The 55565-nt window shown below is 53.1% G+C and carries 49 protein-coding genes and 2 pseudogenes (1 of these 51 only partly in view); 38 read left to right on the forward strand and 13 right to left on the reverse strand.

The annotated features are described in order from the left end of the window. The 5 genes and pseudogenes from cydB to foxA all read left to right on the forward strand — a co-directional run. Positions 1-322: the 3' end of a cytochrome d ubiquinol oxidase subunit II gene (gene cydB / locus ACLJRE_RS18210; RefSeq protein WP_000151045.1), read on the forward strand. The gene continues 689 nt to the left of window position 1, outside the view; only the last 322 of its 1011 coding nucleotides appear in the window; its start codon lies beyond the left edge, outside the window; its stop codon occupies positions 320-322. Next, a pseudogene (locus tag ACLJRE_RS18215) lies at positions 322-393 on the forward strand (DUF2474 family protein); the annotation flags it as partial. The gene cydB and the pseudogene ACLJRE_RS18215, both read left to right, overlap by 1 nt. Further along, a pseudogene (locus ACLJRE_RS18220) lies at positions 372-564 on the forward strand (hypothetical protein). The pseudogenes ACLJRE_RS18215 and ACLJRE_RS18220, both read left to right, overlap by 22 nt. Positions 565-659: 95 nt before the next feature. Further along, entirely contained in the window at positions 660-1664 is a 1005-nt protein-coding gene (gene foxR / locus ACLJRE_RS18225) for a ferrioxamine uptake transcriptional regulator FoxR (RefSeq protein ID WP_023212884.1), read from the forward strand. A 145-nt stretch (positions 1665-1809) separates the two neighbouring features. Then, positions 1810-3918, forward strand: a complete 2109-nt coding sequence (gene foxA / locus ACLJRE_RS18230; protein ID WP_115399616.1) for a ferrioxamine B receptor FoxA — start codon at positions 1810-1812, stop codon at positions 3916-3918. Between the two features lie 38 nt (positions 3919-3956). On the opposite strand, the gene ACLJRE_RS18235 is transcribed toward foxA, so the two are convergent. Next, positions 3957-4589 carry a LysE family transporter gene (locus tag ACLJRE_RS18235; RefSeq protein WP_023212886.1) on the reverse strand — a complete coding sequence of 211 codons (633 nt, stop codon included), beginning with the start codon at positions 4587-4589 and terminating at the stop codon, positions 3957-3959. Positions 4590-4820: 231 nt separating this feature from the next. Between ACLJRE_RS18235 and yahO the strand changes: the two genes are divergently transcribed. Further along, positions 4821-5096 carry a DUF1471 family periplasmic protein YahO gene (gene yahO, locus ACLJRE_RS18240; protein WP_000848026.1) on the forward strand — a complete coding sequence of 92 codons (276 nt, stop codon included), beginning with the start codon at positions 4821-4823 and terminating at the stop codon, positions 5094-5096. A gap of 135 nt (positions 5097-5231) precedes the next feature. On the opposite strand, the gene prpR is transcribed toward yahO, so the two are convergent. Then, complete coding sequence (gene prpR, locus ACLJRE_RS18245) at positions 5232-6857, reverse strand: propionate catabolism operon regulatory protein PrpR (protein WP_000205267.1); 1626 nt, start codon at positions 6855-6857, stop codon at positions 5232-5234. 265 nt (positions 6858-7122) lie between these two features. Between prpR and prpB the strand changes: the two genes are divergently transcribed. The 4 genes from prpB to prpE all read left to right on the forward strand — a co-directional run bounded on the left by prpB (position 7123) and on the right by prpE (position 12708). Beyond that, positions 7123-8010 (forward strand): methylisocitrate lyase, encoded by an 888-nt coding sequence (gene prpB, locus ACLJRE_RS18250; RefSeq protein WP_000052222.1) that lies wholly within the window; start codon positions 7123-7125, stop codon positions 8008-8010. A 110-nt stretch (positions 8011-8120) separates the two neighbouring features. Then, positions 8121-9290, forward strand: coding sequence for a 2-methylcitrate synthase (gene prpC, locus ACLJRE_RS18255; protein ID WP_001285878.1), 1170 nt, complete (start codon positions 8121-8123; stop codon positions 9288-9290). A 39-nt stretch (positions 9291-9329) separates the two neighbouring features. After that, entirely contained in the window at positions 9330-10781 is a 1452-nt protein-coding gene (locus ACLJRE_RS18260; RefSeq protein WP_000107076.1) for a bifunctional 2-methylcitrate dehydratase/aconitate hydratase, read from the forward strand. 40 nt (positions 10782-10821) lie between these two features. Then, positions 10822-12708: a propionate--CoA ligase gene (gene prpE, locus ACLJRE_RS18265; RefSeq protein WP_001632564.1), complete on the forward strand. Its 1887-nt coding sequence runs from the start codon at positions 10822-10824 to the stop codon at positions 12706-12708. A 103-nt stretch (positions 12709-12811) separates the two neighbouring features. Here the strand turns inward: prpE and hemB are convergent, their stop codons facing one another. Further along, the gene (hemB, locus tag ACLJRE_RS18270) at positions 12812-13786 is read right to left on the reverse strand and encodes a porphobilinogen synthase (RefSeq protein ID WP_000130724.1); all 975 of its coding nucleotides are present in this window, start codon (positions 13784-13786) and stop codon (positions 12812-12814) included. 512 nt (positions 13787-14298) lie between these two features. On the opposite strand from hemB, the gene ACLJRE_RS18275 reads away from it, so the two are divergent. Both ACLJRE_RS18275 and iprA read left to right on the forward strand, forming a co-directional pair. Then, positions 14299-17244, forward strand: a complete 2946-nt coding sequence (locus ACLJRE_RS18275; protein WP_023212887.1) for an autotransporter outer membrane beta-barrel domain-containing protein — start codon at positions 14299-14301, stop codon at positions 17242-17244. Between the two features lie 85 nt (positions 17245-17329). Next, positions 17330-17953 carry a hydrogen peroxide resistance inhibitor IprA gene (gene iprA, locus ACLJRE_RS18280; protein WP_001632568.1) on the forward strand — a complete coding sequence of 208 codons (624 nt, stop codon included), beginning with the start codon at positions 17330-17332 and terminating at the stop codon, positions 17951-17953. A 44-nt stretch (positions 17954-17997) separates the two neighbouring features. On the opposite strand, the gene ampH is transcribed toward iprA, so the two are convergent. Further along, on the reverse strand, positions 17998-19155 hold the full coding sequence (ampH, locus tag ACLJRE_RS18285) for a D-alanyl-D-alanine-carboxypeptidase/endopeptidase AmpH (protein WP_000830780.1): 1158 nt from the start codon (positions 19153-19155) through the stop codon (positions 17998-18000). A 346-nt stretch (positions 19156-19501) separates the two neighbouring features. On the opposite strand from ampH, the gene sbmA reads away from it, so the two are divergent. Beyond that, a complete protein-coding gene (gene sbmA, locus ACLJRE_RS18290) occupies positions 19502-20722 on the forward strand; it encodes a peptide antibiotic transporter SbmA (RefSeq protein ID WP_000477023.1) in 1221 nt (406 codons plus the stop codon). Positions 20723-20736: 14 nt separating this feature from the next. Beyond that, a complete protein-coding gene (gene yaiW / locus ACLJRE_RS18295) occupies positions 20737-21831 on the forward strand; it encodes a surface-exposed outer membrane lipoprotein YaiW (protein ID WP_001271422.1) in 1095 nt (364 codons plus the stop codon). 37 nt (positions 21832-21868) lie between these two features. Here yaiW and ACLJRE_RS18300 read toward each other — a convergent pair whose 3' ends face one another. Then, positions 21869-22177, reverse strand: coding sequence for a YaiY family protein (locus ACLJRE_RS18300; protein WP_000763139.1), 309 nt, complete (start codon positions 22175-22177; stop codon positions 21869-21871). Between the two features lie 267 nt (positions 22178-22444). Here ACLJRE_RS18300 and ACLJRE_RS18305 point away from each other — a divergent pair, with 267 nt between their 5' ends. After that, the gene (locus ACLJRE_RS18305) at positions 22445-22660 is read left to right on the forward strand and encodes a DUF2754 family protein (RefSeq protein WP_001239240.1); all 216 of its coding nucleotides are present in this window, start codon (positions 22445-22447) and stop codon (positions 22658-22660) included. Positions 22661-22685: 25 nt separating this feature from the next. Here the strand turns inward: ACLJRE_RS18305 and ddlA are convergent, their stop codons facing one another. Continuing rightward, a complete protein-coding gene (gene ddlA, locus ACLJRE_RS18310; RefSeq protein WP_001096588.1) occupies positions 22686-23780 on the reverse strand; it encodes a D-alanine--D-alanine ligase in 1095 nt (364 codons plus the stop codon). A gap of 77 nt (positions 23781-23857) precedes the next feature. Here ddlA and ACLJRE_RS18315 point away from each other — a divergent pair, with 77 nt between their 5' ends. The 5 genes from ACLJRE_RS18315 (at position 23858) to adrA (ending at position 28385) form a co-directional block, all read left to right on the forward strand. After that, positions 23858-24571 (forward strand): extensin family protein, encoded by a 714-nt coding sequence (locus ACLJRE_RS18315; protein ID WP_000480786.1) that lies wholly within the window; start codon positions 23858-23860, stop codon positions 24569-24571. 168 nt (positions 24572-24739) lie between these two features. Further along, complete coding sequence (locus ACLJRE_RS18320) at positions 24740-25951, forward strand: multidrug efflux MFS transporter (protein ID WP_000446772.1); 1212 nt, start codon at positions 24740-24742, stop codon at positions 25949-25951. Between the two features lie 296 nt (positions 25952-26247). Further along, a complete protein-coding gene (gene iraP, locus ACLJRE_RS18325) occupies positions 26248-26508 on the forward strand; it encodes an anti-adapter protein IraP (RefSeq protein ID WP_001518423.1) in 261 nt (86 codons plus the stop codon). 352 nt (positions 26509-26860) lie between these two features. Continuing rightward, positions 26861-27181 carry a phosphate starvation-inducible protein PsiF gene (psiF, locus tag ACLJRE_RS18330; protein WP_000705165.1) on the forward strand — a complete coding sequence of 107 codons (321 nt, stop codon included), beginning with the start codon at positions 26861-26863 and terminating at the stop codon, positions 27179-27181. A gap of 91 nt (positions 27182-27272) precedes the next feature. After that, the gene (adrA, locus tag ACLJRE_RS18335) at positions 27273-28385 is read left to right on the forward strand and encodes a diguanylate cyclase AdrA (protein ID WP_000484094.1); all 1113 of its coding nucleotides are present in this window, start codon (positions 27273-27275) and stop codon (positions 28383-28385) included. Positions 28386-28399: 14 nt separating this feature from the next. Here the strand turns inward: adrA and proC are convergent, their stop codons facing one another. Beyond that, on the reverse strand, positions 28400-29209 hold the full coding sequence (proC, locus tag ACLJRE_RS18340) for a pyrroline-5-carboxylate reductase (RefSeq protein ID WP_000412193.1): 810 nt from the start codon (positions 29207-29209) through the stop codon (positions 28400-28402). A 139-nt stretch (positions 29210-29348) separates the two neighbouring features. On the opposite strand from proC, the gene ACLJRE_RS18345 reads away from it, so the two are divergent. The 5 genes from ACLJRE_RS18345 (at position 29349) to ppnP (ending at position 32035) form a co-directional block, all read left to right on the forward strand. Continuing rightward, positions 29349-29804: a YaiI/YqxD family protein gene (locus tag ACLJRE_RS18345; RefSeq protein ID WP_000158137.1), complete on the forward strand. Its 456-nt coding sequence runs from the start codon at positions 29349-29351 to the stop codon at positions 29802-29804. Between the two features lie 184 nt (positions 29805-29988). Continuing rightward, complete coding sequence (gene aroL / locus ACLJRE_RS18350) at positions 29989-30534, forward strand: shikimate kinase AroL (protein ID WP_000983570.1); 546 nt, start codon at positions 29989-29991, stop codon at positions 30532-30534. A gap of 26 nt (positions 30535-30560) precedes the next feature. Further along, positions 30561-30752 carry a protein YaiA gene (gene yaiA / locus ACLJRE_RS18355; RefSeq protein ID WP_001143161.1) on the forward strand — a complete coding sequence of 64 codons (192 nt, stop codon included), beginning with the start codon at positions 30561-30563 and terminating at the stop codon, positions 30750-30752. A 250-nt stretch (positions 30753-31002) separates the two neighbouring features. After that, on the forward strand, positions 31003-31680 hold the full coding sequence (locus tag ACLJRE_RS18360; protein ID WP_023212888.1) for an AroM family protein: 678 nt from the start codon (positions 31003-31005) through the stop codon (positions 31678-31680). 70 nt (positions 31681-31750) lie between these two features. Further along, positions 31751-32035 carry a pyrimidine/purine nucleoside phosphorylase gene (gene ppnP, locus ACLJRE_RS18365; protein WP_000941953.1) on the forward strand — a complete coding sequence of 95 codons (285 nt, stop codon included), beginning with the start codon at positions 31751-31753 and terminating at the stop codon, positions 32033-32035. 37 nt (positions 32036-32072) lie between these two features. Here ppnP and rdgC read toward each other — a convergent pair whose 3' ends face one another. Further along, on the reverse strand, positions 32073-32984 hold the full coding sequence (rdgC, locus tag ACLJRE_RS18370; protein ID WP_000964305.1) for a recombination-associated protein RdgC: 912 nt from the start codon (positions 32982-32984) through the stop codon (positions 32073-32075). Between the two features lie 125 nt (positions 32985-33109). Between rdgC and mak the strand changes: the two genes are divergently transcribed. Next, entirely contained in the window at positions 33110-34018 is a 909-nt protein-coding gene (gene mak / locus ACLJRE_RS18375; protein ID WP_001527114.1) for a fructokinase, read from the forward strand. A 19-nt stretch (positions 34019-34037) separates the two neighbouring features. Here the strand turns inward: mak and araJ are convergent, their stop codons facing one another. The 3 genes from araJ to sbcD form a co-directional block, all read right to left on the reverse strand. Then, positions 34038-35210 carry an MFS transporter AraJ gene (araJ, locus tag ACLJRE_RS18380; protein ID WP_023212890.1) on the reverse strand — a complete coding sequence of 391 codons (1173 nt, stop codon included), beginning with the start codon at positions 35208-35210 and terminating at the stop codon, positions 34038-34040. A gap of 171 nt (positions 35211-35381) precedes the next feature. Continuing rightward, positions 35382-38522, reverse strand: coding sequence for an exonuclease subunit SbcC (sbcC, locus tag ACLJRE_RS18385; RefSeq protein ID WP_023212891.1), 3141 nt, complete (start codon positions 38520-38522; stop codon positions 35382-35384). Next, a complete protein-coding gene (gene sbcD / locus ACLJRE_RS18390) occupies positions 38519-39721 on the reverse strand; it encodes an exonuclease subunit SbcD (protein ID WP_001221248.1) in 1203 nt (400 codons plus the stop codon). The genes sbcC and sbcD overlap by 4 nt, the downstream gene beginning before the upstream one ends. A gap of 214 nt (positions 39722-39935) precedes the next feature. On the opposite strand from sbcD, the gene phoB reads away from it, so the two are divergent. The 5 genes from phoB to malZ all read left to right on the forward strand — a co-directional run bounded on the left by phoB (position 39936) and on the right by malZ (position 47142). Further along, positions 39936-40625, forward strand: coding sequence for a phosphate response regulator transcription factor PhoB (gene phoB / locus ACLJRE_RS18395; protein WP_000113921.1), 690 nt, complete (start codon positions 39936-39938; stop codon positions 40623-40625). 69 nt (positions 40626-40694) lie between these two features. After that, a complete protein-coding gene (phoR, locus tag ACLJRE_RS18400; protein WP_000893639.1) occupies positions 40695-41990 on the forward strand; it encodes a phosphate regulon sensor histidine kinase PhoR in 1296 nt (431 codons plus the stop codon). Positions 41991-42398: 408 nt separating this feature from the next. After that, positions 42399-43718 (forward strand): branched-chain amino acid transporter carrier protein BrnQ, encoded by a 1320-nt coding sequence (brnQ, locus tag ACLJRE_RS18405; RefSeq protein WP_000149625.1) that lies wholly within the window; start codon positions 42399-42401, stop codon positions 43716-43718. 74 nt (positions 43719-43792) lie between these two features. Then, complete coding sequence (gene proY / locus ACLJRE_RS18410) at positions 43793-45163, forward strand: proline-specific permease ProY (RefSeq protein WP_001555879.1); 1371 nt, start codon at positions 43793-43795, stop codon at positions 45161-45163. Positions 45164-45324: 161 nt separating this feature from the next. Continuing rightward, positions 45325-47142: a maltodextrin glucosidase gene (gene malZ, locus ACLJRE_RS18415; RefSeq protein ID WP_000930720.1), complete on the forward strand. Its 1818-nt coding sequence runs from the start codon at positions 45325-45327 to the stop codon at positions 47140-47142. Between the two features lie 71 nt (positions 47143-47213). Here the strand turns inward: malZ and ACLJRE_RS18420 are convergent, their stop codons facing one another. Both ACLJRE_RS18420 and acpH read right to left on the reverse strand, forming a co-directional pair. Next, on the reverse strand, positions 47214-47816 hold the full coding sequence (locus tag ACLJRE_RS18420; RefSeq protein WP_000244731.1) for a peroxiredoxin: 603 nt from the start codon (positions 47814-47816) through the stop codon (positions 47214-47216). Positions 47817-48025: 209 nt separating this feature from the next. Further along, a complete protein-coding gene (gene acpH / locus ACLJRE_RS18425; protein ID WP_001009858.1) occupies positions 48026-48607 on the reverse strand; it encodes an ACP phosphodiesterase in 582 nt (193 codons plus the stop codon). Between the two features lie 93 nt (positions 48608-48700). On the opposite strand from acpH, the gene queA reads away from it, so the two are divergent. The 7 genes from queA to ACLJRE_RS18460 all read left to right on the forward strand — a co-directional run bounded on the left by queA (position 48701) and on the right by ACLJRE_RS18460 (position 55287). Continuing rightward, positions 48701-49765: a tRNA preQ1(34) S-adenosylmethionine ribosyltransferase-isomerase QueA gene (queA, locus tag ACLJRE_RS18430; RefSeq protein WP_001266525.1), complete on the forward strand. Its 1065-nt coding sequence runs from the start codon at positions 48701-48703 to the stop codon at positions 49763-49765. Between the two features lie 196 nt (positions 49766-49961). Further along, positions 49962-51089, forward strand: a complete 1128-nt coding sequence (gene tgt, locus ACLJRE_RS18435; protein WP_000667310.1) for a tRNA guanosine(34) transglycosylase Tgt — start codon at positions 49962-49964, stop codon at positions 51087-51089. 22 nt (positions 51090-51111) lie between these two features. Beyond that, positions 51112-51444 (forward strand): preprotein translocase subunit YajC, encoded by a 333-nt coding sequence (yajC, locus tag ACLJRE_RS18440; RefSeq protein ID WP_000007628.1) that lies wholly within the window; start codon positions 51112-51114, stop codon positions 51442-51444. Positions 51445-51471: 27 nt separating this feature from the next. Beyond that, a complete protein-coding gene (gene secD, locus ACLJRE_RS18445) occupies positions 51472-53319 on the forward strand; it encodes a protein translocase subunit SecD (protein ID WP_000934811.1) in 1848 nt (615 codons plus the stop codon). 10 nt (positions 53320-53329) lie between these two features. Then, positions 53330-54301, forward strand: a complete 972-nt coding sequence (gene secF / locus ACLJRE_RS18450; protein WP_000046629.1) for a protein translocase subunit SecF — start codon at positions 53330-53332, stop codon at positions 54299-54301. Between the two features lie 93 nt (positions 54302-54394). Further along, positions 54395-54742, forward strand: a complete 348-nt coding sequence (gene yajD, locus ACLJRE_RS18455; RefSeq protein WP_000974818.1) for an HNH nuclease YajD — start codon at positions 54395-54397, stop codon at positions 54740-54742. 437 nt (positions 54743-55179) lie between these two features. After that, a complete protein-coding gene (locus ACLJRE_RS18460; protein ID WP_000176312.1) occupies positions 55180-55287 on the forward strand; it encodes a type I toxin-antitoxin system toxin Ldr family protein in 108 nt (35 codons plus the stop codon). Positions 55288-55565 lie beyond the last annotated feature (278 nt).

Below are 55565 nucleotides of genomic sequence, written 5' to 3' on the forward strand. Positions count from 1 at the left end.
ATACTACTTCCTGCCGGTGCCTGTGCTGGTGCTGGCTTTTAGCATCTGGCTATGGCGCAGCGTGAAAAAACCAGAATCCCATGCGCGTCCATTTATTCTCACGCTAGGGTTGATTTTTCTGGGGTTCAGCGGGTTAGGCATCAGTATTTGGCCGAATATTATTCCACCGGATATTTCGCTGTATGCCGCCGCCGCGCCGCCGCAAAGTCAAAGCTTTATGCTGGTTGGGGCGCTGATAATCATCCCGATTATTCTGGCTTATACCTTCTGGAGCTACTACGTCTTCCGTGGAAAAGTGCGACATGGTGAGGGATATCACTGATGGTTAAAGTGAAAAAATGGTCGCGGCGAGTCGTATGGATGGTCGCGATATGGTGCGCCAGCGTGCTTCTGCTGGCGGGCGTCGGAATGTTGTTCAGACTGCTCATGACCTCCGCAGGATTTCGCTCCTGACTGATACCCCCCGGACGCGCTTTCGTCGCTGGCGAAAGCGCGTTTTTATCGACAGATCGGCGTTTATCGATCACCTTTGCTCGCCTTATCTCTCCCCTCAATGGCGGTTGATAATTATTCTCATCTTTATTGTCGTTCCCGGGCCGCAGTGATATGGTTACACAGTGGCTAACGCTCTGGTATAACGCAGATAAACGGTATTGATAATGTCTCCGATCTCCTGTCACTCTTCCGTCGCCCCGGCGATGAAAAAGATCTTTTCCGTCAGCGACTTCATCGCGTTTGGCGAGCGTTATGGCATTGATTACCGCTTCCCTGCGTTACCGCAGTATACGCAGAGTAGTCCCGTACTTCATGGCGATATCGAAGAGATAGCGCTTCCCGGCGGGATTTGCATTACACGCTCGGATGTTCACGTGTTACAACCTTATGAAACCACCTCTCGCCATAGCAGTCCGCTGTATATGCTGGTGGTGCTGGAAGGTAACGTCGCGCTGGCTGTCAATGAGCAGACCTTTTTGTTGAGCGCGGGGATGGCGTTTTGCTCGCAACTGAGTGAGCAGCAGACGATACGCGCCCATCACGGCGCAGACAGTAAATTGCGCACCTTATCGCTGGGAATGTACCCGGACGGCGGATGGCGGGAGCGTTTGCCTGTCTCGCTGGCAGACGAGTGGGAACGTAGCGCGGCCTCGGCGAGGGTCTGGCAGGTGCCGGAGTTTCTGCTTTCAGGGCTACGTTATGCGCAGCAGCCCGGACCTCATACGGCGTCACGTCAGTTAATGCTGGAAGGCATCATGCTGCAATTGCTGGGCTATGCGCTAAATCTATGTCAGCCCGCAACGCAAAAACGCGGACTTCCCGTCACCGGTGAATATCAGCGGCTGGAGCTCATTCGGCGTTTACTGGAGCAGACGCCGGAAAAAGCCTACACGCTGAACGAACTGGCGCGTCGGGCGGCAATGAGTCCAAGTAGCCTGCGGTGCAAGTTTCGCCATGCCTATGGGTGTACCGTGTTTGATTATCTGCGCGATTGCCGCCTGGCGCGCGCGCGTCGTTATCTGATGGAGGGATACAGCGTGCAGCAGGCCGCCTGGATGTCAGGCTATCAACATGCCACAAACTTTGCGACGGCATTTCGTCGGCGTTATGGCTGCTCGCCCGGCGAGCTGCGTGACGCGTCTCTGACGGCGTCCCGACACTGTGCGTAACGCGCTCCGCCAGAGCGGTAATATCCGCCGCTAACCCGGTTTTCTGCCGCTTTGGGTGATTTTTTATCATTGCGCATAGGCAATCTGGCGTTACGCATAGTGGTCCGTCATCTCTAAAAGGTAATAATTCTTATTTACAATAAAGATGCCTTTGGAGATGTTCATGTTTGCGACAACGCGTATGGCGCTATTGATAGGCGGAGCTATCGGCGGCGCGACTTTTCCTCTTTTTGCCCAGGAAACCACAAAAAATGATACCGTCATTGTCACCTCGCCCGTTCAGAGTGGCGCGACCAAGCTGGCGACGCCAGATATTGAAACGCCGCAGTCGGTATCCATTATTACCCGCCAGCAGTTTGAAGAGCAGGGCGCAACCAGCGTGCGTCAGGCGGTCAGCTACACCCCAGGCGTATACAGTAATCAGATAGGCGCGTCTAACCGCTTTGATTACATCGTATTGCGTGGTTTTTCGGACGGTAGTCTGGATAACGTCTATCTCGACGGGTTAAAAATGATGGGCGACACCAATTCACACAGTTCGTTGGTGGTTGACCCCTGGTTTCTGGAAGATATTGAGGTGGTACGCGGCCCGGCGTCCGTTCTGTATGGACGTTCATCGCCAGGCGGCATTGTCGCGCTGACGTCGCGAAAACCGGCGTTTGATGCCGGGGGAGAGGTGAAGCTGTTTGCCGGCAATCACAACCAGCGCGGGGCGGCTTTTGATGTGACCGGCCCACTGGATGACAATGAACGTGTGGCGGCGCGTCTTAGCGGCATGACACGTTACGCCGATTCGCAGTTTACCCCCTTGAAAGAGGAACGTTATGCGCTGCTGCCGAGCCTGACCTGGCGAATTACCGATCGGACGCGTCTTGATCTTATGGCCTATCTGCACCGTGATCCGGAAGGCGGTAGCCACTCCGGACTGCCTTATCAAGGCACGGTTGTACCTTATAACGGCGGAAAAATTTCTAACACTTTCTTTGAAGGTGAAGATGACTACGACAAATACGATCGCCGTGAAAATATGGTGGGTTATAACATTGAGCATCTGTTCGATAGCGGCTGGTCGGTACGGCAAAAATTGCGCTATTTGCATACCAAAGTGACGTTGAATCAGGTCTATGCCGCAGGTTGGTTGAATGAAACGGCGCTGAATCGCGGCTATTCCGGCTCCGGGGAGAAAATGTCGGCTATCGCGCTGGATAATCAGCTCGACGGCAGCGTGGATACCGGGGCGATTAATCATCGTCTGCTGGTGGGGATCGATTATCAGGATCGCAGTAATCATACTACTGGCTATTATGGCGCGTTTCCGCCGATTGACGCTTTCAACCCTGTTTATGGCGCTCAGCCGGATTACATTACGTTGTATAGCCGTGAAAAACATAAGCTGCGGCAGACCGGATACTATTTACAGGATCAGATGTCATGGGATCGCTGGCGCTTTACGTTGGGCGGTCGTTACGATCGGGTCAGCGTGTCTAACATCGACAAACTTCATGATTCACGCAGCGATCTCGATAAAAACAACGTCAGCACCCGTGCCGCGTTGCTTTATCTGTTCGACAATGGCGTCGCCCCCTATCTCAGTTATTCTACCGCGTTTACGCCGACCAGCTTCGCCGACGAAAACGGCAATGTGCTGGAACCGATGAAAGGCAAGCAGTGGGAGGCGGGGGTAAAATACGAACCGCTGGGGGGGAACAGCCAGTTTAGCGCCGCCGTGTATCGTATTAACCAGACCAATATCGCGACCAAAGAAGAACCTACCGATCCGTACCGCTCGATTGGTGAAATTGAGTCTAAAGGGGTTGAACTGGAGGCCATTAGCCATTTGTCGGATAGCGTCCGTTTGCAGGCGGCGTATACCTATACTGATATCCGTTATAAGAAAAGTAGCCCGCAAGAACAGGGTAAGCGCGCGGTTTATGCTCCACGGAACCAGGCCAGCGCCTGGCTAAGCTACGATGTGAAAAGCGGTCTGTTAGAGGGGCTGACTTTGGGCTCCGGCATTCGGTACGTCAACGGCGTGACCAGCGATCGCCTGAATACCCACACCTTGCCGTCCTATACACTGGTCGATATGGTGGTTGGGTATGATTTATCCAGCATTGGGTTAAATGGCTTGAGCGCCCAGCTCAACGTAAATAACCTGACAGACAAACGCTATGTCGCTGCCTGTAATTCGCTCTCTTATTGTTATTTTGGTGCCGAGCGTAGCATTGTAGGCAGCGTGTCATGGGCGTTTTGATAACGCTTATCGTCCGGTAGCAAAGGCTACCGGGCAAACTAGCGGTGCGTCACGCCTTCATAGAGAAGTCTGAGCGCAAACATCCCGATAATGGCGCCGATAACACGGCTGGCAATGCGCTGTATTCGTCCATAAGCGCGGAGGACTGCGGGGAGCGAAAAGGCCTGGCTGAGAAAAATACGCCAGATAACGGATGACAGCACAATTCCGGCCCAGGCCATTAACCTTGCCCATGTGGGCGTTTCTGCGCTAAGCGTTACGGAAAAAATACTGATAAAAAACAGTACGGTTTGCGGATTGGATAAATCGGTCATTAATCCCCGGCGAAAGAAAATTGTCCACGGGGCGGCAATCGGCGTCTGGAGCGTGCTCATTTGCGGCGTCGCCTGGTCGCGAATACTGTTCCAGGCGAACCATAATAAATAGGCGCCGCCGACAATTTTGATAAGAGAAAATACCGCTTCGCATTGCGTAATGAGCGTCGCCAGACCGAAAAGCCCCAGCCCGGAATAAAAGGCGTCTCCCGTGGCGACGCCCAGGCCGGTGATGACTCCCGCCCGGCGTCCTGATGCGAGGCTGGTTTGCACCACCACAAACAAATTCGCGCCGGGATTAAAAAAGGTTAACACAAACAGACTGACGGTAAGCACAACGGCATGAAACGGCTCCATAGGCAACTCTTCTCTTAGCCTCAAGAAATAACCTTCATCTTATTAATAGTCAAACCAGATGATTGCGAGAGAGATCACAAAGCAGGGGCGTTTTAATCCGCGTTGTTACGCCGACAGAGCGGGGGCTGACTGGATTTTTCCAGCAATCTACACTACTTATTTAATCAGTCCGAACGGCCTTTTTGTTCTGATAAAGCGATGATGGCGTAATAATAAAACGAGGGTTTTGCTATGAAAACTGGCTACAAGGTTATGCTTGGCGCATTAGCGTTTGTCGTGACAAACGTTTATGCCGCAGAAATCATGAAAAAAACAGACTTTGATAAAGTCGCCTCCGAATACACGAAAATTGGCACGATTTCCACCACCGGGGAAATGTCGCCGCTGGATGCCAGAGAAGATTTAATCAAAAAGGCGGATGAAAAAGGGGCGGATGTGGTGGTGCTGACGTCCGGGCAGACAGAAAATAAAATTCATGGTACGGCTGATATTTATAAAAAGAAATAAAAGCGTTGCATCATAAAAATACCCGCCTGGGTTTCCGGCGGGTATTTTTATTCCTGGCAACCGGCATCCGTTTTGCCGGATGACGGCCTGCAGTAAACGTAGCGCCATCAGGCATTCAGGACGCTGTCATTTGTCTTAATTACCCGACTGGTCTTTGGCACCTGCTTTTAAACGACGCCACAGAGTGGTGCGGCTAATCCCCAGATAACGCGCCGCCGCGGTCTTATCGCCCTTAAAGCGCGCCAGTACATCCTGTAACGTGTGCGCATCCACGGTTGAAGGCGTCAGCTCTGCTGTGTTCACCATAAGCTCAGGTAATAACTGCCGCATAAATTGCCTGTCCAGCGTTGGCGCGGGATCGACGCTTAAAAAAAGTGCCAGGCGCTCCATCATATTACGCAGTTCGCGAATATTACCGGGCCAGCGCCAGGCCAGCAAAAGCGGCTGACACTGTGTCAATCCATGACGTATCGATTCGGTAAACGGAATTTCCATCGCCGCCAGCGACTGTTTTAAAAAGTTTTCCGCCAGCGGCAAAATATCAGCCTGCCGCTCGCGCAAAGGAGGAAGCGTCAGACGCAGAATACTCAGGCGATAAAAGAGATCGGGGCGAAAACGTCCTTGCATTATCTCCCGATCCAGATCGCAATGCGTAGCGCTGATCACCCGGACATCCACCGGGATCGGCTGGTGTCCGCCGACGCGAGTGACGGCTTTTTCCTCCAGTACGCGCAAAAGTCGGGTTTGTAACGGCAAGGGCATTTCGCCGATTTCATCCAGAAACAGCGTGCCGCCGTGTGCGATTTCAAACAGCCCCGCCCGGCCTCCTCGTCGTGAACCGGTAAACGCACCCTCTTCATAACCAAACAGTTCCGCTTCCAGCAACGACTCGGTAATCGCGCCGCAATTGACGGCGACAAAGGGAGGGGATGGCTTATTCTGACGGTGAGGCTGGCGGTGAAAAAACGTCTGGTGAATCGCTTGCGCCGCCAGCTCTTTTCCGGTCCCTGTTTCCCCCTGAATCAGCACTGCCGCACGGGAGCGGGCATAGAGTGTAATCGTCTGGCGGAGCTGCTCCATTTGCGGCGACTGGCCGCGTATATCGCCCAGTTCATACCGGGTTTGTAATCCCTTGCCGGGTGGGTAATCCACGCGCTGTCTCCGTGTCAGACGGGTCATATCCAGCGCATCATGGAAAGCCTGACGAACGGTCGCCGCAGAATAAATAAAGATGGCGGTCATTCCCGCTTCTTCCGCCAGATCGGTAATTAATCCCGCGCCGACGACAGCCTCAATACCGTTGGCCTTAAGTTCGTTAATTTGCCCGCGCGCGTCCTCTTCGGTGACATAGCTTCGCTGTTCAAGACAGAGGTGAAACGTTTTCTGAAAGGCAAGTAAAGCCGGAATGGTCTCCTGATAGGTCACGATACCGATAGACGAGGTGAGCTTTCCCGCTTTCGCCAGTGCCTGTAATACATCGAATCCGCTGGGCTTGATGAGGATCACCGGTATTGACAGGCGACTTTTTAAATAGGCTCCATTCGAACCCGCCGCGATAATCGCGTCGCAGCGCTCGGTCGCCAGTTTTTTGCGAATGTAGGTCACCGCCTTTTCAAAGCCGAGTTGAATAGGCGTGATGGTCGCCAGATGATCGAATTCCAGGCTGATATCCCGAAACAGTTCGAACAGACGCGTTACGGAGACCGTCCAGATCACCGGTTTATCGCTATTATCGCGCGGAGCGCTGTGGGCAGTCGTCATCGCAGTAGGTTCATCTTTAAGGGGCGATTTTTTGTTTTAAACGTGTTTCATAAATGTTGCAATGAAACGGAACGATTCGTTTCATGAAACGTTAGCTGACACGTTTTTCTTTTACCTTAATCGCGCTTATTCATAACAGAAATGACTGTAATCACCTGTTTTTAAATCTCATTGTATTTAATTTTCTCGCTGCCTCTTTGCCTGGCATAGCCTTTGCTTTGGTGAATACATCTTGAGTAACAATTTACTAACATGAGGACGAGATATGTCTTTACATTCGCCGGGGCAGGCATTTCGCGCCGCGCTCGCTAAAGAGAATCCATTACAAATTGTCGGCGCGATCAATGCTAACCATGCTCTGTTGGCCCAACGGGCCGGGTATCAGGCTATCTATCTTTCTGGCGGCGGCGTAGCGGCAGGCTCGCTTGGACTGCCGGATCTGGGGATTTCTACGCTGGATGATGTGTTAACCGATATCCGTCGCATCACGGATGTTTGCCCGCTGCCGCTGTTGGTGGATGCGGATATTGGCTTTGGCTCCTCCGCCTTTAATGTCGCGCGGACGGTAAAGTCCATAGCCAAAGCGGGCGCCGCCGCGCTGCATATTGAAGACCAGGTTGGCGCTAAGCGCTGTGGACACCGTCCAAACAAAGCGATCGTCTCGAAAGAGGAGATGGTAGACAGAATTCGGGCGGCAGTGGATGCGCGCACCGATCCGAACTTTGTGATCATGGCGCGTACCGATGCGCTGGCGGTGGAAGGGCTGGAGGCGGCTCTCGATCGCGCGCAGGCTTACGTGGATGCGGGGGCTGACATGCTGTTCCCGGAGGCGATCACCGAACTGTCGATGTACCGCCAGTTCGCCGACGTGGCGCAGGTGCCGATCCTCGCCAACATCACTGAGTTTGGCGCGACGCCGCTGTTTACGACCGACGAGTTGCGCAGCGCACACGTGGCGATGGCGCTCTATCCGCTGTCGGCGTTTCGCGCCATGAACCGCGCCGCAGAAAGAGTCTATACCGTGCTGCGCCAGGAAGGGACGCAAAAGAACGTGATCGACATCATGCAAACCCGCAACGAGCTGTACGAAAGCATCAATTACTACCAGTTCGAAGAGAAGCTGGACGCGCTGTACAGGAATAAAAAATCGTAGCCTGTAGGCCTGATAAGGCGAAGCCGCCATCAGGCAATGCCGGATGGCACTACGTTTATCCGGCTTACACGCCTCAATACCCTACACATTAAAAAAATGACGAGGACACTATGAGCGACACCACGATCCTGCAAAATAATAACCATGTCATTAAGCCCAAAAAATCCGTCGCCTTGTCTGGCGTACCAGCCGGAAATACCGCTCTGTGTACCGTGGGAAAAAGCGGTAACGATCTGCACTATCGCGGTTACGACATTCTCGATCTGGCGGAGCACTGCGAATTTGAAGAAGTCGCGCATTTACTGATCCACGGAAAATTACCGACCCGCGACGAGCTGAACGCTTATAAAAGCAAGTTAAAAGCGCTGCGCGGATTACCCGCCAATGTCCGTACCGTTCTGGAAGCGTTACCGGCGGCCTCGCACCCGATGGACGTGATGCGTACCGGCGTTTCCGCGCTGGGCTGCACCCTGCCGGAAAAAGAGGGACATACCGTCTCCGGCGCGCGCGATATTGCCGATAAGCTGTTGGCCTCGCTCAGCTCTATCCTTCTTTACTGGTATCACTACAGCCACAACGGCGAACGTATTCAGCCGGAAACCGACGATGATTCCATCGGCGGCCATTTTCTGCATCTGCTGCATGGTGAAAAGCCAACCCAAAGCTGGGAAAAGGCGATGCATATTTCGCTGGTGCTGTATGCCGAGCATGAGTTCAATGCCTCGACGTTTACCAGCCGGGTGATTGCCGGGACCGGCTCGGATGTCTACTCCGCGATTATCGGCGCGATTGGCGCGCTGCGGGGCCCGAAACACGGCGGGGCGAATGAGGTGTCGCTGGAAATTCAACAGCGTTATGAAACGCCGGACGAGGCAGAGGCGGATATCCGTAAACGCGTGGAAAACAAAGAGGTGGTGATTGGCTTTGGACATCCGGTTTACACCATCGCCGACCCGCGCCATCAGGTGATCAAACGGGTGGCGAAACAGCTTTCAGAAGAAGGCGGCTCGCTGAAGATGTACCACATCGCCGACCGTCTGGAAACGGTGATGTGGGAGACCAAAAAGATGTTCCCGAATCTCGACTGGTTTTCGGCGGTCTCCTACAACATGATGGGCGTCCCTACCGAAATGTTCACCCCGCTGTTTGTCATCGCCCGCGTTACCGGCTGGGCGGCGCACATTATTGAACAGCGTCAGGACAACAAGATTATTCGCCCCTCTGCCAACTATACCGGGCCGGAAGATCGTCCGTTTGTCTCGATAGACGATCGTTGCTAACTCACTCTTATTAAAAATAAAACGCAGGAAACGTACCCTATGTCTACCCAAGAACTGAACATCCGCCCGGAATTTGACCGCGAAATCGTCGATATCGTGGATTACGTGATGAACTACGACATCACCTCAAAGGTGGCGTACGACACCGCGCATTATTGCCTGCTCGACACGCTCGGCTGTGGTCTGGAAGCGCTGGAATACCCGGCCTGTAAAAAATTGCTTGGGCCGATCGTACCAGGCACGGTGGTGCCCAACGGCGCACGCGTGCCGGGCACCCAGTTCCAGCTCGATCCGGTACAGGCAGCTTTTAACATTGGCGCGATGATCCGCTGGCTCGATTTTAACGATACCTGGCTTGCCGCCGAGTGGGGCCATCCTTCTGATAACCTCGGCGGTATTCTGGCGATTGCGGATTGGTTGTCACGTAACGCCGTCGCCGCCGGCAAAGCGCCGCTGACCATGAAACAGGTATTGAGTGGGATGATCAAAGCCCATGAAATTCAGGGCTGCATCGCGCTGGAAAACGCCTTCAACCGTGTCGGGCTTGATCATGTGCTGCTGGTCAAAGTGGCCTCGACCGCGGTGGTCGCTGAAATGCTGGGGCTGACGCGCGATGAGATCCTCAACGCGGTATCGTTGGCGTGGGTCGACGGCCAGTCGCTGCGCACTTATCGTCATGCGCCGAATACCGGTACGCGCAAATCCTGGGCGGCGGGCGATGCGACTTCGCGCGCGGTACGTCTGGCGCTGATGGCGAAAACCGGCGAGATGGGCTATCCCTCGGCGCTCACCGCCAAAACCTGGGGCTTCTACGACGTTTCATTCAAAGGTGAAACGTTCCGTTTCCAGCGCCCTTACGGCTCCTACGTGATGGAAAACGTGCTATTCAAAATTTCTTTCCCGGCAGAATTCCACTCGCAAACCGCCGTCGAAGCGGCGATGACGCTGTATGAGCAGATGCAGGCCGCGGGTAAAACGGCAGCGGATATCGAGAAAGTGACCATCCGCACCCACGAAGCCTGTCTCCGCATTATCGATAAAAAAGGCCCGCTCAATAACCCGGCGGACCGCGATCACTGTATCCAGTATATGGTCGCCGTGCCGTTGCTGTTCGGACGGTTAACCGCGGCGGATTATGAAGACGAGGTGGCGCAGGACAAGCGTATTGACGCCCTGCGCGAGAAAATCGTGTGTTATGAGGATCCGGCTTTTACCGCCGACTATCACGACCCGGAAAAACGTGCTATCGGCAATGCGATCACCGTGGAGTTTACTGATGGCTCACGCTTTGGCGAGGTTGTCGTGGAGTATCCGATTGGTCATGCGCGTCGCCGCGCCGACGGTATTCCGAAGCTTATCGAAAAATTTAAAATAAACCTGGCGCGTCAGTTCCCGACTCGCCAGCAGCAACGCATTCTGGATGTCTCCCTGGACAGAGCCCGCCTGGAGCAGATGCCGGTTAACGAATACCTCGATTTATATGTCATCTGAGCCAGCCAGCAGTAAGGCGTAAGTTCAACAGGAGAGCGTGATGTCTTTTAGCGAATTTTATCAGCGTTCCATTAACGAACCGGAGGCGTTCTGGGCCGAGCAGGCCCGGCGTATCGACTGGCGACAGCCGTTTACGCAGACGCTGGATCATAGCCGTCCACCGTTTGCCCGCTGGTTTTGCGGCGGCACCACTAACTTATGTCATAACGCCGTTGACCGCTGGCTGGATAAACAGCCGGAGGCGCTGGCGCTGATTGCCGTCTCATCAGAGACCGATGAAGAGCGCACATTTACCTTCAGCCAGTTGCATGATGAAGTCAACGCTGTGGCCGCCATGTTGCTGTCGCTGGGCGTGCAGCGTGGCGATCGCGTATTGGTCTATATGCCGATGATTGCCGAAGCGCAGATAACCCTGCTGGCCTGCGCGCGCATTGGTGCGATCCATTCGGTGGTCTTTGGCGGTTTTGCCTCGCACAGCGTGGCGGCGCGCATTGACGATGCCAGACCGGCGCTGATTGTGTCGGCGGATGCCGGAGCGCGGGGCGGTAAAATCCTGCCATATAAAAAGCTGCTCGATGACGCTATTGCGCAGGCGCAGCATCAGCCGAAACACGTTCTGCTGGTGGACAGAGGGCTGGCGAAAATGGCGTGGGTGGATGGGCGCGATCTGGATTTTGCCACGTTGCGCCAGCAGCATCTCGGTGCGAGCGTGCCGGTGGCGTGGCTGGAATCCAATGAAACCTCATGCATTCTTTACACCTCCGGCACTACCGGCAAACCGAAAGGCGTCCAGCGCGACGTCGGCGGTTATGCGGTGGCGCTGGCAACCTCGATGGACACCATTTTTGGCGGCAAGGCGGGCGGCGTATTCTTTTGCGCATCGGATATCGGCTGGGTCGTCGGCCACTCCTATATCGTTTACGCGCCGTTGCTGGCAGGCATGGCGACTATTGTTTACGAAGGACTGCCGACGTACCCGGACTGCGGGGTCTGGTGGAAAATTGTCGAGAAATACCAGGTTAACCGGATGTTTTCCGCCCCGACCGCGATTCGCGTGCTGAAAAAATTCCCGACGGCGCAAATCCGTAATCACGATCTCTCCTCGCTGGAGGCGCTTTATCTGGCCGGTGAGCCGCTGGACGAGCCGACGGCCAGTTGGGTGACGGAGACGCTGGGGGTGCCGGTTATCGACAATTATTGGCAGACGGAGTCCGGCTGGCCGATCATGGCGCTGGCCCGCGCGCTGGACGACAGGCCGTCGCGTCTGGGAAGTCCCGGCGTGCCGATGTACGGTTATAACGTCCAGCTACTCAATGAAGTCACCGGCGACCCCTGCGGCATAAATGAAAAAGGCATGCTGGTGATTGAAGGGCCGCTGCCGCCGGGCTGTATTCAGACTATTTGGGGCGACGATGCGCGTTTTGTGAAGACTTACTGGTCGCTGTTTAGCCGTCAGGTTTATGCCACCTTCGACTGGGGAATCCGCGACGCCGAGGGGTATTACTTTATTCTGGGCCGTACCGATGATGTGATTAATATTGCGGGCCATCGGCTGGGGACGCGAGAAATAGAAGAAAGTATCTCCGGTTACCCGAACGTAGCGGAAGTGGCGGTGGTGGGGATAAAGGACGCTCTGAAAGGGCAGGTGGCGGTGGCGTTTGTCATTCCGAAGCAGAGCGATACGCTGGCGGATCGCGAGGCGGCGCGCGACGAGGAAAAAGCGATTATGGCGCTGGTGGACAACCAGATCGGTCACTTTGGTCGTCCGGCGCATGTCTGGTTTGTCTCGCAGCTCCCCAAAACGCGTTCCGGAAAGATGCTTCGCCGCACGATCCAGGCGATCTGTGAAGGCCGCGATCCGGGCGATCTGACAACTATTGACGATCCCGCGTCGTTGCAGCAAATTCGCCAGGCGATCGAGGAATAGCCGTAAGCCGGATAAGCCGCGTCCGGCAACGGGTTAGCGTCAGCGACTGAATAGTGGGGTGTAAAGTTGGGAAAGGGCGGCAGCGCGCCGCCCTGTAACAGAATTAACGCAGAATATTTTTCTCAGCCAGATCCAGCGCGAAGTAACTGAAAATCAAATCGGCGCCGGCGCGTTTAATCGAGCCCAGACTTTCCAGCACGACCTTTTCTTCATCAATGGCGCCAGCCATAGCAGCAAATTTAATCATGGCGTATTCACCGCTCACCTGGTAAGCGCCAAGCGGCAACTCTGTGCGTTCGCGGATTTCACGCAGCACGTCCAGATACGCGCCGGCCGGTTTCACCATTAAGCAATCCGCGCCCTGGGCTTCGTCGAGCAGTGATTCGCGAATCGCTTCACGGCGGTTCATCGGATTCATTTGATACGTCTTGCGGTCGCCTTTTAACGCGGTACCCGCTGCTTCACGGAAGGGGCCGTAGAAAGAAGAGGCGAACTTGGTGGAGTAGGACATTATTGCCGTATCGGTAAAACCGGCGGCATCCAGCGCCTGGCGGATAGCCTGGACTTGTCCATCCATGGCCGCGGAGGGCGCAATAAAATCTGCTCCAGCCGCCGCCGCGATAACGGCCTGCTTGCCGAGGTTGGCCAGCGTCGCATCGTTATCCACACCGTGTTCGCACAACACGCCGCAGTGGCCGTGCGAGGTGTATTCGCAGAAGCAGGTGTCGGACATGACGATCATCTCCGGCACGGTTTGCTTACAGATGCGGGACATTCTTGCCACCAGACCGTCTTCTTTCCAGGTATCGCTGCCGGTGTCATCAGTATGGTGGGAAATGCCGAAGGTCATAACGGAACGAATGCCAGCATTTGCGATACGTTCAATCTCTCGCGCCAGCTGCTTTTCCGGGATACGCATTACGCCGGGCATGGCATCAATAGCTTTGTAATCGTCGAGTTCTTCTTCAACAAAGATCGGCAACACCAGGTCGTTCAGGCTAAGTGTTGTCTCTTCAAACATAGCGCGCAGCGCAGCGGATTTGCGCAGGCGGCGAGGGCGATGGATAAGGTCTGTCATGGTCTGCCTGATGTTTGTGGAATCGAAGGCCCAGTATACCTGAATCTGTAGGCAGATGTTTTACGAAAACGGTCCTTAACGTAGCAGGCGCAGCCCCGGTGGCGGCAGAACATGGCGCTTCTTTTATATACCGGAGATTAATACCTCAGGCACTATATCATTTTAAATAAGAATTAGTTTTACGTTGTTTTTAGTTTTATTTCATCGTCATTTAAGTAAATGTGGGTTTTAACATTATTCATATTTATTTTATTTTTCTTTAATCCATATTTATCTCATATGTATTTTATTTTTTTATTTTCTTGTAACCTCATGAAAAAGAATGATTTTTAATTATCTATTTTCCTTTTATTACGTCTTTTTAATTCATGTCCGAATCCGGACTGAGGATAAAGAATAATTGAACCTTTTAGCAATGACGCCGCATAATCCTCCTTGCTAAACATCTATATGTTTTTATGCATTGATAATTGATGGATCAACTATATTACGTCCCTGAGGAGGGATGACAAATGCACTCCTGGAAAAAGAAACTTGTAGTCTCACAATTAGCATTGGCTTGCACTCTGGCAATCACTTCTCAGGCGAATGCTACTACTTATAACACTTTTGGGTATCATGACGACGCAACTACCCAGTATGCTGGGATCAATACTGACACCGATTATGTAACTTACGGTGGTTATGTTTATTACAATCCTGCAACTACCGATTTCGATCAATCCTTTAACAACGATACTGTAAATGGTGTTATTTCTACGTATTATCTGAACAATGACTACACCGCAGATTCTACGAATACACTGAATATCACCAATTCTACCATCCATGGCATGATTACTTCCCAACATATGTGGGATGACACAGCATATGTTGATCATGACTGGGATGATGGCGATACATTTACCCTCAATATCGCTAACTCCACTATCGATGATGATTATGAATATTTCTACTTCACCGATGATTATAATAATGCTGATGGAAAAGTTACTACGGAAGATTGGCGTACTTCCGAATTAGCTTCTTTAGGCACTGCTGTAACGTTGGATGTCGAAAGTAATATTAATATCACCAATAACTCTCGTGTTGCAGGTATTACTCTGAGCCAGGGCGATACTTACGACGCAACATATGCTACTGGTGGTGATAGCGCTTATGTTCATACTTGGGACAACACTATTGTCGTTGACAATTCCACTGTTACATCAGGGGCTGTGACTCCGCTTGAGGGTAACGGTTGGTTTGGTAACTCTTCAGAGCCAAGCGATTATTCTGGCAACGCTGTTTATGATACAACGACAGGAACCTGGTACCATAATCCGAATGACACTGCTTTATCGTTCTCAGATGATCCTGACTCATACTATTCGATGAAGAACAACGTTACATTCACCAACGGTTCAACGTTGATGGGTGATGTTGTGTTTACAAGTAACTTCAACAATGCTGACGACGCGAATGCTGATTCCAATGGCGATGGTGTTATCAGCGCCAGCGATGGTTTCAGCCCAATTGGTTATGACACCAACAACGATGGTGTAGAAGATACGAATGGCGGTTGGAGTCACGACAACGATAACGTTGATGAGCTGAACCTCAAACTCGATAACGGTAGTAAGTGGGTAGGTGACGCATACTTTAGCTATGAGTATATCGCACCGGCTGATATGTACAATCTTGAAGATGGTACTAACAGCTTAGAACCTAATTCTGTTTTCGATAAATGGGGCAACGTTGTTGATGACAAGACCTTCCAGAGCGGTATCTTCACTGTAGCGCTGGATAACGGTTCTGAATGGGATACGGTAAACGCTTCAAACGTCGATACCCTAACTGTTAATAATGGTTCTCAGGTTAACGTAGCTGACAGTTCTTCTTTAATCGCAGACACCATCACATTGACCAATGGTTCAACGATGAACCTCAGTTCCTATGGTGAAGTTGATACCGATCACCTGACGGTTGATAGTTACAGTAAAGTTGATCTGACAAACGAAACTGCTTATCTGTATGCTAACACTATTACCGTATCAAACGGCGGTGAATTCAGCATCGGTGCTGGTGAATTTGATGCCGATTCTTTCGGTACAGATACTCTGGAACTGACCAACGCTGGTGTATTTAACATCAACAACAGCGACTATGTGCTGAATGCAGATTTGGTTAACGGCCACACCAACACAACCGATACATCAAACGCTACCTATGGTTACGGTGTCATCGCTATGACTTCTGACGGTCATTTGACCGTGAATGGTAATGGTGATTATTACAACGGTGATAACACTGCCGATACTACTTACAGTGCTAACGGTGAAGCGGATAATAGCTACACTGACAACGTTGTAGCAGCCACCGGTAACTATAAAGTGCGCATCGACAACGCTACTGGTGCGGGTTCTGTTGCGGATTACAAAGGCAACGAGCTGATTCGTGTCAATGACGTAAACACCGATGCTACCTTCTCTGCAGCAAACAAAGCTGACTTGGGTGCTTACACCTATCAGGCTAAGCAGGAAGGCAACACTGTCGTGCTGGAACAGATGGAACTGACCGACTACGCTAACATGGCGCTGAGCATTCCTTCTGCGAACACCAATATCTGGAACCTGGAACAAGACACCGTTGGTACTCGTCTGACCAACGCTCGTCATGGCCTGGCGGATAACGGCGGCGCATGGGTAAGCTACTTCGGCGGTAACTTCAACGGCGACAACGGCACCATTAACTACGATCAGGATGTTAATGGCATCATGGTCGGTGTTGATACCAAAGTTGACGGTAACAACGCTAAGTGGATCGTTGGTGCGGCAGCAGGCTTCGCGAAAGGCGATCTGAGCGATCGTACCGGTCAGGTGGATCAGGACAGCCAGTCTGCCTACATCTACTCTTCCGCTCGTTTCGCAAACAACATCTTTGTTGACGGTAACTTGAGCTACTCTCACTTCAACAACGATTTGTCTGCTAACATGAGCGACGGTACTTACGTTGACGGCAACACCTCTTCTGACGCCTGGGGCTTCGGTCTGAAACTGGGTTACGACTGGAAACTGGGTGATGCAGGCTACGTAACGCCTTACGGCAGCGTATCCGGTCTGTTCCAGTCTGGCGACGACTACCAGCTGAGCAACAACATGAAAGTTGACGGTCAGTCCTACGACAGCATGCGTTATGAAATCGGTGTAGATGCAGGTTATACCTTCACTTACAGCGAAGATCAGGCGCTGACGCCGTACTTCAAACTGGCTTACGTTTACGACGACTCCAACAACGATGCTGACGTAAACGGCGACTCTATCGACAACGGCGTAGAAGGTTCTGCGGTACGTGTTGGTCTGGGTACTCAGTTCAGCTTCACGAAGAACTTCAGCGCCTACACCGATGCTAACTACCTCGGCGGCGGTGATGTTGATCAAGACTGGTCTGCAAACGTTGGTGTTAAATATACCTGGTAATCATTTTCTCTCAGGAGAAATAAAGGTAATTTAAACTGAAAAATGCCCGTCAAGGACTTGACGGGCATTATTGCAAGGAATGCATATGTTATCTTTAAGCAAGCCACTACAGGAATTCAACAGACTCGATAAATGCCTTTCTAAGCATGGTGCGCGTTTCGAGTTTGTTAACGATAAAGAGATTATCTGTTCACCTGATGAAAGTAATACCCATACCTTTGTTATTTTAGAGGGGGTTGTTTCGTTAGTTCGGGGTGATAAAGTTCTTATTGGTATTGTGCAGGCCCCCTTTATTTTCGGTTTAGCCGATGGTGTGGCGAAAAAAGAGGCACAATATAAATTAATTGCGGAGAGCGGTTGCATCGGTTATCGCCTCTCATCATCACAAACTCTCGCCATCATTGAGCAGAACCAACTGTGGCGTGAAGCCTTCTGTTGGATAGTATGGAAAAGCCAGGTACTGGAACTTCGTGACAAGCAGCTCATTGGTAATAATTCTTACGACCAGATTCGTGCGACGTTAATGACAATGATTGAGTGGGATGAAGAACTTCGCTCACGTATTGGTGTTATGAATTATATTCATCAACGAACGCGCGTATCGCGATCGGTGGTGGCGGAAGTTCTCGCGGCCCTGCGTAAGGGTAATTACATTGAAATGAATAAAGGCAAACTGATCAGTATTAACCGTTTGCCCTCCGAATATTAACAAAAATGTTGCGCCTCGTCTGATATAGCGCGAGGCGCGACGACTCAGGATGCAGGAATAGCAATCGGTTTATTGCCGCTTAGCTCAGTAACCAAATCGTTAATCCCGTCGCTCATATTGGTAAAACGAGTGAGGGGGGAACGGGTTACGACCACAAAAGCGCCAATATTATATTGTGGGATCATCGCCATATAGGTAATAAAACCGCCGCCGCCTCCTGTTTTCTGGATAATGCCAGGACGTCCGTCTTTTGGCGCCATATAGACCCAGCCCAGACCGAGCGCGTCGGCTTTACCTGGTACGTCCATCCCGATGATTTTCTTTAACTGTGTGCGCTGATAAATCAACGTTTGCATACGATCGGCCTGATGACTACGGTGATAGAAATCTGACGACAGATACTGTTGCATCCAGCGCATCATATCTCCTGGCGTAGAATAGACCCCGCCGCTGCCAATGGCTGCCAGCGTATTATTACAGGGGCTTGCGCCTTTCTCTGCCACCATCAGACGCTTACACTGATCGGGAGAGGGGGTAAACGTGGTGTCTTTCATTCCCAGCGGGCGGGTAATCTTTTCTTCAAACAGTTGCGTATAAGGTTTGCCGGAGGCGGTCGCCAGCGCGTCGGCTAACAGGTCGAACGCCAGATTGGAATAGGCCGCCTGCGAGCCTGGCGCGACTTTTAACGTTGCTGTGGAGAGCCAGCTCCAGCGTTGTTCGCGGGTTGGCCAGACAAATACCGGACGATGCGCCGCGCCGCCGGGCTGTTCTCGCGGAAGCGCGCTGGTATGGGTCGCTAAGTTGACCAACGTAATCGGCGTGCCTTGATACGTCGGGACATGCGCGCCGGGAGGCGCATATTTGCTGAGCGGATCGTTTAATTTTACCGTTCCCTGATCGAGCAATTTTACCAACATTTCACTGGTCATTAGCTTGGTGAGCGAAGCGATACGAATGACCGAATCAAGCTGTGGACGAACATTATTGCCCGGTCTGGTGTCACCGAAACTACGAAATACGCGTTGATTGCCGTCGATCACCACCAGCGCCATGCCCGTGGCGCCGCTACCATAAAAGATATGCTCGGCATAACGATCAACGATATCAGAGGCAAAAACCGGATCGGCAATCGGCTGAGCCGCCTGGACAGAAGTAAGTGATGCCGCAAACAGCATGGCAGTAAAAAGCAGACTACGTTTCAACGGTGATGTCCATAAGTGAAATAACGGTGGTTATGCGTATTTATACTACCCGGCGGCACATTGCAAAACGTTAAAGAGAAAAAAGTGGGTGAAAAAACGTAACGGCGGGTTTTCGTGATGAAGAATGTTTACTTTTGTGATAGAGCGCTTGTGATAACCTGATAGCGCCAGCCTGCCTGCTTAGAATGAAACTCGTCGAAACAATTCTGTTGAGCAGAAGTGCGAACTAAGCGTCACAACGTAGGTCACAATGCCTGGTTTAGCCCTTTCATTTGCGTGGGCATGGCGTGATATTGCCGCCGTCACAGCAGCCGTAATAAAGAGAAGAAGTTAGCAGGAGAGCATGATGTTTAAATCTTTTTTCCCAAAGCCAGGGCCGTTTTTCATGTCGGCGTTTGTTTGGGCGCTGATCGCCGTCATTTTCTGGCAGGCGGGAGGAGGAGATTGGGTGGCGCGACTTGTAGGGGCATCCGATGAAGTGCCTATCAGCGCAGCGCGCTTCTGGTCGCTGGACTATCTGATTTTTTATGCTTATTACCTGATTTGCGTGGGTTTATTTGCAACGTTCTGGTTCATCTATAGCCCGCACCGCTGGCAGTATTGGTCGATACTTGGCACCTCGCTCATTATTTTTGTCACCTGGTTTTTGGTGGAGGTTGGCGTTGCGGTTAACGCCTGGTACGCGCCGTTCTATGATTTGATTCAAACGGCGCTCAGCTCGCCGCACAAGGTCACTCTTGGTCAATTTTATCATGAAGTGGGGGTGTTTCTCGGTATTGCGCTTATCGCCGTGGTGATCGGTGTGCTGAACAACTTCTTTGTCAGCCACTATGTATTTCGCTGGCGTACCGCAATGAATGAGCACTATATGGCGCACTGGCAGTACCTGCGCCATATCGAAGGGGCCGCCCAGCGTGTGCAGGAGGACACCATGCGTTTTGCCTCTACACTGGAGAATATGGGCGTGAGTTTTATCAATGCCATCATGACGCTCATCGCCTTTCTGCCGGTGTTGGTCACCCTGTCAGCGCATGTGCCGGATTTACCCATCGTAGGGCATATCCCTTACGGCCTGGTCATTGCCGCCATAGTCTGGTCATTAATGGGGACGGGCCTGCTGGCAGTCGTCGGGATCAAATTGCCGGGGCTGGAATTTAAAAATCAGCGAGTGGAAGCCGCTTATCGTAAGGAGCTGGTCTACGGTGAAGATGACGCCAGCCGCGCCACGCCGCCAACCGTCCGTGAACTGTTTAGCGCGGTGCGTCATAACTACTTCCGTCTCTACTTTCACTATATGTATTTCAACATCGCGCGCATTCTCTATTTGCAGGTCGATAACGTTTTCGGTTTGTTCCTGCTGTTTCCTTCCATTGTTGCCGGTACGATTACGCTGGGGCTGATGACGCAAATCACCAACGTGTTTGGTCAGGTGCGCGGTTCGTTCCAGTATTTGATTAACTCCTGGACGACGCTGGTGGAGCTGATGTCTATTTATAAACGTTTACGTAGCTTTGAACGTCAGTTGGATGGTCAGCCAGTTCAGGAAGTGACCCACTCTTTTAGCTAACAGAAGGAAACGTTATGTCGGCGGCGTCCCGTCTTTATCCTCTGCCTTTTCTGGCGGTCGCCATATTGGCTGGCTGTAGTAGTCAATCCGGGCAGCCGGTGAGCAAGGGCGAGAAGCCTGTCGACGTGGCAAGCGTAGTACGTCAGAAAATGCCGGCCAGTGTCAAAGACAGAGAGGCCTGGGCGAAAGACATCGCGACAACGTTTAAGAGCCAGGGGCTGGCGCCGACGGTAGAAAATATCTGTTCGGTGCTGGCTGTCGCCCAGCAGGAGTCCGGTTATCAGGCTGATCCTGTCGTGCCGGGACTAAGTAAAATCGCCTGGCAGGAGATTGATCGCCGCGCTGAACGACTACACATTCCGCTGTTTCTGGTGCACACCGCGCTGAAAATTAACTCCCCCAACGGCAAGAGCTATAGCGAACGCCTGGACACGGTAAAAACCGAAAAACAGCTTAGCGCTATTTTTGACGACTTTATCAATATGGTCCCTATGGGGCAGACGCTATTTGGCTCATATAACCCGGTGCATACGGGCGGCCCGATGCAGGTCAGCATTGCCTTTGCCGAACAGCACGCGAAAGGCTATCCGTGGAAGATGACGGGTACGGTACGTCAGGAGGTCTTTACGCGCCGTGGCGGATTGTGGTTTGGAACCTACCATTTGCTGAATTACCCGGCGAACTACAGCGCGCCTGTTTTCCGCTTCGCCGACTTCAACGCGGGATGGTACGCCAGCCGTAACGCTGCGTTCCAGAATGCCGTCAGTAAAGCCAGTGGGGTAAAACTGGCGCTGGATGGCGATCTGATTCGTTATAACAGCAAGAAACCGGGCAAAACAGAGTTAGCGGTGCGCAAACTGGCAGGGCAGTTGGGAATGAGTGAGCGCGAAATTCGCAGCCAACTGGAGAAAGGCGATAGCCTGGCGTTTGAAAAAACGGCGCTCTACAAGAAAGTCTATAAACTGGCCGAGGCCAAAACGGGCAAGACGCTTGCGCGGGAAATGTTGCCCGGTATTCAACTGGAAAGTCCGAAGATCACGCGCAAGCTGACGACCGCCTGGTTTGCTAAACGAGTTGATGAGCGGCGGGCGCGGTGTATGGGGCGATAAATTTCGCGCTGGGATATTTTCTCCAGCGCGCTAAGGTTTATTGGTGACGGTGACGCCAGCGTAAAAACGCGGCGATAACGGCGAAAATGAGGCAGCCTGTGAGGAAGGGCACCAGACCAAAAATCGTCCCGACGCCCAGACCAATCTCTACCCGCGGTCGACCTGTATCCTGTACCTGCATCAGATGCTCATAGATGCCCGGCGCATGAACCAGCAGGTTTAAGAGTTGCGCTCCGGCCCAGAAGCAAAACAGTACAAATATGGCGTAAGCAATATTTCCGGGCGTAGAGGAGGTTTCTCGATGCTTCCCGCTGAACAGCGATTTTGAGAGAGTGAAATCAGCCATAAAGACCTCCAGGATGATCGGCTACGATCTGGCGTTATGCCATCGGCTTACTGTGAAGTCTGACAGGTCATTGTGTTTGTCAATATCAGAATCATGGTAATTTCACATACGGAATGTATCCATCGCGTAAATTTTTGTTAGTTGTCACAAAACGATCACTTTTATCAAAATCAATTAACATTTAAGAAATTCCGTATCCCCCACAGACTCGCTCGCCAGAAGTATGCAAAAATACGTTTTTGTTGCTGTTAATACGTCGGAGTCGTTATGCGTTTGCCTGTAAAAATTCGTCGTGACTGGCACTACTATGCCTTCTCTATTGGCCTTATCTTTATTTTGAATGGCGTCGTAGGATTGCTGGGTTTTGAGGCGAAAGGATGGCAAACCTATGGCGTTGGGCTGGTAACGTGGATTATCAGCTTCTGGCTGGCGGGGTTCATCATTCGCCGGCGCGAAGATGATGAGGTAAAAGACGCCCGATAAACGTTGCGCTATCGGGCGTGCGCTATTACATCGTGGTTTTTAAGGCGTTATTCGCCGTATGGCGTTCCAGCGCCAGCTCAATCAGGCGGCTGATCAAATCGGTATAGCCCAATCCGCTCGCCTGCCAGAGTTTTGGATACATACTGATATTGGTAAAACCTGGCAGCGTATTGATCTCGTTAATCACGACCTCATTGTCTGCCGTTAAGAAGACATCGACACGCGCCATACCCGCGCACCCCAGCGTCTGATAAGCCTGGATCGCGATCGCGCGGATCTTGTCATTCACCTCGGAAGGGATCTGCGCAGGCACGACAACTTGTGCGCCGTTATCATCAATATACTTAGTATCGTAGGCGTAAAATTCGCTATTCAGTACGATTTCGCCGCAGGTACTGGCCTGTGGGTTATCGTTACCTAATACGGCGCATTCGATCTCGCGCCCTTTGATCCCTTGCTCCACCACCACTTTATGATCGAATTCGAAAGCCAGCGCGACCGCCTGCTGATATTGCGCTTCGTTAGCGACTTTACTAACGCCGACCGAAGAGCCCTGATTGGCGGGCTTAACGAACAGCGGCAGTCCCAGACGGGATTCAACCTCGGCAAAACTAAACGCGTGACGATTCGTTCGGGTGAGTGTAATAAACGGGGCGATATTCAGTCCTGCATCGCGTAGCAGTCGTTTGGCGACGTCTTTATCCATGCAGGCTGCGGAGCTCAGCACGTCTGAACCGACAAACGGTAAGTTTGCGACGCGCAGCATCCCCTGCAATGAGCCGTCTTCGCCCAGCGTACCGTGGACGATAGGAAAAATAACATCTACCGTCGGTAGCGGCTGCCCGTTCTGGGCGTTAATCAACTGGTGTTGGTGTTTGCCAGGCACCTGGGCCAGACTGATTGCCGAAGGACGTAGCGCGATATGTGCCGGATCGTCTGCATTCTGCAAATAATTTTCCGCATCGTTAACATGCCATTGTCCTGCCTTATCTATCCCTAACAGCACCACGTCGAAGCGGGTTTTATCGATCGCATCAACGATATTTTTCGCTGATTGCAAAGACACTTCATGTTCCGCCGACTTACCGCCAAATACTATTCCTACCCGCAATTTCGCCATCTTAAAAACCCATTCCATCGAATGCAAAGCGTATACATTACCACGACAAAACGCGGGTTTCGCGGGCTTCTGCCATAATGTTTATGGGATGTGAGAACGGAGGCCGCGTGAGAGGTAAGGGTTTTCTGATTATTGTGCTGTTGGGCGGCATTGGCGGACTGGGATATCGTTATCTTCCCTCTTATTATAATCCTTTTGCTCCGCTACAACTTGCCGATCCGCCAGGCTGGATCACTACCTTCAAACTACAGCGCCTTACGCTGTCGCAGTGCCGGGAGCTTTTGACGGCGGCCAATCAACAGGGATTAATTTCATCACAACCTGTTGCGGATAGCACTGGTGAATGTCCCTTGTCCCATGTTGTGCGCGTCAGAGATTTTGGCCAGGTCAAACTGAGCAGCAGTTTTTTAGCCTCCTGCCCGTTGGCGCTGCGCTCCGCGCTGTTTGTCGAACAGCAGGCAAAACCTTTAACAGAAACGTGGATGAAGCGCCGCCTGACCCGCATCGAACATCTGGGCAGCTATGCCTGCCGTAATATTTATCACCGCCCGGATGCGCGTCGCAGTGAACATGCCAGCGCAGAAGCGCTGGATGTCAGCGGGTTTCAGCTATCGGATGGCCGAAAAATCACTGTTCTGCGCGGCTGGGGGCGTGAGGAGACGGGGCCCTGGTTACGCGCTATGTTAAACGCCAGTTGCCATTATTATGGCAATGGACTCGGGCCTGACTATAACGCTGCTCATGCTAACCATTTTCATCTTGGAATGCGGGGCTACGGCGTGTGTCGTTAAAGCATAAACGTCTGCCTTGCGCGGCTATATAATGTGATATGTTTCACAAAAATGATGAACGGGGAGACAAAATAGCAAAGTGTGACGTATCGCACCTCTGGAACCACCAGGAAAATGAGAGCTTGCTAAGCTAACGCGTATTTTCAGCTACTTACCGTTACGAGTTTTATGGAATCCTGGAAAGTTAATCTAATTTCCGTTTGGTTTGGATGTTTTTTTACCGGGCTGGCAATCAGCCAAATCCTGCCATTTTTACCCCTTTATATTTCCCAGCTTGGCGTCTCTTCCCATGAAGCGTTATCAATGTGGTCCGGGTTAACGTTTAGCATCACGTTTCTTATTTCCGCCATTGTGTCGCCGATGTGGGGCAGTCTCGCCGATCGTAAAGGGCGTAAACTGATGCTATTGCGCGCGTCGCTCGGGATGGCGATAGCTATTCTACTGCAGGCATTCGCGACCCATGTCTGGCAACTTTTCCTGCTGCGCGGAATCATGGGGTTAACGTCAGGCTATATCCCCAATGCCATGGCGCTGGTAGCCTCTCAGGTACCGCGCGAACGTAGCGGCTGGGCGCTCAGTACGCTTTCTACCGCGCAAATCAGCGGCGTTATCGGCGGGCCGTTAATGGGCGGCTTTGTCGCGGATCATATCGGGCTGCGGGCGGTATTTCTGATTACCGCCATGCTGTTGGTGGTGAGCTTTCTGGTCACTCTATTTTTAATTAAAGAAGGCGTACGTCCGGTCATCAGGAAAAGCGAACGCCTGAGCGGTAAAGCCGTTTTTGCGTCGTTACCTTATCCTGCGCTGGTGATCAGTTTGTTTTTTACCACGATGGTCATTCAACTCTGTAATGGTTCCATCAGTCCAATCCTGGCGCTGTTTATCAAATCAATGATGCCGGACAGTAATAACATCGCCTTTCTTAGCGGGTTAATTGCCTCGGTGCCCGGTATCTCCGCGCTTATCTCCGCGCCTCGCCTGGGAAAACTTGGCGACAGAATCGGCACGGAAAGAATTCTGATGGCCACGCTTATCTGCGCAGTGCTGCTTTTCTTCGCGATGTCCTGGGTCACCACGCCGTTCCAGTTGGGGCTGTTGCGTTTCTTGTTAGGCTTTGCCGATGGCGCGATGTTACCCGCCGTACAAACGTTATTGGTGAAATACTCCAGCGATCAAATTACCGGACGTATTTTTGGTTACAACCAGTCATTTATGTACCTGGGCAACGTGGTTGGGCCGTTGATGGGCGCGACGGTATCGGCGATGGCCGGTTTCCGCTGGGTTTTTATCGCTACGGCGGCGATCGTGTTGATCAATATTGGGCAACTGACCCTGGCGTTACGTCGTCGGCGTAACGCGCAAAAAGCGAAAGGCCAATAGCGGTGCATCGTAACGGCGCTTCTGCCGTTACGATATGGTTTAAATTAAAAGATATATTCTTTATCCGTGAAGTTTTTCTATAGATGGCATAACCTTAAATTATGATATAGCGTGATTATTGTTTTTTGATGGTTTATTATCGTCTCGTTTTCGGTCTGAGAAACGTTTCGCTGCGGCGACAGTGATAATTATTTGTGTAAAGTTCTTCCTGTATCATAAAAATAGTACTTTCAGCCTCTAGGCAGTGGTTCTTCATAGTGATAACGTCACCCTGGAACTAATAAGGAAATATGGTCATGAAAAATCTCATAGCAGAGTTGTTGCTTAAGCTAGCCCAAAAAGAAGAAGAGTCGAAAGAACTGGTTGCTCAGGTAGAAGCGTTAGAGATTATCGTCACAGCAATGTTACGTAACATGGCGCAAAACGAGCAGGAGATGTTGATACGTCAGGTAGAGGGGGCACTTGAAGGCGTAAAGCCGGATGCCAGCGTTCCTGATCACGATACGGAATTGCTGCGCCAATATGTAAAAAAGTTGCTGAGACACCCCCGGCACTAATCGTATTTAAAACAACACAGTTGTTATAACGTTACTTTTATAAAATAGCCCTGGCCGCTTCGTTTTTATTTTGCTCTGTATTAACCAGAAGAAAATAAAAACGAAGCGGCTATGGTAATAACAGTGTAACGCTATGCGCTGTTCTTCTGCATCCTGCCAGTGTGACTGTGGATAATCGAATTGCACATTAGCCTACGGTTTGTCAATCAATAAAACATCTATTGCTCACGGTAAGTAATACTTTTACAACCGGGTGGTATTTTTGCCAGTAACAGCCAGACTTATATAAAGTCCCTGGGATATTTCCCAAAGGGACAACGTGTAATGTGTACACTGACAAAAGGATGGTGCTATGAAAATAACATTACTGGTGACTTTACTTTTTGGCCTGGTCTTTTTAACCGCCGTCGGCGCAACCGAGAAACCGTTAACGCCGCAACAGCAGCGCATGACAACCTGTAATCAGCAGGCGACAGCGCAAGCGTTGAAAGGCGATGCGCGTAAAACCTACCTTAGCGACTGCCTGAAAAACAGTCAGTCAGCCCCTGGCGAGAAAAGCCTGACGCCGCAACAGCAGAAAATGCGTGAATGCAATGTTCAGGCGACGGAACAATCCCTGAAAGGCGATGACCGTAGCAAGTTTATGAGCGCCTGCCTGAAAAAAGCGGCGTAGTGCTATCGGGTGAGCCCTGAAAAACACTCACCCGAAATTTCATACTCCCTCCATGCGCTCTGTTTCTATAATTTGGGAAAATTGTTTCTAAATGTTCCCAAAAATAATGAATGATGAAAATTTTTACCGAAAAGCAGTTGAACAGGCGGTAGCGCCGCCTGACCCTCCTGATGATCGTCAGCGCTCCGGGTTGCGCTTCGCCCGGCGCATCAGGCTACCGCGCGCGGTGGGGTTAGGGGGGATGTTTTTACCGGTGGCCGCCGTGTTAGTGACGCAACCTGTCTTTGGCGGCTGGTGGCTGTTGCTGGTCGGCTGGTCTTTTGTCTGGCCGCATCTGGCGTGGCAGTGGTCGGCGAAAGCCCTTGATCCGCTACGTCAGGAAATTTACAACCTGAAAGTGGATGCGATCCTCTCCGGCATGTGGATCGCGTTGATGGGCGTCAATATGTTGCCTGCCGCCGCGCTGTTTATGATGATGAGCATGAATCTGATGGGGGCTGGCGGGCGGCGGCTATTCACTGTCGGAATGGGCCTTTTGCTGGCGTCATGTCTGGTGACGTTGCAGCTTACCGGGCTACCCGTCGCGATGCGAAGCTCGTCGCTGGAAGTCACGCTCTCTTTGCCCGTCATTATGTTGTATCCGCTTCTGTTCGCCTGGGTAAGTTACCAAACGGCCATTAAATTAGCGGAACATAAGCGACGCTTGCAGGCGATGAGCTCGCGGGATGGCATGACCGGCGTCTATAACCGACGCCACTGGGAAATTTTATTACGTAATGAATTCGATCACAGCCGACGCCATCATCGGGAGGCGACATTGTTGATTATCGACATCGATCATTTTAAGAGCATTAACGACACCTGGGGGCATGATGTTGGGGATGAGGCTATTATCGCCCTGACGCGTCAATTACAGATAACGCTACGCGGGAGTGATATTATCGGGCGCTTTGGCGGCGACGAATTTGCGGTGATTATGTGCGGAACGCCGGCAGACAGCGCGATTACCGCCATGTCGCGAGTGCATGAACGGCTAAATACCTTACGCTTGCCGGGCGCGCCGCAGGTCATGTTACGTATCAGCGTGGGCGTGGCGCCGTTAACGCCACAAATCGGTCATTATCGGGAATGGCTAAAGTCTGCGGATATGGCGCTTTACAAAGCAAAGAATGCCGGACGTAACCGCACCGAAGTGGCGGCATGACGTCCAGCCGGGCTTCAGGATTTACTGAGCGCCTCTGATTTTTCCATACACTTCGTCATCGCTTCTATTACCGCAGCGCGGAAGCCACGTTCTTCCAGAACGCGTACGGCTTCAATCGTCGTTCCGCCAGGCGAGCACACCATATCTTTCAGTTCGCCGGGATGCTTTCCGGTTTCGAGTACCATTTTCGCCGATCCCATAACGGCCTGCGCGGCGAATTTATAAGCCTGAGCGCGAGGCATACCGCCCAGAACGGCAGCGTCCGCCATCGCCTCGATAAACATAAAGACATAGGCCGGCGAAGATCCGCTCACGCCAACCACCGGATGGATCATCGGCTCAGCAATTACTTCCGCCTCTCCAAAGCAGCGGAAAATATTCAGCACATCAGCCGTATCTTCCGGTGTGACCAGCGCGTTTGGCGTGACGGAGGTCATTCCTGCGTTGACCAGCGACGGCGTATTCGGCATAGCGCGAATGATTTTACGGTCGTGTCCCAGCGCGCGCGCAAGCTGATCAAGCGTTACGCCTGCGGCGATAGAGACCACCAGCGAGTCTTTGTTCAGGCTGGAGGAGATTTCACTGAGCACTTTCACCATAATGCCCGGTTTTACCGCGCCGAAAACGATATCCGCGACCTGAGCGACCTCCTGCGCGCTTTGCGCCGCATTAATGCCGTACTGGTCATGCAGGGCGGCAACTTTATCGGGGGAGGGGGTGTAGACCCAGATCTGACCGGGAAGTACCTGACCGCTGGCAATCAGTCCGCCAAGAATAGCCTTGCCCATATTACCGCAGCCAATAAAACCGATTTTCTTCTCCATCTCGTCACTCCCTATGTTTGTGTGTTATGGGGAATGGTTAGCTTAACGCGGATTGAAAACGGGCAGAAGGAGAAACAGCACTTTGATGAAAGGCAAAAGCGCGAGACAATAAAAGATTGTATACCGTACGGGAGACATTATGACCATCTGGGTGGATGCGGATGCGTGTCCGAATGTCATTAAAGAAATTTTGTACCGCGCCGCCGAGCGGATGCAGTTGCCGCTTATTCTGGTTGCCAATCAGGCCTTGCGTGTGCCGCCTTCGCGTTTTATCCGCACGCTCCGCGTGGCCGCCGGGTTTGACGTGGCGGACAATGAAATTGTGCGTCAATGCGAAGCGGGCGATCTGGTGATTACCGCGGATATTCCGCTGGCGGCTGAAGTGCTGGAAAAAGGCGCTGCGGCTCTTAATCCCCGGGGAGAACGCTATAGCGACGCCACGATTCGTGAACGTCTGACGATGCGTGACTTTATGGACACGCTACGCGCCAGCGGCGTACAAACGGGGGGACCAAACACTCTCTCGCCGCGCGATCGTCAGCATTTTGCCGCCGAGCTGGATAAGTGGTGGCTGGAAAGCCAGCGTAAAAAATAAATCGTGTAATGAAAAATTTACAGTTTATTCATTTCTGATTCTTGCTATAGTACTAATATTGTGACTTTAGTACTTTAATGTAAATTATTGTTTACATTTATGCGTTGTACTAGTTAGATGATATGATTATAACATTGCTGATATCAAATCCTGCGTATGCGCAGTTCCTGGGGGAACGCCTGCTATGATGCAACCTCTTTATCTTGTTGGCCCGCGGGGCTGTGGGAAAACCACCATCGGTATGGCGCTGGCGCAGGCAACCGGTTTTCGGTTTGCAGATACCGACCGCTGGCTGCAATCGCACGTGCAGATGAGCGTCGCTGATATCGTTGAAAAAGAAGGCTGGGGAGGGTTCCGCGCCCGGGAAACCGCGGCCCTGGAAGCGGTAAGCGCGCCTTCGACTGTTGTGGCGACGGGGGGCGGTATTATTCTCACGGAGTATAACCGACGTTATATGCACCGTGTTGGCGTAGTGATTTATCTGTGCGCGCCGGTATCCACGCTGGTTAACCGGCTTGAGGCTGAACCTGAAGCGGATCTGCGCCCGACCCTCACCGGCAAGCCGTTGAGCGAAGAGGTTCGGGAAGTGCTTGAGCAGCGTGACGCGTTGTATCGCGAAACGGCGCATTACATTATTGACGCGACGAAAACGCCGGCCCAGGTCGTTTCTGAAATTATTGCGGCGTTGCCGCCGTCGACGCAACGGTTACAGGGAGATGTCTATACTTAACGCTCACCCAGAATAAAGGAAACGCTATGCCAACCAGACCACCTTATCCGCGGGAAGCTTATATCGTCACCATTGAAAAAGGCACGCCGGGCCAGACGGTGACGTGGTATCAGCTACGGGCTGACCATCCGAAACCTGATTCGCTCATCAGCGAGCATCCGACCGCAGAAGAAGCGATGGATGCGAAAAAACGTTACGAAGATCCGGATAAATCATAGACGCATGAACCACTCGGAAGGGATTCCGGGTACCCCTAAATTGTATCTCCATCACATTCTTGAAACATTTATACTGGCAACTAAAACCGTAAATTAAGCGATAACAATACAATATTGGAATTATTTGGAATCTTTACACAATACGTTGCTCATCTGCTGCTACGCTTTCTGAGATTTGTAGGGCAGGTAGCGCGGTGAGCGTGTGAATATTTGCCCGGGAATTACGACGAAGTAATAAGGTGGAATAAAAATGAGTGCGTCGTTGGCAATCCTCACAATCGGCGTTGTGCCAATGAGCGAAGTGTTACCGCTTCTGACGGAATACATCGACGAACAACACATCACCCATCATAGCCTGCTGGGAAAAATGAGCCGGGAAGACGTTATGGCGGATTACGCTGTAGAGCCTGGCGACGATCCGCTTTTGACGTTGCTGAATGATAACCAGATAGCCCATGTTTCCCGCCAGAAAGTGGAGCGAGATTTACAGAGCGTTGTCGAGGTGCTGGATAACCAGGGTTATGACGTCATTATACTGATGAGCACCGCGGCGATTAAAAGTATGGCAGCCCGTAATTCTATTTTGCTTGAACCGCTGCGTATTATTCCACCGCTTGTCGCCTCTATTGTGGATGGGCATCAGGTGGGCGTGATTGTGCCTGTTGCAGAACTTCTGGCGGCCCAGGAGAAAAAATGGCAGGTATTGCAAATGCCGCCGGTGTATTCGCTGGCGAATCCGGTTCACGGTTCTGAGCAACAGTTAATTGATGCCGGGCAGGCGCTATTGGATCAAGGCGCGGACGTCATTATGCTGGATTGTCTGGGTTTTCATCAGCGTCATCGGGATATTTTACAGCAGGAGCTGGATGTGCCGGTTTTACTCTCTAATGTTTTGATTGCGCGGTTAGCTTCAGAACTGCTTGTCTAATTTTACGTGACAGGCCGAACGTCAGGACTCTATATTGGGTGTTAATTTAATAACGAGACGGGGCCTGATTATGCTACAAAGTAATGAATACTTTTCCGGGAAAGTGAAGTCTATTGGATTTACCAGCAGTAGCACCGGCCGGGCCAGCGTTGGTGTGATGGCGGAAGGGGAGTATACCTTTGGCACCGCCGAACCCGAAGAGATGACGGTTGTGAGCGGCGCGTTGAAGGTACTGTTGCCGGGAACTGTCGAATGGAAAGTGTATACAGCCGGTGAGGTGTTTAACGTGCCTGGCCACAGCGAGTTTCATCTACAGGTTGCTGAGCCCACCTCGTATCTGTGCCGCTATTTGTAACGGTGAGTCCCCTCTCCGGCGGAGAGGGACCCTCTGGTTAGCGCTGCGCTTCGCCGCCTAATCCTTCCACCAGGCTTTGAATCAGCGCCGCCAGCTCGCCGGTCATCAGGATAAAGTCCGCGTCAAAACGTTGGGCAAAATCTTCCCGGTCGATATCTTCGTTCTGATCGCGCAGCTCGTCGCAGAATTTCAGACGCTTAATGGAGCCGTCGTCGCACATGACGAATTGAATACGCTGCTGCCAGTCGAGCGCCAGCTTCGTGACCACTTTACCCGCTTCAATATGAACGGCGATCTCGTCGCTGACCAGATCCTGCTTTTTCGCGCGGATCACGCCGCCATCTTCCAGCATCGCTTTCAATTCGGCTTCGTCCAGCAACTGGAAACCCTGAGCGACCGTACCGGAGCGCACCCACTCGGTGAGCGTCAGCTCAATCGGGTTTTCCAGCGCCAGCGGGACGACCGGCAGCGAGCCAAGACTTTTACGCAGTAGCGCCAAAGTATCTTCCGCTTTTTTCGCGCTGGCGCAGTCAACCATAATCAGGCCGTTAACGGTATCAATCCACATCATTGTCTGACTGAAGCGGCTAAACGCGCGCGGCAGCAACGAATGCAACACTTCATCCTTCAGGGAATCTTTTTCCGTCTTCTTCAGCTTGCGTCCCTGATCGGCTTCCAGTTTCTGGATTTTCGCCTCCAGAGCCTGTTTGATCACTGGCGATGGCAGGATTTTCTCTTCTTTGCGCGCGCAAATAATAATTTGGCCATTGGCGGTGTGCGTTAACGCATCGCTGTGAGAGCCCATCGGCGGAACCCAGCCCATTTTGGCCATATCCTGGCTACCGCATGGGGTAAACGTCATTGAGGCGAGCTGTTTCTCCATCTCTTCGGCGCGTAATGTGATATCGCGGCTAAGACGGTAAACCATTAAATTTTTGAACCACAGCATGATAATTTCCACGGCCTTGTCGTTAAATCCAGGCGGTATAGTAACGAATTGTCGGCAGGCTTGCATTGCCAATCAGAACGGTGAATTCTACCCTGTTGATATTCCCAAAAAATGAGGAGCGGTATGTGCGTATTGGTATCGATTTAGGCGGCACAAAAATGGAAGTCATTGCGCTTGATGATGCAGGAGAGCAGCGGTTTCGCCATCGTCTGCCTACGCCGCGGGAGGATTATCAGCAAACGATAGAAACCGTCGCTACGCTGGTCGACATGGCGGAACAGGCGACCGGCCAGACCGGCAGCGTTGGCATTGGCATTCCCGGTTCTCTCTCGCCTTACACCGGCGTGGTAAAAAACGCTAACTCTACGTGGCTTAACGGCCAGCCGTTCGATAGCGATGTGAGCCGTCGTCTGAAGCGTGAAGTGCGGTTAGCCAACGATGCCAATTGCCTGGCGGTATCAGAGGCGGTAGATGGCGCGGCGGCGGGGGCGCAAACGGTATTTGCGGTGATTATCGGTACCGGGTGCGGCGCGGGCGTAGCGCTAAATGGCCGGGCGCACATCGGCGGCAACGGTACGGCAGGCGAATGGGGCCACAATCCGTTGCCGTGGATGGATGACGATGAGTTGCGTTACCGCGAAGAAATTCCCTGTTATTGCGGTAAACAAGGCTGTATCGAAACCTTTATTTCCGGTACGGGATTTGCCACGGATTACCAGCGTTTGAGCGGTAAAGCGCTAAAAGGCGATGAGATTATTCGTCTGGTCGACGCGCAGGATGCCGTGGCGGAACTGGCGTTAAGCCGTTATGAGCTGCGGCTGGCGAAAGCATTATCTCATGTCGTGAATATTCTGGATCCGGATGTCATTGTGCTGGGCGGCGGTATGAGCAATGTTGAGCGCCTGTACAAGACGGTTCCGTCGCTGATGAAATCGTTTGTTTTTGGCGGCGAGTGCGAGACGCCGGTACGTAAGGCGCGGCATGGCGATTCGAGCGGCGTGCGCGGCGCGGCCTGGCTGTGGCCGCTGGCGTAACGTTTTTAGCCGGATGGTGTCATCCGGCAACCGGCGTGACCGATGGCTGCTTGTGTTTTAGACGTCCGTATACCAGCAACGACGACATGGCGGAAAACGAGAGCAGGGCGGCGGGAAGCGCCACGTAGTGGTACGCAAAACCTAGCGTCAGCATCAGTCCGCCGCACCAGGCGCCAATCGCGCTACCGAGATTAAAGGCGATTTGCCCTCCCGCCGCGCCCAGCAGTTCGCCGCCTTTGGCGTTTTGCAGCAGCAGGATTTGCAGCGGCGCAGAGAGCGCAAACAGACCAGCGCAGCAGATAAACGCGAAAGTCAGCGATGCCGTTTTGTATCCGCTGAAGAAAAAGAGCGCCATGAGAGAGAGCACGATAACGAGGTCAGTCACTACCGCGATGCGCAGTGGAGTATATCTGCCGGAGAGTTTGCCGCTTAACAGATTGCCTAACACCATCCCCAGCCCGACCAGCATCATAATAAACGTCATGCTCGTCTCCGAAAAACCGGAGATGTACATCATAAATGGCTTGATATAGCTGAACCAGGCAAAAACGCCCGCATTGCTGAACATCGTGGCGGCGAAAATGAGCCACGGCGCGGGGCTACGCAAGAAGTGGAACTGCTCGCGCAGGCTGCCTTGGGCTTTGTCGCGAATATCCGGCACCCAGAAGAAAATCGCGGTGAGCACGGCTATGTTGAAAACCGCGATCAATAAAAAGGTGTAGCGCCAGCTAAATTCCTGGCTCAGGTAAGTGCCGACCGGAATGCCCACCAGATTCGCCACCGTCATCCCTGAAACCATACCCGCGACGGCGGCGGTGACCTTCCCGGGGCGGGTAATCTTTGACAAGACAATGGCGCCGACGCCAAAAAAGGCGCCGTGCGGAAAGCCGGAAACCAGTCTGCCGACGGCGAGCATCAGATATGACGAGGAAAAGGTAAATATGGCATTGCCCATCACGCACAGCATGACCAGAAACAGCAGTATATGTTTAAGCGAAAAGCGGCTGGAAAAGAGCGCCATAATGGGAGCGCCCAGCACGACGCCGAAGGCGTAAAACGAGATCATATGCCCGGCGGCGGGAATCGTTATTCCGACATCGCGTGCCAGCTCCGTCAGCACGCCCATAATGCCAAACTCGGCCATCCCCAGGCCGAACGTACCCAGCGCCAAAGAAAAAATAACTTTTTTCATACCACCTGCCGAAAATAAAGGCGCATGTTGCGCGCTGTGCTGTGAATTGTCACAGCCAATCAACATATAGCTTGCAGATAAGCGCGAGGTAATACCATTCCTTATCCGTTTTTGTGTATTCATTATTGTGCTATGTCATGACGGTATGTTGTGCCCAGGATGACACTCGCGTTACTCCACGGCAAACGCTTTGTCCAGTTTGCTATAACCAAGCCCATTGATTTTTTTCACTTTTATCTGCACGGGGATACGTTCTTTCATGGCTTCCACGTGGCTAATCACACCGATGGTCTTCCCGCTGGCATTCAGCGCGTCGAGCGCATCCAGCGCGGCGTCCAGCGTTTCGCTATCAAGCGTGCCGAAGCCTTCGTCGAGGAACAAAGAATCAATGCGCGTTTTATGGCTGACCAAATCGGATAACGCCAGCGCCAGCGCCAGGCTGACCAGGAAACTTTCGCCGCCTGATAACGTTCGCGTATCGCGCACGGCGTCGGCCTGCCAGGTATCGACAACCTCCAGTTCCAGCGCATCGCTGGCTTTGCGCTGCAATAAATAGCGGCCATGCAGGCGGGTGAGCTGATGATTCGCCAGCCAGACCAGATTATCCAGCGTCAGTCCCTGGGCGAATTTGCGGAACTTATCACCTTCTTTAGAGCCGATCAGCGCATTGAGATAGCCCCAGTCTTCCACTTGCTGAGAGGCTTGTTTCATTTCCGCCATCAGCGCGCGTTGGCGCTGCCGATTATCTGCATCCTGTTTAATTTGCTGGCGGATTTCCCCCTGGCGTGTCGTGTTCTCGCGCAGTTGTTGCGCCAACTGCGTCAGCCGCTGCGCGAGCTGCTCCGCCGTACACGTTGGATCCAGACCGGCGGGCGGCTGTTGCTGATGGTCAGCCAGCGCCTGCGCGGACTGCGCGCTTAACGCCTTCGCTTGTTGTAGCTGACTTTCCAGCGTTTGTTGTTGTTTTTCCAGACGGGTCACGGTCTCTTCATCCAGCAACGCCGCCAGGAACGTTGCCTGGCTGTCAAACGGGCTATTTTTTAACGCCGCATCAAAGTGCGCTATCGCCTCGGCGGCGCGCTGCTGTTCCTGCGTCGTCTGTTCCTGCAGGGTTTGCAACTGGCTTTGTAATGACACGCACTCATCATGCGCCTGCCGCCAGTTATCCAGCGGCACGTCGTCGTCGGAATCCGTGGTATCCGTTTGCGGTAGCGTCTCCAGCAACGGGGCAAGCCTGTCGATCTGCGTTTGCAAATCCGCGAACTCTGTCTGACGCTGTTGCCATATTTTCGCTTCGTCGGCGCGCTCATTCAGCCATGCGGCCTCGTCTTCTGGCGCAGGAAGGGAAAGCGTATACTGCGCCAAATCAGCCGTCAGCGACGCCTGACGCTGCGCAATCTGCGCGGTAAAGCGCGCTACCTGTTCAGTATGCGCCGCGATTTGCGTTTGTAGAGCATGACGCTGGCTGAGCTGATCTAACTGTTGCTCATGCTCTTCCGCGGCGGTCAGCCAGCCAGCGAGGTTTTCTTGCGGCTGGAGCTGAACGCCCAGCGTAGCGCACAGCGTTTGCCATTCCTCAGTAAGCGCTTGCTCCTCCTGCAACAACGACTGCGCCTCGCTTTCATCCCGCTGTAATTGTTGCGTTAAGGCATCTAACTGTCCTCGCAGCGCGGCGCCTTCTTCCGCCAGCGTTTTGATCTCTTTTTCCAGCGCGTCGCGGCGGGTTTGATTCGCGCTCAGTTCCAGCGCCTGATAGGCGGCGATGGCGGGGTGTGTCGTCGAGCCGCAAAGCGGACACGGCTGGCCGGACTGTAAGTGCGCCCGCTGGCTTTCCAGATCTTTGATGCGCGCCTCCTGCTCGCAAATAGTGCGAACGTCCGCAAGCTCCTGCGCTTTAGTCTTATAACTCAGTCGCTTATCCGCCAGACGTTGGGTGTATTGCGCCTGCTCCTGATGATGACGCGCGATAGCTGCCTGTAGCTGCGCCTGACGCTTTTGTTTCGGGACAATTTGCCCCTGAAGCGCGGCGAGACGATGGCGTAGCGGACGCTGTCGGGTATGCAATGCTCTGGCTTCCGCCAGCGCCTCTGGCGTGAGGTCGAGCGTGAGCGGCGGTAGCGCATCACGCTGACGCGTATCGCTCAGCAACTGCTGTTGCCATTGGCTCAGTTGCGCCCGGTCGTGGGATTGTTGTGTTAACAATGCTCGCCAACCCGCCAGTTCGCTGCGCCAGACGCGGATGCCGTCGTGTTCCGCCAGCCATGTCTTCAACCGCTGCCCTGTGGCGTTCAGTTGCGTGAATTGTCGATGCGCGCAGGCGCGGATACGCTGGCGCAGGCGATACGCACTTTGTAAGCGAGCATTCACTTCATCACTGTGTTGGCGAACACGCTCAACGGCGCGGGTTTGTTCCTGAATGCGCTCCCAATGCGGGCGCAACTGGCGAGCAGGTTGCGCCAGCGTCAGCGCCGCGAGCTGCGGCTGCGCTTTTTCTCGCGCCTCTTGCGCCGCGTACAGCGCCTGCTGCCGGGCGTGTAATTCAGTGTGGAGTTCGTTTTTTCGGGTCAGCCAGTGAAGGTGCTGCTGCTGTCCCTGCTGGCTGGCCAGCAGGCGTTTCTCTTCGTCAGTAAGCGCCTGCAAACTGGCTTCCAGTTGCTGTAACTGTTCGTCCGCCAATAGGGCGACGCCGCTGGCCTGCGCTTGTAGCTTTTCCAGTTCGAGACGGGCTGATTTATGTTTTTCAAATACCTGTGCGGAGATCTGCCCGTAAATCTCAGTGCCGGTGAGCTCCTCCAGAAGCTCTGCGCGCTCTTTCGCTTTGGCGTTAAGAAAGGCGGCGAACTGCCCCTGTGATAACAACATCGAACGGGTGAAGCGCCCGTAGTCCAGCCCGGTCAACGTGGCGATCATCTCCAGTTTATCCTTTACCTTATCGGCAAAGATCTTTCCGTCTGAACACCGCGCCAGCTCCACGCGTGGGGCCTGGAGATTGCCGTCAGGCTGATTTCGGGCTCGGTTCTGGCTCCAGAACGCGCGCCAGGTCTCGCCTTTTACCTCAAACTCCACTTCGGCCAGACATTCCGCCGTATCGCGCGTCATCAAATCGTTTTGCGACTGCGATACCGTATTCAGGCGCGGCGTTTCGTGGTACAGCGCCAGACAGATGGCGTCAAGCAAGGTGGTTTTTCCCGCGCCGGTCGGGCCGGTAATGGCGAATAACCCGTTACTGGCAAACGGTTCGGCGGTAAAGTCGACCTTCCATTCACCTTTCAGCGAGTTCAGGTTTTTCAGACGCAAACTGAGAATTTTCATGCCTCATGCTCCTCATTCAACGCGTAGAGCGTGCTGGAAAAGAGCTGATTCAGGCGCTCGCGCTGCGGGGGATCTAACGCTTCCAGCGCCAGACGCCGCGCAAAAACCTCCTCCACGCTAAGCTCGCTTAATGTTTCCCGCCGTTCGTTCGCCAGCGAGCGCTCACGCTGTTCGCGGCTACGGCGCACCAGTAATACCTCTACGGGTAGCGACTCCGTTAGCGTCTGTATTCTGCGTTGGATATCGTGCAGATAATCATCGGTGGTGATTTCAATATCCAGCCAGACGGGGGGTGATTGCTCCACGCCGCGCCACTGCTCAAGCTGTTCGGTAATCGACTCCAGGTCGCCTTTTAAAACCGCCAACGGTTGAGTCACGGGGACAGCCAGACTTTCGGTGCTTTGCCATTTCCCCTGCTCGAAGGTCACCAGATGCACGCATTTGCTTTTGCCGCACTCATCAAAGCTGAGGGCGATGGGCGAGCCGCAATAGCGGATATGCTCTGTGCCGCCGACACATTGCGCGCGGTGAATGTGTCCTAATGCGATATAATCCGCTGGGGGGAAATGCTGCGCCGGAAAGGCATCCAGCGTACCGATATAAATGTCGCGAACCGCATCGCTTTTGCTGGCGCCGACGGTGGTTAAATGTCCCGTCGCGATAACCGGCAGCTTTCGTTCGCCGCGTAGCAAGCACGCTTCCTGATACTGCTGTTGATAATAATCGGCAATCGCATGAAGAAGTTGCTGCTGTTTCTCGCTGCCGGATAACCCCGCCTGACTGGTAAGAATGTCGCGCGGGCGCAAAAAGGGAATGGGGCACAGTACGGCGCCCGGAGAACCGTCTCGACGATGAAGTAGCTGCGGCGCATAGCCCGCGCTGGCGATCACGGTTGTATTGAGAAACGCCAGAATGTCGCGTGACTCGTTTAGTGTGGCGACGGAATCATGATTACCGGCCAGCACCACCAGATGACAGCCCGTTTGCTGTAAATTAACGACGAAACGGTTATAAAGTTCTCGGGCATAGCTTGGCGGCGAACCGGTATCAAAAATATCGCCAGCGACAATAATGGCATCCACCTGATGGGCCTGCGCGGTCTCCAGCAGCCAGTCCAGAAAAGCCTGATGCTCCGCGGCGCGGCTTTTACTGTAGAAGTTTTGTCCCAGATGCCAGTCAGAGGTGTGGAGGATGCGCATAATAGTTCCATGCAAAAAAAGCGTGAACGGGATTATACACGTCATCCCCTCCATTTTTGGGCGCAATTTACCGCCGGTACACGGTAATGCACGGTTTCACCGGTGTCATAAATCATCAACATGCTGTCAATGCCGCCTTTTTTTTTCATAAATCTGTCATAAATCTGACGCATAATGGCGCGGCATTGATAACTAACGACTAACAGGGCAAATTATGGCGAGACGTATTCTGGTCGTAGAAGATGAGGCGCCGATCCGTGAAATGGTGTGCTTCGTGCTCGAACAAAATGGCTTTCAGCCCGTAGAAGCCGAAGATTATGACAGTGCGGTGAATAAACTTAATGAACCCTGGCCGGATCTCATCCTTCTTGACTGGATGTTGCCCGGCGGGTCAGGGTTACAGTTTATTAAACATCTCAAACGTGAAGCCATGACCCGGGATATTCCCGTGGTTATGCTGACCGCAAGAGGTGAGGAAGAAGATCGCGTGCGCGGACTGGAAACCGGCGCTGACGATTACATTACCAAGCCGTTTTCCCCCAAGGAGTTGGTGGCGCGCATTAAAGCCGTTATGCGGCGCATCTCGCCGATGGCGGTCGAAGAGGTGATCGAGATGCAGGGACTGAGCCTTGATCCCGGCTCTCACCGCGTGATGACCGGCGACAGCCCGCTGGATATGGGGCCGACCGAATTTAAATTACTCCATTTCTTTATGACGCACCCGGAACGGGTTTACAGCCGCGAACAGCTACTCAATCATGTCTGGGGCACCAATGTGTACGTTGAAGACCGGACGGTCGACGTGCATATTCGCCGTTTGCGTAAGGCGCTGGAGCACAGCGGCCACGACCGGATGGTGCAAACGGTACGCGGGACAGGGTATCGTTTTTCGACCCGCTTTTAATGCCTTTTCCGCCAGTTGATCACAGGTTTCTGGCGGAGAAGGCTTTCCATTCTTGAGGGAGTATGACGCGTGCTGGAACGGCTGTCATGGAAAAGGCTGGTGCTGGAGCTGGTGCTCTGTTGCATCCCCGCGCTTATCCTTAGCGCTTTTTTTGGTTATCTGCCGTGGTTTTTACTGGCGGCGGTGACGGGACTGCTTGTCTGGCATTTCTGGAATTTATTACGCCTCTCCTGGTGGCTTTGGGTCGACAGAAGTATGACGCCGCCGCCGGGACGGGGAAGTTGGGAACCGCTGTTATACGGTTTACACCAGATGCAGTTGCGAAATAAGAAGCGGCGCCGCGAGCTGGGGAACCTGATTAAACGTTTTCGCAGCGGCGCGGAGTCGCTGCCTGATGCCGTGGTACTGACCACAGAAGAGGGCGGTATTTTTTGGTGTAACGGTTTGGCGCAACAGATACTGGGGCTACGCTGGCCGGATGACAACGGGCAGAATATTCTCAATCTACTGCGTTATCCGGAGTTTACCCAGTATTTAAAAACGCGTGATTTCACCCGTCCGCTTCATTTGGTGCTCAATACCGGGCGGCATCTGGAGATCCGCGTCATGCCTTATACCGATAAACAACTCCTGATGGTGGCGCGCGATGTGACGCAAATGCATCAGCTTGAAGGCGCCAGACGTAACTTTTTCGCCAACGTTAGCCATGAGTTGCGTACGCCCTTGACGGTATTGCAAGGCTATCTGGAAATGATGCAGGAACAGGCGCTGGAGGGGGCGACGCGAGAGAAAGCGCTGCATACGATGCGCGAGCAAACGTATCGTATGGAAGGGCTGGTAAAACAACTGCTTACGCTGTCTAAAATTGAGGCGGCCCCGGCGCTGTTATTAAATGAAAAAGTGGATGTACCGATGATGCTGCGGGTCGTGGAGCGTGAAGCGCAGACGCTCAGCCAGCAGAAACATACCTTTACGTTTGAGGTCGACGATAGTCTTAGCGCTCTGGGTAATGAAGAGCAGCTACGTAGCGCGATCTCAAACCTGGTGTATAACGCGGTAAACCATACGCCGGCGGGAACGCATATTACGGTGAGCTGGCGACGTGCCGCGCATGGCGCTGAATTTTGCATTCAAGATAACGGTCCGGGGATTGCTGCCGAGCATATTCCTCGTCTGACCGAACGCTTCTACCGTGTCGATAAAGCGCGTTCGCGGCAAACGGGCGGCAGCGGCCTGGGATTGGCGATTGTGAAACATGCGTTGAATCACCATGAAAGCCGCCTTGAAATCGACAGTTCGCCTGGCAAAGGAACGCGATTTAGCTTTGTGCTGCCGGAACGTTTAATTGCCAAAAATAGCGATTAATTGCCTTTCGTAAGTATAACTTTCCATAAGCCAGCGGATGCTGGCTTATTTTCTTTGCAGTTAAGACGGGCTCGTTGAAACATTCAACGTTTGGTGGTTTTTTGTTCGCATGATTAGCCATAACTTTTTCATGAGAATGGTGTTTTATTCTGGTTGTAAATTTCATATCGCTATATTCATCTGGTTTTTAGATCCCACCTTGCTTTAAAACGTTATAAGCGTTTAAATTGCGCTTCAGGTGCTGTCATTACGACTGCATTTACGCGGTAAATCGAAAAACAATTCTTCGCCGCATCGGTCCGGGAGCTTTTCCCGCTGAAATTGATAAAAAACGCCGCTTTATAATCCTCCGGGAAAGGCAAAAATTTTAATGTTTACAACATCACCATCCACAGGCAGTAAGACTTTATGACCCATCAGTTAAAATCGCGCGATATCATCGCCCTGGGCTTTATGACATTTGCGCTGTTCGTTGGCGCAGGCAATATTATCTTTCCTCCTATGGTCGGTTTGCAGGCGGGTGAACACGTCTGGACAGCCGCTATTGGCTTTCTGATTACCGCCGTGGGGCTACCGGTTCTTACTGTTGTGGCGCTGGCGAAAGTCGGCGGCGGGGTAGACAGCCTCAGTACGCCGATTGGTAAAGTGGCGGGACTCCTGCTGGCGACCGTTTGCTATCTGGCCGTCGGGCCGTTATTTGCGACGCCGCGTACCGCGACGGTGTCGTTTGAAGTCGGTATCGCTCCGTTGACCGGTGATTCTGCAATGCCGTTGCTGATTTACAGCGTGGTCTATTTCGCTATCGTTATTCTGGTTTCCCTCTATCCGGGTAAACTGCTGGATACGGTAGGGAATTTCCTGGCGCCGTTGAAAATTATTGCTCTGGTCATCCTGTCCGTCGCGGCTATCGTTTGGCCTGCCGGTCCAATCAGCAACGCCCTGGACGCTTATCAGAATGCGGCCTTTTCTAACGGATTTGTGAACGGCTATCTGACGATGGATACGCTGGGCGCGATGGTGTTTGGTATCGTTATTGTGAACGCGGCGCGTTCTCGCGGCGTTACCGAAGCGCGCCTGTTGACGCGTTACACGGTCTGGGCCGGCCTGATGGCGGGCGTGGGGCTGACGCTGCTTTACCTTGCCTTGTTCCGCTTAGGTTCTGATAGCGCGACGCTGGTCGATCAGTCAGCGAACGGCGCGGCGATTCTTCATGCCTACGTTCAGCATACCTTTGGCGGCGCGGGAAGCTTCCTGCTGGCGGCGCTGATCTTTATCGCGTGTCTGGTGACGGCGGTGGGGCTGACCTGCGCCTGCGCTGAGTTTTTCGCGCAGTATATTCCGCTGTCTTACCGCACGCTGGTCTTTATTCTCGGCGGCTTCTCTATGGTGGTGTCAAACCTCGGACTGAGCCATCTGATTCAAATCTCCATTCCGGTGCTGACGGCTATCTATCCGCCGTGTATCGCACTGGTTGTATTAAGTTTTACCCGCTCATGGTGGCATAATTCCACCCGCATCATCGCGCCGGCCATGTTTATCAGTCTGCTTTTTGGTATCCTTGACGGCATCAAAGCATCTGCCTTTGGCGATATGCTGCCAGCCTGGAGTCAGCGTTTGCCGCTGGCGGAACAGGGACTGGCGTGGTTGATGCCAACGGTGGTGATGGTGATCCTGGCGATTATCTGGGATCGCGCGGCGGGTCGGCAGGTGACCTCCAGCGCTCACTAAAATCGCTGACATATGTGTACACCACGGGGCTTAACGCCCCGTGGTTTTTTATTGTGTTGATAGGTCAGAAATTGATGGAAAGCAATAATAAGCTAAAGCGTGGGCTGAGCACCCGGCACATTCGCTTTATGGCATTAGGTTCGGCAATCGGCACCGGCCTGTTTTACGGCTCGGCGGACGCCATCAAAATGGCGGGGCCGAGCGTGCTGTTGGCCTATATTATTGGCGGGGTCGCGGCATATATCATTATGCGCGCATTGGGGGAAATGTCCGTTCACAACCCTGCCGCCAGCTCATTTTCGCGCTATGCGCAGGAAAACCTCGGCCCGCTTGCGGGCTATATTACCGGCTGGACCTACTGTTTTGAGATCCTGATCGTCGCCATTGCCGACGTGACCGCGTTCGGCATTTACATGGGAGTCTGGTTCCCCGCCGTGCCGCACTGGATTTGGGTGCTTAGCGTGGTGCTGATCATTTGCGCCATCAACCTGATGAGCGTCAAGGTGTTCGGCGAGCTGGAGTTTTGGTTCTCCTTCTTCAAAGTCGCCACCATTATTATCATGATTGTCGCGGGTATCGGCATTATTGTGTGGGGAATTGGCAACGGCGGGCAGCCCACCGGCATTCATAACCTGTGGAGCAACGGCGGCTTCTTCAGCAATGGCTGGCTGGGAATGATCATGTCGCTGCAAATGGTGATGTTCGCTTACGGCGGGATTGAGATTATCGGTATCACCGCCGGGGAAGCGAAAGACCCGGAGAAATCCATTCCGCGCGCCATTAACTCAGTACCGATGCGTATCCTGGTATTTTATGTCGGCACGCTGTTCGTCATTATGTCTATCTATCCGTGGAATCAGGTCGGCACAAACGGCAGCCCATTTGTGCTGACGTTCCAGCATATGGGGATTACCTTCGCCGCCAGCATTCTGAACTTTGTGGTATTGACCGCCTCGCTTTCCGCTATCAACTCCGATGTGTTTGGCGTAGGCCGTATGCTGCATGGTATGGCGGAGCAGGGGAGCGCGCCGAAAGTCTTTGCCAAAACGTCACGCCGTGGTATTCCGTGGGTCACTGTGCTGGTGATGACGATTGCGCTGCTGTTTGCGGTTTACCTGAACTACATCATGCCGGAAAATGTCTTCCTGGTGATTGCCTCGCTGGCGACGTTTGCGACGGTATGGGTATGGATTATGATCTTGCTGTCGCAAATCGCCTTCCGCCGTCGTTTACCGCCGGAAGAGGTAAAAGCGCTGAAGTTTAAGGTGCCGGGCGGTGTCGTAACGACGATAGCTGGGCTGATTTTCCTGGTCTTCATTATTGCGCTTATCGGCTACCATCCGGATACCCGCATCTCACTGTATGTGGGCTTCGCCTGGATAGTTCTGCTGTTGATTGGCTGGATATTTAAACGCCGTCGCGACCGTCAATTGGCGCAGGCGTAGTCGTTTTTCTCTGCCTTATCCGGTCTGCAGGCAACGGCAGGCCGGATAAGCGGAGCCGCTTCTCCTCCTGGAGTCTCCTCCCCTAATAAACCCCTGGATGATGAGTTATCCTTTAAATCTCTATGGCAAGGTGGCCCCATTTTCAGTAGAGGGGATACGAGATGTTGAATGCCTGGCACCTACCGGTTGCCCCATTTGTGAAGCAACATAACGATAAATTAACCATTACGCTGTGGCTGAGCGGAGAAAATCCGCCGTCTCGCGTGACGTTGCGCTCAGAATTCGATAATGAAGAAATCTCACTGGCGATGCGCAAACAGCGCCGCCAGCCGCAGCCGGGCGTGACGGCGTGGCGAGCGACGCTCAATATCGCGTTAGGGCAGCCACGTCGCCGTTACAGCTTTAAATTGCTTTGGCACGACCGCCAGCTTTGGTTTACGCCACAGGGATTTAGCCGTTTTCCGCCTGCGCGTCTGGAACAATTTGCGGTTGATGCGCCGGATAGCGGCCCGCAGTGGGTCGCCGATCAAATTTTTTATCAGATCTTCCCGGATCGTTTTGCCCGCAGCCAGTCTCGTGAAGCCGGGCAGGATAAGGTGTATTACCACCATGCTGCCGGTCACGACATCGTGCGTAAAGAGTGGGATGAACCGCTCACCCCCCAGGCGGGCGGTTCCACCTTTTACGGCGGCTGTCTGAATGGCATTTGTGAGAAGCTGCCGTATCTGAAAAAACTGGGCGTCACAGCGCTATATCTGAATCCGGTATTTACCGCGCCGAGCGTCCATAAGTACGACACGGAAGATTATCGACATGTCGATCCGCAATTTGGCGGCGATCGGGCGCTGCTACGCCTGCGGCGTGAAACCCAGGCGCAGGGCATGAGGCTGGTGCTGGATGGCGTGTTTAATCATAGCGGCGACTCGCATGCGTGGTTTGACAGGCATAACCGCAGCACTGGCGGCGCGTGCCATCACCCGGACTCGCCGTGGCGCGACTGGTACTCCTTTTCACCACAAGGCGTGGCGCTGGACTGGCTGGGTTATCCGAGCCTGCCGAAACTCGATTATCAATCAGAAACGCTGGTGGATGAGATCTATCGCGGTGAGGACAGTATCGTTCGTCACTGGCTAAAGGCACCGTGGAATATGGACGGCTGGCGGCTGGATGTCGTACATATGCTGGGTGAGGCGGGCGGGGCGCGCCACAATTTGCAGCACGTCGCCGGCATTACCCGGGCGGCAAAAGAGGCGCAGCCTGAAGCCTATATTGTGGGGGAACATTTCGGCGATGCGCGGCAGTGGCTACAGGCCGATGTGGAAGATGCCGCCATGAATTATCGCGGCTTCACCTTCCCGCTGTGGGGATTTCTCGCCAATACTGATATCGCTTACGAACCACAGCATATCGATGCCCGGACCTGTATCGCGTGGATGGATAACTACCGCGCCGGGCTGTCACATCAGCAACAACTGCGCATGTTTAATCAACTCGACAGTCATGATACTGCGCGCTTTAAAACTCTGCTGGGTAAAGACGCGGCGCGCCTGCCGCTGGCGGTGGTCTGGCTGTTTACCTGGCCCGGCGTGCCATGTATTTATTACGGCGATGAAGTCGGCGTGGACGGTGCAAATGACCCCATGTGCCGCAAACCGTTCCCGTGGGATGAACGCAAGCAGGACGGCAACTTGCTGGCGCTGTACCAGCGTATGGCGAAACTGCGTCAGCGCAGTCTGGCGCTGCGTCGTGGCGGATGCCAGGCGCTGTATGCCGAAGGTGACGTAGTGGTATTCGTGCGAGTTTATCAGCAGCAGCGGGCGCTGGTGGCGATTAACCGGGGCGAGGCCTGTGAAGTAGTGCTGGAAGCGTTGCCGTTGCTGAACGTGGCCGGATGGCAATGTAAAACGGGGAGCGGTGACATCCGCAAGGGAAGACTTAGTTTACCCGCGATTTCCGCGACGGTATGGATGAATCGTTGAGGCGAGGTGGTTCGTAACACCTTACGCATAAAAAAGGCTCGCGATGGCGAGCCTTTTATCAATGCACTGACTTACAGGCTGGAAATGTTCTCAGCCAGGTATTTAGCCACGCCGTCCGGAGAGGCGTTCATGCCTTCTTTGCCTTTTTCCCACTGCGCCGGGCAGACATCGCCGTGCTCTTCGTGGAACTGCAGCGCGTCGACCATACGCAGCATTTCGTCGATGTTACGACCCAGCGGCAGATCGTTTACGACCTGGTGGCGAACAATACCGTTAGCGTCAATCAGGAAAGAGCCGCGCAGCGCAACGCCTTCGTCCGGATGTTCGATACCGTAAGCTTTCTGAATTTCACGCTTCACGTCAGCAACCATTGCGTATTTCACCGGGCCAATGCCGCCTTTATCGACAGGGGTGTTACGCCATGCGTTGTGGACGAACTCAGAGTCGAAAGAAACGCCGACCACTTCAACGCCGCGCTTCTGGAATTCTTCATAACGTTTATCGAAGGCGATCAGCTCAGACGGGCAAACAAAAGTGAAGTCCATCGGCCAGAAGAACAGAACGGTTGTTTTACCATTGGTGTGCTGTTTGAAGTTGAATTTATCAACAATCTCACCGCTACCCAGTACCGCCGCAGCGGTGAAATCCGGGGCCTGACGAGTAACCAGTACCATAATAATTCTCCTGCAATATTAAGGGTTTTAGAACGCAACGCGGGCAGTATAGGGAGGGCGAAGCGACAAAACAATGCGGTCTTGACAATCAATGAGACAGCTTTTGCCTATCGATCGGGTCATTATAAATCGTAATGATGACCCCTTTATGACAGCGAACCATCTTTCTGCCAACGGCGGATCTGACGCACGCCCTCGCTATCAGGCCGTCACAGCGCTTTGCGGGCGGCCTGTGCCATCATACGCGGATAAAAATGCCAGAAGCGCTCTTCTAACGCGTCGTAGTGCGCGTCCAGATCGTACCAGGAATCACGCAAGGCATCCAGCCGGGGACGGCGATTCGCCATGCCATTCAGCACGTTTTGAATGAAATCCATATCGCGATACCGCTCTAACCATTTTTCTGACCAAAGATAATCATTCAGGTTGACAAAGCGCGGCGGGGAGTCGGGCAGAATCGTCGCGACCTGCGCATGGGCGTAGCCGACAAACGCCTGAAGTGGAAAATCAGGAGAGATTTGCGTCCAGTGGCGCGATAAAAAATGATCCCACATGACGTCCAGCGTAATGGGCGCCACGCGCCGCGTTTCATGGCGGAACCACTCTCGCGCCTCACGAACTTCCGGCAGGTTGTCGGTCATGACGTCAATACGCCGATGCATATAAATACCCTCTACGACGTCAGGAGGATAATGCGTTGCCGGGTTACCGCGGACAAAATCGGCCAGCAGATTACCGGAAAGCGAGCTGTCGGCAAGGTGCGCCAGATGCAGGTGAGCAAGAAAATTCATTATTGATTCTCTGTCCAAAAAGCGGGTAACGGTTGCAGCGGGAACGCCCCGGCACTAGACTACCCGCCTCTTATTTTAGTCTGAGTCAGAGTCATGCGCGTTACCGATTTTTCCTTTGAACTACCCGAATCCCTGATTGCCCACTACCCACAGCCGGAACGCAGTCGCTGCCGTTTGCTGTCATTAGAGGGGCCGACGGGCGCGCTGACGCACGGTACTTTCACCGATCTGCTCGATAAGCTCAACCCTGGCGATTTGCTGGTCTTCAATAATACCCGCGTGATCCCGGCGCGGCTGTTTGGCCGTAAAGCCAGCGGCGGCAAGATAGAAGTGCTGGTCGAACGTATGCTCGATGATAAACGCATCCTGGCGCATATTCGCGCTTCTAAAGCGCCAAAACCGGGCACGGAACTGCTACTGGGCGACGACGAAAGTATTCACGCGACCATGACTGCGCGTCATGGCGCTCTGTTTGAAGTTGAGTTTAATGACCCGCGTCCGGTGCTGGATATTCTTAACGCCATCGGCCATATGCCGTTGCCGCCGTATATCGACCGTCCGGACGAGGACGCCGACCGCGAACTGTACCAGACGGTCTACAGTGAAAAACCGGGCGCCGTCGCCGCGCCGACGGCCGGGCTGCACTTTGATGAGCCGCTGCTGGCGGCGCTTCGTGAGAAAGGTATCGAAATGGCGTTTGTTACGCTACACGTAGGCGCGGGCACTTTCCAGCCGGTGCGTGTCGATACCATTGAAGATCACATCATGCACTCCGAATATGCTGAGGTGCCGCAAGAGGTGGTCGACGCGGTGCTGGCGGCGAAAGCGCGCGGCAACCGCGTGATTGCGGTCGGCACCACCTCGGTACGCTCGCTGGAAAGCGCGGCGCAGGCGGCAAAAAGCGATTTGATTGAGCCATTCTTCGGCGATACGCAAATCTTTATTTATCCAGGTTATCAATACAAAGTGATTGATGCGCTGATCACCAACTTCCACCTGCCGGAATCGACGTTGATTATGCTGGTTTCCGCATTTGCCGGTTATCAACACACCATGAATGCCTATAAGACTGCGGTAGAACAAAAATATCGCTTTTTTAGCTACGGGGACGCGATGTTTATCACGTACAATCCGCAGGCTATTTCTGAGCGTCCGTAAGAAGGCTATCTCACTTGCCATTTTGACGCCGGGCAGTGCTCGCCATCCTCACGTACTGCGTGTACGCTCCGGTGGCTGTGCGCTGGCCGACCCCAAACTGGCTGCGCCGATGACGCCTTCGGGAATTTATTAGCTATGGAATCATTCCGTAGCGAGTCGTTAAACGTCGGACTGTTTTTCTGACGCAGGAGTGATAATGAAATTTGAGTTAGATACCACCGATGGTCGCGCGCGTCGCGGTCGTCTGGTGTTTGATCGTGGCGTAGTGGAAACGCCTGCTTTTATGCCTGTGGGTACTTACGGTACCGTGAAAGGCATGACGCCGGAAGAAGTGGAAGCGACCGGCGCGCAGATTATTCTCGGCAACACTTTCCACCTGTGGCTGCGCCCGGGTCAGGAAATCATGAAGCTGCATGGCGATCTGCACGATTTTATGCAGTGGAAAGGGCCGATTCTCACCGATTCCGGCGGCTTCCAGGTTTTCAGCCTCGGCGATATTCGTAAGATTACCGAGCAAGGTGTGCACTTCCGTAACCCGATCAACGGCGATCCGATTTTCCTCGATCCGGAAAAGTCGATGGAGATCCAGTACGATCTCGGTTCCGATATCGTGATGATCTTTGATGAATGTACGCCGTATCCGGCAAACTGGGACTATGCTAAACGCTCGATGGAGATGTCGTTGCGTTGGGCGAAGCGTAGCCGCGACCGTTTTGATAGCCTTGGCAATAAGAATGCGCTTTTTGGCATCATTCAGGGCAGCGTTTACGAAGATTTACGCGATATCTCGGTGAAAGGTCTGGTAGAGATTGGCTTTGATGGCTACGCTGTCGGCGGTTTGGCTGTCGGTGAGCCGAAAGCAGATATGCACCGCATTCTGGAGCACGTTTGCCCGCAGATTCCGGCTGACAAACCGCGTTACCTGATGGGCGTGGGTAAACCGGAAGATCTGGTGGAAGGGGTGCGTCGCGGTATTGATATGTTTGACTGTGTCATGCCAACGCGAAATGCCCGTAATGGTCATCTGTTTGTGACCGACGGCGTGGTGAAGATTCGTAATGCAAAGCATAAGAGCGACACCAGCCCGCTTGACGCCGAGTGCGATTGCTACACTTGTCGCAATTATTCACGCGCTTACTTGCATCATCTCGACCGTTGCAACGAAATATTAGGCGCGCGTCTCAATACCATTCATAACTTGCGTTACTACCAGCGTTTGATGGCGGGTTTACGCAAGGCTATTGAAGAGGGTAAATTAGAGAGCTTCGTAACCGAGTTTTACCAACGTCAGGGGCGACCCGTTCCACCTTTGAACGTTGATTAATTTTAATAATGAGGGAATTTGAATGAGCTTTTTTATTTCTGATGCGGTAGCGGCAACAGGTGCTCCGGCGCAGGGCAGCCCGATGTCTCTGATTTTAATGCTGGTGGTGTTTGGTCTGATTTTCTATTTCATGATCCTGCGCCCGCAGCAGAAGCGCACCAAAGAGCACAAAAAGCTGATGGACTCCATTGCGAAAGGTGATGAAGTTCTGACGAATGGCGGTCTGGTCGGTCGAGTGACCAAAGTAGCGGAAGCCGGCTACATTGCCATCGCGCTGAATGACACCACGGAAGTGGTTATCAAACGTGACTTCGTAGCTGCCGTTCTGCCGAAAGGCACCATGAAGGCGCTGTAATATTTCGTTTTCCCAAAGGGAACTGCCGTGTTAAACCGTTATCCTTTGTGGAAGTACATCATGCTGGTCGTCGTGATTATCGTCGGCCTGCTTTACGCACTTCCCAACCTGTATGGTGAGGATCCGGCTGTTCAAATCACTGGCGTGCGCGGCGTCGCCGCCAGTGAGCAAACGCTGATCCAGGTCCAGAAAACGTTACAAGAAGAAAAAATTCCCGCTAAGTCTGTGGCACTGGAAGAGGGCGCTATTCTTGCGCGCTTCGACACCACCGATACCCAGCTACGCGCCCGTGAAGCGCTGATGAGCGTGCTGGGGGATAAATATGTCGTGGCGCTTAACCTTGCGCCGGCTACGCCGCGCTGGTTGGCGGCTATTCACGCCGATCCGATGAAGCTCGGTCTTGATCTGCGCGGCGGCGTTCACTTCCTGATGGAAGTGGATATGGATACCGCGTTAGGTAAACTCCAGGAACAAAATATCGATAGCCTGCGCAGCGATCTGCGTGAAAAAGGCATTCCTTATACCACCGTTCGTAAAGAAAATAATTATGGGTTGAGCATCACGTTCCGTGACAGCAAAGCGCGTGATGAGGCGATCGCCTATCTGACGCCGCGTCATCGTGACCTGGTGATTTCCAGCCAGAGCGGCAATCAACTTCGCGCGGTAATGACCGATGCGCGCCTGAGCGAAGCGCGTGAATACGCCGTTCAGCAGAACATTAATATTCTGCGTAACCGTGTTAACCAACTGGGCGTCGCGGAGCCTGTCGTACAGCGTCAGGGCGCAGACCGTATTGTGGTTGAGCTGCCGGGTATCCAGGATACCGCTCGTGCGAAAGAAATTCTCGGCGCGACCGCGACGCTGGAATTCCGTCTGGTGAATACCAACGTTGACCAGGCCGCTGCTGCTGCCGGGCGCGTACCGGGTGATTCCGAAGTGAAACAGACCCGCGAAGGCCAGCCGGTGGTATTGTACAAACGCGTGATCCTCACCGGCGACCATATCACCGACTCGACGTCCAGCCAGGATGAATATAACCAACCGCAGGTTAACATCTCGCTGGATAGCGCAGGCGGCAATATCATGTCTAACTTCACTAAGGACAATATCGGCAAACCGATGGCGACCCTGTTTGTGGAGTATAAAGACAGCGGTAAGAAAGACGCTAACGGTCGCGCTGTACTGGTGAAACAGGAAGAGGTGATTAACATTGCCAACATCCAGTCTCGGCTGGGTAACAGCTTCCGTATTACCGGTATCAGCAACCCGAACGAAGCGCGTCAGCTCTCGTTGTTGCTGCGTGCGGGCGCCCTGATCGCGCCGATTCAGATCGTTGAAGAGCGCACCATTGGCCCGACTTTGGGTATGCAGAACATCAAGCAGGGCCTGGAAGCCTGTCTGGCCGGTCTGGTGGTCTCCATCCTGTTCATGATCTTCTTCTATAAGAAGTTTGGTCTGATTGCGACCAGCGCGTTAGTGGCTAACCTGGTGTTGATTGTCGGTATCATGTCGCTGTTGCCGGGGGCAACGCTCAGTATGCCGGGGATTGCGGGTATCGTGTTAACCCTTGCGGTGGCGGTCGACGCCAACGTTCTGATTAACGAACGTATCAAAGAAGAGTTGAGTAATGGCCGCACAGTACAGCAGGCAATAAACGAAGGCTATGCCGGCGCGTTCAGTTCCATCTTCGATGCGAACATCACGACGCTGATTAAAGTCATCATTCTGTATGCTGTCGGTACCGGGGCAATTAAAGGGTTCGCGATTACGACCGGTATCGGTGTGGCGACGTCGATGTTTACCGCGATTATCGGTACGCGTGCTATCGTAAACCTGCTATATGGCGGCAAGCGCGTCACTAAGCTGTCAATCTGAGGAGTGCGATGTGGCACAGGAATACACTGTTGAACAACTAAACCACGGCCGTAAAGTCTATGACTTTATGCGCTGGGACTTCTGGGCATTCGGCATCTCCGGGCTGTTGCTGATCGCGGCCATTGTCATTATGGGCGTACGCGGGTTTAACTGGGGGCTGGATTTCACCGGTGGCACGGTAATTGAAATCACGCTGGAAAAACCGGCTGAAATGGACGTGATGCGCGAAGCGCTGCAAAAAGCGGGCTATGAAGAGCCGCAGTTGCAGAACTTTGGCAGCAGTCACGACATTATGGTGCGTATGCCGCCAACCGAAGGTGAAACCGGCGGTCAGGTACTGGGTAGCAAAGTGGTGACGATCATTAATGAAGCCACCAACCAGAACGCGGCCGTGAAGCGTATTGAATTCGTGGGGCCAAGCGTGGGCGCCGATCTGGCGCAAACCGGCGCCATGGCGCTGCTGGTGGCGTTGATCTCTATCCTCGTTTATGTCGGTTTCCGCTTTGAGTGGCGACTGGCGGCAGGGGTGGTCATCGCGCTGGCGCACGACGTAATCATTACGCTGGGGATACTGTCGCTTTTCCATATCGAGATTGACCTGACCATTGTGGCATCGTTGATGTCGGTGATCGGTTACTCGCTGAACGACAGTATCGTGGTCTCTGACCGTATTCGTGAAAACTTCCGCAAAATCCGTCGCGGGACGCCTTACGAAATCTTTAACGTGTCGCTGACCCAGACGCTACACCGCACGTTGATTACCTCCGGTACGACGTTAGTGGTAATTCTGATGCTGTACCTCTTCGGCGGTCCGGTACTGGAAGGCTTCTCGCTGACGATGCTGATCGGTGTCTCTATTGGTACGGCATCTTCTATCTATGTCGCATCGGCGCTGGCGCTGAAACTCGGTATGAAGCGCGAGCATATGCTGCAGCAGAAAGTCGAAAAAGAAGGGGCGGATCAGCCGTCCATTCTGCCGTAAGCTGGCGTTAACATGACTGAAAAAAGCCGCAACATCGCAGGGTGCTGCGGCTTTTTATTATCCAGAATAAACTCGATTGCATGAGGAACTATCATGGCTATCATCCCAAAAAACTACGCGCGCCTGGAAAGCGGCTATCGTGAAAAAGCGCTGAAGCTGTTTCCGTGGGTGTGCGGACGTTGTTCCCGTGAGTTTGTGTATTCAAATCTGCGTGAGCTGACGGTGCATCATATCGATCATGACCACACCAATAATCCGGAAGACGGCAGCAACTGGGAGCTATTGTGCCTCTACTGCCACGATCACGAGCATTCCAAATATACCGAAGCCGATCAGTATGGTTCGACGGTCATTGCCGGGGAAGATGCGCAAAAAGATGTCGGCGAGGCGACTTATAACCCGTTTGCCGATCTGAAAGCGATGATGAACAAAAAGAAATAAGCAGGCTGCTGACAAAGTTGTTGGTGCTGTTGAATGTTAGGTTACGCTTCTCTCCACCCAACGGAATCCGCAATATAAATGAATTATTGGTTTTCGTAGGTCGGATGCAATCTGACATTTTTTCAGCCTCGGAGTTTGTCGCCAGCCCCAAACGTCCTGTAACGCATACATTGTCACTGGAATCCCGATCGCAAGGTTGGGATTTTTTTGTTTTTAAGTCCTGCCGATACTGGCGAGCAGAGTAGAATCAGCGGTAAGCCGGGGCAACCCGGTGAGGCGCAATGTTGCGGGGGCTTGATCCCCGGTGGCCTTGTCGCTGGAAAGAGAAAACCCCCGCACATTGTTCGGTATTCACCGGCAACATTACGGGGGCTAACTTGACTCCAGACAAGTTGAGGATAGCCGCGAACCGTTGCCATTGCAACAAAGGCGGCAATATGACGCTCACAGAGTTGAGCATTACTATCTGGCACGATCTGGCGGCACCAACGCTGGTCGGGATTGCGACAGGTCTGTTTTTAGGCTGGTGGCATCGCCGGAAGTAATGTGAAGTGGGCGCGACTCGCCGCCGCATGGCAGCATGCGCCCGAAACGGGCCAGAGGGCGACCTCTGGCCTTTTTTGTCTATGGAAAACCGCCAGCTAGGCTGGGGGTTCCGGAAAGCTTTCAGCTTTAAGTCAGTTATTAAAACCCCTTTTGATTTGTTAAAACATCTTGCGGTCTGGCAACTGCAAAAGTTCAACAAGAAATCAAAAGGGGGTCCCAATGGGGGACGAAAAGAGCTTAGCGCACACCCGATGGAACTGTAAATATCACATAGTTT

It is taken from the genome of Salmonella sp. SAL04157 (genome assembly GCF_046551635.1).
In the GTDB taxonomy this organism is placed as follows: domain Bacteria; phylum Pseudomonadota; class Gammaproteobacteria; order Enterobacterales; family Enterobacteriaceae; genus Salmonella; species Salmonella enterica.

Coding starts and splice junctions, on each gene's coding strand:
- foxR (WP_023212884.1), top strand. CDS start 660: ATGTCTCCGATCTCCTGTCACTCTTCCGTCGCCCCGGCGATGAAAAAG.
- foxA (WP_115399616.1), top strand. CDS start 1,810: ATGCCTTTGGAGATGTTCATGTTTGCGACAACGCGTATGGCGCTATTG.
- ACLJRE_RS18235 (WP_023212886.1), bottom strand. CDS start 4,589: ATGGAGCCGTTTCATGCCGTTGTGCTTACCGTCAGTCTGTTTGTGTTA.
- yahO (WP_000848026.1), top strand. CDS start 4,821: ATGAAAACTGGCTACAAGGTTATGCTTGGCGCATTAGCGTTTGTCGTG.
- prpR (WP_000205267.1), bottom strand. CDS start 6,857: ATGACGACTGCCCACAGCGCTCCGCGCGATAATAGCGATAAACCGGTG.
- prpB (WP_000052222.1), top strand. CDS start 7,123: ATGTCTTTACATTCGCCGGGGCAGGCATTTCGCGCCGCGCTCGCTAAA.
- prpC (WP_001285878.1), top strand. CDS start 8,121: ATGAGCGACACCACGATCCTGCAAAATAATAACCATGTCATTAAGCCC.
- ACLJRE_RS18260 (WP_000107076.1), top strand. CDS start 9,330: ATGTCTACCCAAGAACTGAACATCCGCCCGGAATTTGACCGCGAAATC.
- prpE (WP_001632564.1), top strand. CDS start 10,822: ATGTCTTTTAGCGAATTTTATCAGCGTTCCATTAACGAACCGGAGGCG.
- hemB (WP_000130724.1), bottom strand. CDS start 13,786: ATGACAGACCTTATCCATCGCCCTCGCCGCCTGCGCAAATCCGCTGCG.
- ACLJRE_RS18275 (WP_023212887.1), top strand. CDS start 14,299: ATGCACTCCTGGAAAAAGAAACTTGTAGTCTCACAATTAGCATTGGCT.
- iprA (WP_001632568.1), top strand. CDS start 17,330: ATGTTATCTTTAAGCAAGCCACTACAGGAATTCAACAGACTCGATAAA.
- sbmA (WP_000477023.1), top strand. CDS start 19,502: ATGTTTAAATCTTTTTTCCCAAAGCCAGGGCCGTTTTTCATGTCGGCG.
- yaiW (WP_001271422.1), top strand. CDS start 20,737: ATGTCGGCGGCGTCCCGTCTTTATCCTCTGCCTTTTCTGGCGGTCGCC.
- ACLJRE_RS18300 (WP_000763139.1), bottom strand. CDS start 22,177: ATGGCTGATTTCACTCTCTCAAAATCGCTGTTCAGCGGGAAGCATCGA.
- ACLJRE_RS18305 (WP_001239240.1), top strand. CDS start 22,445: ATGCGTTTGCCTGTAAAAATTCGTCGTGACTGGCACTACTATGCCTTC.
- ddlA (WP_001096588.1), bottom strand. CDS start 23,780: ATGGCGAAATTGCGGGTAGGAATAGTATTTGGCGGTAAGTCGGCGGAA.
- ACLJRE_RS18315 (WP_000480786.1), top strand. CDS start 23,858: ATGTTTATGGGATGTGAGAACGGAGGCCGCGTGAGAGGTAAGGGTTTT.
- ACLJRE_RS18320 (WP_000446772.1), top strand. CDS start 24,740: ATGGAATCCTGGAAAGTTAATCTAATTTCCGTTTGGTTTGGATGTTTT.
- iraP (WP_001518423.1), top strand. CDS start 26,248: ATGAAAAATCTCATAGCAGAGTTGTTGCTTAAGCTAGCCCAAAAAGAA.
- psiF (WP_000705165.1), top strand. CDS start 26,861: ATGAAAATAACATTACTGGTGACTTTACTTTTTGGCCTGGTCTTTTTA.
- adrA (WP_000484094.1), top strand. CDS start 27,273: ATGTTCCCAAAAATAATGAATGATGAAAATTTTTACCGAAAAGCAGTT.
- proC (WP_000412193.1), bottom strand. CDS start 29,209: ATGGAGAAGAAAATCGGTTTTATTGGCTGCGGTAATATGGGCAAGGCT.
- ACLJRE_RS18345 (WP_000158137.1), top strand. CDS start 29,349: ATGACCATCTGGGTGGATGCGGATGCGTGTCCGAATGTCATTAAAGAA.
- aroL (WP_000983570.1), top strand. CDS start 29,989: ATGATGCAACCTCTTTATCTTGTTGGCCCGCGGGGCTGTGGGAAAACC.
- yaiA (WP_001143161.1), top strand. CDS start 30,561: ATGCCAACCAGACCACCTTATCCGCGGGAAGCTTATATCGTCACCATT.
- ACLJRE_RS18360 (WP_023212888.1), top strand. CDS start 31,003: ATGAGTGCGTCGTTGGCAATCCTCACAATCGGCGTTGTGCCAATGAGC.
- ppnP (WP_000941953.1), top strand. CDS start 31,751: ATGCTACAAAGTAATGAATACTTTTCCGGGAAAGTGAAGTCTATTGGA.
- rdgC (WP_000964305.1), bottom strand. CDS start 32,984: ATGCTGTGGTTCAAAAATTTAATGGTTTACCGTCTTAGCCGCGATATC.
- araJ (WP_023212890.1), bottom strand. CDS start 35,210: ATGAAAAAAGTTATTTTTTCTTTGGCGCTGGGTACGTTCGGCCTGGGG.
- sbcC (WP_023212891.1), bottom strand. CDS start 38,522: ATGAAAATTCTCAGTTTGCGTCTGAAAAACCTGAACTCGCTGAAAGGT.
- sbcD (WP_001221248.1), bottom strand. CDS start 39,721: ATGCGCATCCTCCACACCTCTGACTGGCATCTGGGACAAAACTTCTAC.
- phoB (WP_000113921.1), top strand. CDS start 39,936: ATGGCGAGACGTATTCTGGTCGTAGAAGATGAGGCGCCGATCCGTGAA.
- brnQ (WP_000149625.1), top strand. CDS start 42,399: ATGACCCATCAGTTAAAATCGCGCGATATCATCGCCCTGGGCTTTATG.
- proY (WP_001555879.1), top strand. CDS start 43,793: ATGGAAAGCAATAATAAGCTAAAGCGTGGGCTGAGCACCCGGCACATT.
- malZ (WP_000930720.1), top strand. CDS start 45,325: ATGTTGAATGCCTGGCACCTACCGGTTGCCCCATTTGTGAAGCAACAT.
- ACLJRE_RS18420 (WP_000244731.1), bottom strand. CDS start 47,816: ATGGTACTGGTTACTCGTCAGGCCCCGGATTTCACCGCTGCGGCGGTA.
- acpH (WP_001009858.1), bottom strand. CDS start 48,607: ATGAATTTTCTTGCTCACCTGCATCTGGCGCACCTTGCCGACAGCTCG.
- queA (WP_001266525.1), top strand. CDS start 48,701: ATGCGCGTTACCGATTTTTCCTTTGAACTACCCGAATCCCTGATTGCC.
- tgt (WP_000667310.1), top strand. CDS start 49,962: ATGAAATTTGAGTTAGATACCACCGATGGTCGCGCGCGTCGCGGTCGT.
- yajC (WP_000007628.1), top strand. CDS start 51,112: ATGAGCTTTTTTATTTCTGATGCGGTAGCGGCAACAGGTGCTCCGGCG.
- yajD (WP_000974818.1), top strand. CDS start 54,395: ATGGCTATCATCCCAAAAAACTACGCGCGCCTGGAAAGCGGCTATCGT.
- ACLJRE_RS18460 (WP_000176312.1), top strand. CDS start 55,180: ATGACGCTCACAGAGTTGAGCATTACTATCTGGCACGATCTGGCGGCA.